Annotated in this window: 39 protein-coding genes, 3 tRNA genes and 1 CRISPR repeat array; of the genes, 28 read left to right on the forward strand and 14 right to left on the reverse strand. The window is 74.0% G+C overall.

All coding sequences use genetic code 11. The features are described from left to right. Positions 1-377: 377 nt before the first annotated feature. From DEF28_RS09055 to DEF28_RS09065, 3 genes are all read right to left on the reverse strand, one after another. Positions 378-1,331 (reverse strand): alpha/beta fold hydrolase, encoded by a 954-nt coding sequence (locus DEF28_RS09055; RefSeq protein ID WP_114396699.1) that lies wholly within the window; start codon positions 1,329-1,331, stop codon positions 378-380. After that, positions 1,324-1,821 carry a hypothetical protein gene (locus tag DEF28_RS09060; protein WP_233515193.1) on the reverse strand — a complete coding sequence of 166 codons (498 nt, stop codon included), beginning with the start codon at positions 1,819-1,821 and terminating at the stop codon, positions 1,324-1,326. Before DEF28_RS09060 ends, DEF28_RS09055 begins: the two co-directional genes overlap by 8 nt. 157 nt (positions 1,822-1,978) lie before the next feature. Next, positions 1,979-2,329 carry an antibiotic biosynthesis monooxygenase family protein gene (locus DEF28_RS09065; protein WP_114396697.1) on the reverse strand — a complete coding sequence of 117 codons (351 nt, stop codon included), beginning with the start codon at positions 2,327-2,329 and terminating at the stop codon, positions 1,979-1,981. Positions 2,330-2,585: 256 nt separating this feature from the next. Between DEF28_RS09065 and DEF28_RS09070 the strand changes: the two genes are divergently transcribed. From DEF28_RS09070 to DEF28_RS09095, 6 genes are all read left to right on the forward strand, one after another. Further along, positions 2,586-3,395 carry a fumarylacetoacetate hydrolase family protein gene (locus DEF28_RS09070; RefSeq protein WP_114396696.1) on the forward strand — a complete coding sequence of 270 codons (810 nt, stop codon included), beginning with the start codon at positions 2,586-2,588 and terminating at the stop codon, positions 3,393-3,395. 206 nt (positions 3,396-3,601) lie between these two features. Then, the gene (gltX, locus tag DEF28_RS09075; protein WP_114396701.1) at positions 3,602-5,035 is read left to right on the forward strand and encodes a glutamate--tRNA ligase; all 1,434 of its coding nucleotides are present in this window, start codon (positions 3,602-3,604) and stop codon (positions 5,033-5,035) included. 127 nt (positions 5,036-5,162) lie between these two features. Next, positions 5,163-5,234, forward strand: a tRNA-Gln gene (locus DEF28_RS09080). A 66-nt stretch (positions 5,235-5,300) separates the two neighbouring features. Continuing rightward, a tRNA-Glu gene (locus DEF28_RS09085) sits at positions 5,301-5,373 on the forward strand. A gap of 124 nt (positions 5,374-5,497) precedes the next feature. Next, positions 5,498-5,573 (forward strand) — tRNA-Glu (locus DEF28_RS09090). 175 nt (positions 5,574-5,748) lie between these two features. Continuing rightward, a complete protein-coding gene (locus tag DEF28_RS09095; RefSeq protein WP_233515194.1) occupies positions 5,749-6,855 on the forward strand; it encodes a PQQ-dependent sugar dehydrogenase in 1,107 nt (368 codons plus the stop codon). 185 nt (positions 6,856-7,040) lie between these two features. Here DEF28_RS09095 and DEF28_RS09100 read toward each other — a convergent pair whose 3' ends face one another. Beyond that, positions 7,041-7,727 (reverse strand): IclR family transcriptional regulator, encoded by a 687-nt coding sequence (locus DEF28_RS09100; protein ID WP_114396700.1) that lies wholly within the window; start codon positions 7,725-7,727, stop codon positions 7,041-7,043. A 196-nt stretch (positions 7,728-7,923) separates the two neighbouring features. Here DEF28_RS09100 and leuC point away from each other — a divergent pair, with 196 nt between their 5' ends. The 4 genes from leuC (at position 7,924) to DEF28_RS09120 (ending at position 10,552) form a co-directional block, all read left to right on the forward strand. Beyond that, positions 7,924-9,321, forward strand: coding sequence for a 3-isopropylmalate dehydratase large subunit (gene leuC, locus DEF28_RS09105; RefSeq protein WP_114396694.1), 1,398 nt, complete (start codon positions 7,924-7,926; stop codon positions 9,319-9,321). Between the two features lie 53 nt (positions 9,322-9,374). Further along, a complete protein-coding gene (leuD, locus tag DEF28_RS09110) occupies positions 9,375-9,965 on the forward strand; it encodes a 3-isopropylmalate dehydratase small subunit (RefSeq protein WP_114396693.1) in 591 nt (196 codons plus the stop codon). Beyond that, positions 9,944-10,192 (forward strand): SCO5555 family protein, encoded by a 249-nt coding sequence (locus tag DEF28_RS29185; protein WP_449405543.1) that lies wholly within the window; start codon positions 9,944-9,946, stop codon positions 10,190-10,192. The genes leuD and DEF28_RS29185 overlap by 22 nt, the downstream gene beginning before the upstream one ends. A 78-nt stretch (positions 10,193-10,270) precedes the next feature. Beyond that, entirely contained in the window at positions 10,271-10,552 is a 282-nt protein-coding gene (locus tag DEF28_RS09120) for an HU family DNA-binding protein (RefSeq protein WP_114396692.1), read from the forward strand. Positions 10,553-10,633: 81 nt separating this feature from the next. On the opposite strand, the gene cofC is transcribed toward DEF28_RS09120, so the two are convergent. Further along, positions 10,634-11,281 carry a 2-phospho-L-lactate guanylyltransferase gene (cofC, locus tag DEF28_RS09125; RefSeq protein WP_181874224.1) on the reverse strand — a complete coding sequence of 216 codons (648 nt, stop codon included), beginning with the start codon at positions 11,279-11,281 and terminating at the stop codon, positions 10,634-10,636. A gap of 225 nt (positions 11,282-11,506) precedes the next feature. On the opposite strand from cofC, the gene DEF28_RS09130 reads away from it, so the two are divergent. From DEF28_RS09130 to DEF28_RS09145, 4 genes are all read left to right on the forward strand, one after another. After that, the gene (locus DEF28_RS09130) at positions 11,507-12,289 is read left to right on the forward strand and encodes a lysophospholipid acyltransferase family protein (RefSeq protein WP_114396690.1); all 783 of its coding nucleotides are present in this window, start codon (positions 11,507-11,509) and stop codon (positions 12,287-12,289) included. Positions 12,290-12,317: 28 nt separating this feature from the next. Next, the gene (locus tag DEF28_RS09135) at positions 12,318-13,328 is read left to right on the forward strand and encodes an NAD(P)H-dependent glycerol-3-phosphate dehydrogenase (protein WP_114396689.1); all 1,011 of its coding nucleotides are present in this window, start codon (positions 12,318-12,320) and stop codon (positions 13,326-13,328) included. A 178-nt stretch (positions 13,329-13,506) separates the two neighbouring features. Then, positions 13,507-14,718 carry a trans-sulfuration enzyme family protein gene (locus DEF28_RS09140; protein WP_114396688.1) on the forward strand — a complete coding sequence of 404 codons (1,212 nt, stop codon included), beginning with the start codon at positions 13,507-13,509 and terminating at the stop codon, positions 14,716-14,718. An 80-nt stretch (positions 14,719-14,798) separates the two neighbouring features. Continuing rightward, positions 14,799-15,914 carry a D-alanine--D-alanine ligase family protein gene (locus DEF28_RS09145; protein WP_114396687.1) on the forward strand — a complete coding sequence of 372 codons (1,116 nt, stop codon included), beginning with the start codon at positions 14,799-14,801 and terminating at the stop codon, positions 15,912-15,914. Between the two features lie 142 nt (positions 15,915-16,056). On the opposite strand, the gene DEF28_RS09150 is transcribed toward DEF28_RS09145, so the two are convergent. Further along, entirely contained in the window at positions 16,057-16,845 is a 789-nt protein-coding gene (locus DEF28_RS09150) for an EI24 domain-containing protein (RefSeq protein ID WP_114396686.1), read from the reverse strand. Positions 16,846-17,113: 268 nt separating this feature from the next. Between DEF28_RS09150 and DEF28_RS09155 the strand changes: the two genes are divergently transcribed. Beyond that, positions 17,114-17,803 carry an L-2-amino-thiazoline-4-carboxylic acid hydrolase gene (locus DEF28_RS09155; protein ID WP_114396685.1) on the forward strand — a complete coding sequence of 230 codons (690 nt, stop codon included), beginning with the start codon at positions 17,114-17,116 and terminating at the stop codon, positions 17,801-17,803. A gap of 79 nt (positions 17,804-17,882) precedes the next feature. On the opposite strand, the gene cydC is transcribed toward DEF28_RS09155, so the two are convergent. The 5 genes from cydC to DEF28_RS09180 all read right to left on the reverse strand — a co-directional run bounded on the left by cydC (position 17,883) and on the right by DEF28_RS09180 (position 25,062). Beyond that, positions 17,883-19,664, reverse strand: a complete 1,782-nt coding sequence (cydC, locus tag DEF28_RS09160) for a thiol reductant ABC exporter subunit CydC (protein ID WP_114396684.1) — start codon at positions 19,662-19,664, stop codon at positions 17,883-17,885. Then, positions 19,661-21,496 (reverse strand): thiol reductant ABC exporter subunit CydD, encoded by a 1,836-nt coding sequence (cydD, locus tag DEF28_RS09165; RefSeq protein WP_114396683.1) that lies wholly within the window; start codon positions 21,494-21,496, stop codon positions 19,661-19,663. Before cydD ends, cydC begins: the two co-directional genes overlap by 4 nt. Positions 21,497-21,526: 30 nt before the next feature. Beyond that, a complete protein-coding gene (gene cydB, locus DEF28_RS09170) occupies positions 21,527-22,609 on the reverse strand; it encodes a cytochrome d ubiquinol oxidase subunit II (RefSeq protein ID WP_114396682.1) in 1,083 nt (360 codons plus the stop codon). A 12-nt stretch (positions 22,610-22,621) separates the two neighbouring features. Next, positions 22,622-24,073, reverse strand: coding sequence for a cytochrome ubiquinol oxidase subunit I (locus DEF28_RS09175; protein WP_114396681.1), 1,452 nt, complete (start codon positions 24,071-24,073; stop codon positions 22,622-22,624). A 329-nt stretch (positions 24,074-24,402) separates the two neighbouring features. Continuing rightward, positions 24,403-25,062, reverse strand: coding sequence for a DUF305 domain-containing protein (locus DEF28_RS09180; protein ID WP_114396680.1), 660 nt, complete (start codon positions 25,060-25,062; stop codon positions 24,403-24,405). 73 nt (positions 25,063-25,135) lie between these two features. On the opposite strand from DEF28_RS09180, the gene DEF28_RS09185 reads away from it, so the two are divergent. Continuing rightward, on the forward strand, positions 25,136-25,822 hold the full coding sequence (locus tag DEF28_RS09185; RefSeq protein ID WP_114396679.1) for a DUF3105 domain-containing protein: 687 nt from the start codon (positions 25,136-25,138) through the stop codon (positions 25,820-25,822). A gap of 69 nt (positions 25,823-25,891) precedes the next feature. Here DEF28_RS09185 and DEF28_RS09190 read toward each other — a convergent pair whose 3' ends face one another. Together DEF28_RS09190 and DEF28_RS09195 are read right to left on the reverse strand one after the other, a co-directional pair. After that, on the reverse strand, positions 25,892-26,353 hold the full coding sequence (locus DEF28_RS09190; protein ID WP_114396678.1) for a DUF3515 domain-containing protein: 462 nt from the start codon (positions 26,351-26,353) through the stop codon (positions 25,892-25,894). 16 nt (positions 26,354-26,369) lie between these two features. Further along, positions 26,370-26,603 carry an Lrp/AsnC family transcriptional regulator gene (locus DEF28_RS09195; RefSeq protein ID WP_181874223.1) on the reverse strand — a complete coding sequence of 78 codons (234 nt, stop codon included), beginning with the start codon at positions 26,601-26,603 and terminating at the stop codon, positions 26,370-26,372. A 101-nt stretch (positions 26,604-26,704) separates the two neighbouring features. On the opposite strand from DEF28_RS09195, the gene DEF28_RS09200 reads away from it, so the two are divergent. Next, positions 26,705-27,664, forward strand: coding sequence for a thiamine-phosphate kinase (locus tag DEF28_RS09200; protein WP_114396676.1), 960 nt, complete (start codon positions 26,705-26,707; stop codon positions 27,662-27,664). Positions 27,665-28,044: 380 nt separating this feature from the next. Continuing rightward, complete coding sequence (locus tag DEF28_RS09205) at positions 28,045-28,812, forward strand: cellulose binding domain-containing protein (RefSeq protein WP_114396675.1); 768 nt, start codon at positions 28,045-28,047, stop codon at positions 28,810-28,812. 89 nt (positions 28,813-28,901) lie between these two features. On the opposite strand, the gene rpmB is transcribed toward DEF28_RS09205, so the two are convergent. After that, positions 28,902-29,087: a 50S ribosomal protein L28 gene (gene rpmB, locus DEF28_RS09210; RefSeq protein WP_114396674.1), complete on the reverse strand. Its 186-nt coding sequence runs from the start codon at positions 29,085-29,087 to the stop codon at positions 28,902-28,904. 398 nt (positions 29,088-29,485) lie between these two features. Between rpmB and recG the strand changes: the two genes are divergently transcribed. From recG to smc, 10 genes are all read left to right on the forward strand, one after another. Further along, complete coding sequence (gene recG, locus DEF28_RS09215; protein WP_114396673.1) at positions 29,486-31,717, forward strand: ATP-dependent DNA helicase RecG; 2,232 nt, start codon at positions 29,486-29,488, stop codon at positions 31,715-31,717. A 112-nt stretch (positions 31,718-31,829) separates the two neighbouring features. Continuing rightward, positions 31,830-32,408 carry a 16S rRNA (guanine(966)-N(2))-methyltransferase RsmD gene (gene rsmD / locus DEF28_RS09220; RefSeq protein WP_114396672.1) on the forward strand — a complete coding sequence of 193 codons (579 nt, stop codon included), beginning with the start codon at positions 31,830-31,832 and terminating at the stop codon, positions 32,406-32,408. A gap of 114 nt (positions 32,409-32,522) precedes the next feature. Beyond that, entirely contained in the window at positions 32,523-33,005 is a 483-nt protein-coding gene (coaD, locus tag DEF28_RS09225; RefSeq protein WP_114396671.1) for a pantetheine-phosphate adenylyltransferase, read from the forward strand. A 243-nt stretch (positions 33,006-33,248) separates the two neighbouring features. Next, the gene (locus tag DEF28_RS09230; RefSeq protein WP_233515195.1) at positions 33,249-33,803 is read left to right on the forward strand and encodes a YceD family protein; all 555 of its coding nucleotides are present in this window, start codon (positions 33,249-33,251) and stop codon (positions 33,801-33,803) included. Between the two features lie 158 nt (positions 33,804-33,961). Continuing rightward, the gene (gene rpmF, locus DEF28_RS09235) at positions 33,962-34,138 is read left to right on the forward strand and encodes a 50S ribosomal protein L32 (RefSeq protein ID WP_114396669.1); all 177 of its coding nucleotides are present in this window, start codon (positions 33,962-33,964) and stop codon (positions 34,136-34,138) included. 252 nt (positions 34,139-34,390) lie between these two features. Beyond that, the gene (gene rnc, locus DEF28_RS09240; protein WP_114396668.1) at positions 34,391-35,125 is read left to right on the forward strand and encodes a ribonuclease III; all 735 of its coding nucleotides are present in this window, start codon (positions 34,391-34,393) and stop codon (positions 35,123-35,125) included. A gap of 6 nt (positions 35,126-35,131) precedes the next feature. After that, positions 35,132-36,061, forward strand: a complete 930-nt coding sequence (mutM, locus tag DEF28_RS09245) for a bifunctional DNA-formamidopyrimidine glycosylase/DNA-(apurinic or apyrimidinic site) lyase (RefSeq protein WP_114396667.1) — start codon at positions 35,132-35,134, stop codon at positions 36,059-36,061. A gap of 25 nt (positions 36,062-36,086) precedes the next feature. After that, positions 36,087-36,362, forward strand: a complete 276-nt coding sequence (locus tag DEF28_RS09250; protein WP_114396666.1) for an acylphosphatase — start codon at positions 36,087-36,089, stop codon at positions 36,360-36,362. A 325-nt stretch (positions 36,363-36,687) separates the two neighbouring features. Continuing rightward, positions 36,688-36,879, forward strand: coding sequence for a hypothetical protein (locus DEF28_RS09255; RefSeq protein WP_114396665.1), 192 nt, complete (start codon positions 36,688-36,690; stop codon positions 36,877-36,879). A gap of 479 nt (positions 36,880-37,358) precedes the next feature. After that, positions 37,359-40,907: a chromosome segregation protein SMC gene (gene smc, locus DEF28_RS09260; protein WP_114396664.1), complete on the forward strand. Its 3,549-nt coding sequence runs from the start codon at positions 37,359-37,361 to the stop codon at positions 40,905-40,907. Between the two features lie 289 nt (positions 40,908-41,196). Further along, a CRISPR array of direct repeats spans positions 41,197-42,628; the repeat unit is 29 nt; unit sequence CCAAGCCCCGCAGGCGCGGGGATGAACCG. Positions 42,629-42,635: the final 7 nt, after the last annotated feature.

The raw sequence follows: 42,635 nt of genomic DNA on the forward strand, positions 1-42,635 counted from the left end.
GGCATCGCGAGCGGGCTGGCGGCCGTGAGGGGGAGGCGGAGGGTTCGCCCGCCGGAACGCCACTGGTGGAGTTGGCGGCGTTCGCCAGCCACTCACCGGACGGGACCCCTCCGACGGCCAGCAGGACGACCCCCGCCGAGACGGCCGCCAGCCCGCTCGCGATGCCGGGGCGGATCCGGCGGCGCCGACGGTGCGCGGGGCGGTATCGCCGTCGGGGGTCCGACTCGGGGGTGGGCAATGCGGGGTCCTTTCCAGGTCGACGGGAGGGTGCCCAGCATCCCAGATGCCGCTCGCGCGCGGCGAAGTGCGCTGGGGGCGGGGCCGGCGACGGGGAGCGGCCCACTGCTCAGGCTATCGGCCCGCGCCTGCTATGTCCGTTATGCCGGTTTAGTGGGTCGGGTGGCCGCGGGTCCCGCCTCCGCCGGAGCTCCGGCGAGGAAGCCGGTGACGATCTCGGCGACCCGGTCCGGCTGCTCGACCGCCATGGCGTGGCTGGCGCCGGCGAGCGGAGCGACGCGCAGCAGGGGGTTGCGCTGTGCGGCGGCCGCGGCGTACTCGGCGACACCGGCACGGTAGGCGGCGTAGAGGGCGTGGAACTCCCGCTGCTCCGGCAGATCCTCGGTCGCCAGGACGAGGAGCAGCGGGCAGCGCGCGTCCAGGTAGGCCGGGAGCGGGTCGAAGGCCTGCTGGGCGGCGCGCAGCTGGCCGAGCGTGTCGGCCCGGGGGCGGAGGAACGTGGCCGTGCCGTCCGTCACCAGGTTGCGCTCGAAGCCCTCCAGTGCGACCTCCTCGGCGATTCCGTAATGCGCCGCCATCGCCCGCTGCCCGGCCCGGGCCGCGTCCAGGCGTTCGGCGCTCAACGGCTCGGCCATCGCCGCGGCCATGGCCGAGAACGTCCGGTCGAGGCGGTCGAGCTCTCGGGCCGCCTCCGCCGCCTCCAGGCCCGGCACCTGCTCCGGCCGGGTGGGGGTCGGGTTGCCGTCCAGGCTGACCGCTCCGGGGCATTCGGGATGGCGCTGCGCCCACAGGGCGGCGAGCATTCCGCCCAGCGACACCCCCACCACGGCCGGGGCGTCCAGTGCGAGTTCCTCGGTCACGGCGGCCAGGTCCGCCAGCACCTCCTCCCACTCCCACGGGCCGTCGCCGGACCGGCCGTGCCCGCGTAGGTCCGCGGCGACCACGCGGTGCCGGGTCCGCAGCGCCTCGGCCAGCGGGGCCACGGTCGCGAGGTTGCCGCCCGAGCCGTGCAGGAGCAGCAGCGACCGGCCCGGGCCTCCGAAGTCGCGGACGGCGACGGGCACGCCCGCTGATCCGATTAGTACGTCACGCATGTCTGGTATGTCCTTCCTGGCGGAGGCGGTCGCGGATGGCGGTCGGCAGCACGCCGCCCTCGGGATGGCGGGGGAGCCGGCCGCGCGCGACGAGGTCGTGCACGCCCTGCCGGGTGATCCCGAGCATCGCGCCGGCGACCGGGTAGGAGACCCGCTCCGCGGTCGGATGCCCCACCCGCCAGGCGACGACCCGCCCCATCGGGGTGCGCCACCAGTCGGTCGGCGGGTCGAACGGGCCGTCGCCCGGGTACAGCGTGGCGACCGCCCGCATGATCAGCCCGATGGCGACCCGGTCGTCGGCTTCGAGCATGTCGCGTGCCCAGGCCGCCGCCCGGATCCGGACCGCCGTGCGGACGCCGTCGACCATGGCGGCGTCCTCCAGCAGGATCTCCAGCGGGTCGAGCAGCCGGGCACCGATCAGGTGGACGAGCTGGTCCTGGAGTTGCGCCGTGGTGGGCAGCATGGGCACGCCCCCTTTCTTGACGTACATCGTCAAGTGCTTGACGCGCTGTGTCAAGGTAACGGCCGCCCATGCCTCACCGGACCGGCGGCGCGCCGGAAACGGCCGACCGGCCTCCGGAGCCGATGCTCCCGAGGCCGGTCGCCGGTCGCCGGGGCCGGGGCGCGTCTCGGACGCGCCCAGGCGGTCACTTCGCGGTGACGTGCTCCACCACTTCGAAGCCCCACAGCTCGGAGCCGGTGGCGGCCGGGCCGCCGTGCCCGTGCCCATGGCCGTGCCCGGAGGCCGCGGCCTCGTCGGCGGCCTGGGCGTGACCGCGGCCGAACGCCTCGCTCCGCAGCCAGTTCTGGAAGGACTCCTCGTCCGCCCAGCGGGTGTACACCAGGTACTTGTCGGTCCCCTCGACCGGCCGGAGCAGCTGGAACTCCTCGAACCCCGGCTGGTTCTCCACCAGGCCGGCCCGGTTGGCGAACCGCTGCTCCAGGGTCTCGCCGGCCCCTTCGGGGACGGTCAGGACGTTGAACTTGACGATGCTCATGGCGCCATTGTCGTCCACCGGCGTCCGGGTCCGTCATGGGCCTCGCCGCGGGCCTGCCGCGACCCGCCGGCCCTGGCGGCGGCCTCCGGCGCGGCGGCCACCGTGCTCCTCCCGCCGTCCCGTCCCCAGGCTCCGCGGCGCCTCCGCGGCTCGGCGCCGGAGCCGTCCGGCGTGCCCGTGGGCGGCAGGCGGGGCGCCCGCGCCGCCTCGCTAACCTCGGGGGAGGACAACCGCAGGTACAAGAGGTAGGACAGCCGTGCGCATCGCGAGATTTTCGGTCGAGGACGAGGTCGCCTACGGGCTCGTCGACACCGACGACACCGGCCAGCAGTTCGTGTCCCGGCTCACCGGGCACCCGCTGCTGGGGACCATCAAGATCACCGGCGAGCCCGTCCGGCTGGAGGACGTTCGGCTGCTCTCCCCGGTGCTGCCGAGCAAGGTCGTGTGCATCGGCAAGAACTACGCCGACCACGTGGCCGAGATGAAGGACGTCACGGGCGGCGGCAGCGACGCGCTTCCGGAGGAGCCGGTGGTGTTCCTCAAGCCCTCCACCTCGGTGGCGGGGCCGGGCGACCCGATCTTCTACCCGCGGCTCTCGGAGCGGGTGGACTTCGAGGGGGAGCTGGCGATCGTCGTCGGCCGGATCGCCCGCGAGGTACCGCGTGAGCGGGCCGCGGAGGTGGTCTTCGGCTACACGGTGGCCAACGACGTCACGGCCCGGGACCTGCAGAAGCGCGACAAGCAGTGGACGCGCGGCAAGGGCTTCGACTCGTTCTGCCCGATCGGCCCGTGGATCGAGACCGGCCTGTCCCTGGAGGAGGCCGCCGACCTGCGGATCACCACGCACGTCGACGGGGAGCTCCGCCAGGACGACCGCACGTCCCGCCTGATCCACGACATCCCCGCGCTGATCTCCTACATCACCGAGTTCATGACCCTGCTGCCCGGCGACGTGGTGCTCACCGGCACCCCCGCCGGCGTCGGCCCCCTGGAGGTCGGCCAGCGGGTGACCGTGGCGGTCGAGGGCGTCGGGGAGCTGACCAACCAGGTGGTCACCCGGGACTGACGTCCACCCGGGGGCCGGTACCGCTTCCGGGGGCGGTACCGGGCCCCTCGGTGCGGTGCGGTGCGGTGCGGTGCGGCCGTCCGGCCGGACCAGTCCGGCCGGCCACCGGGCGCACCGTCGGCCGCTGCCGGCGTCCTCCCCGCGGCCGCCGCCCCTGGACTGCGGCGACGCCGGACCCCGGTCGCGCGGCCCAGTAGGCTTTGGACGTGGCTGACAATCCCATTCGCACCCGATTCGCTCCGTCCCCGACCGGCATGTTCCACGTCGGCGGTGCGCGCTCCGCGCTGTTCAACTGGGCTCTCGCGCGCCAGCAACCCGAGGGCAGGCTCGTGCTGCGCGTCGAGGACACCGACGCCGCGCGCAACCGGCCCGAGTGGACCGAGGGGATCATCCGCGCGCTGGCGTGGCTCGGGATCAGCGAGGCCGACCCGCACTTCGAGGGCCCCTACTTCCAGTCGGCCTACGCGGCCAAGCACCGCGAGACCAGCGAGCGGCTGTACAAGGACGGCCGCGCGTACTTCTGCGACTGCACCCGCGAGCAGGTGCAGGAGCGGCGCGGCAACCCGCACCTGGGCTACGACGGGTTCTGCCGCGACCGCGGTCTGGAGCCGGCACCGGGGCGGGCGCTGCGGTTCCGGGTGCCCGAGGGCGGTCCCACGGTGGTGGACGACCAGATCCGCGGCCGGGTGGAGTTCGAGCACAGCGCGATCGAGGACTTCGTGATCGCGCGCGGTGACGGGTCGCCGCTGTTCGTGCTGGCCAACGTGGTCGACGACATCGAGATGCGCATCACCCACGTCATCCGGGGCGAGGAGCACCTGTCCAACACCCCCAAGCAGCAGCTGCTGTGGGAGGCGCTGGGGCAGACGCCGCCGGTCTGGGCGCACCTGCCGGTCATCGTCAACGAGAAGCGGCAGAAGCTCTCCAAGCGCCGGGACAAGGTGGCGCTGGAGTCCTACCAGGACGAGGGCTACCTGCCCGAGGCCATGGTCAACTACCTGATGCTGCTCGGCTGGGCGCCGGGCGGCGACCGGGAGATCATGCCCTGGGCGGAGATGGAGCCGCTGTTCCGCGTCTCCGACGTCAACAGCTCCAGCGCGTTCTTCGACGAGAAGAAGCTGCGCGCGTTCAACGGCGAGTACATCCGGGCGCTCCCGGTCGAGGAGTTCGCGGAGCGCTGCCGGCCGTGGCTGCGTCCGGAGACCGCGCCGTGGCCGGCGGAGAACTTCGACCCCGAGGTGTTCGCGGCGGTGGCCCCGCTCGCGCAGAGCCGCATCGCGGTGCTGAGCGAGATCGTGCCCAACGTCGACTTCCTGTTCCTGGACCGGCCGGTCGAGGACCCGCAGAGCTGGAGCAAGGCCATGAAGCCCGGCGTGGGGCGCGAGATGCTCGCCGCCGCGCTGGCGCGGTTCGACGACCCTGCCCTGCCCTGGGAGGCGGCGGCGCTCAAGACCGCCCTGGAGGAGGTCGGTGCCGCGCAGGGGCTCAAGCTGGGCAAGGCGCAGGCCCCGGTGCGGGTGGCGGTCACCGGGCGCACGGTGGGGCTGCCGCTGTTCGAGTCGCTGGAGCTGCTGGGGCGGGACCGCGTCCTGGACCGGCTGCGCGACGCGCTCGCGAAGCTGGACGCCGCCGAGGAATGACGGGTGGCGGGGCGGTCCCGTGCCGCCGTGCCGCCCCGCAATCCGTTCGCGAGCACTCTGGATGTCCGCTAAAGTAATTCCTGCGCCGAGGGGAGCAGGCCCGACAGGGCAGGCCCTCCAAGAGCACTGGGGTATGGTGTAATCGGCAGCACGACTGATTCTGGTTCAGTTAGTCTAGGTTCGAGTCCTGGTACCCCAGCTGGTGGGATCTCCTTCGGGAACTCACCGGAGCCGGTCACCGGCTCGTCCGCATCACGCGGTCCAGGCCCCCGTCGTCTAGCGGCCTAGGACGCCGCCCTCTCAAGGCGGTAACGGCGGTTCAAATCCGCTCGGGGGTACGCAACAGGGAGATGCTCCCACTCCGGTGGGAGCTTTTTTCTGGCACGGAGTCGGCTCCGGTCGGCTGCAACCGGGACGAAGTCCCCATCAGAATCCGATAGGGTGAGTCCCACGGTAGTACGGGCCCCCGTCGTCTAGCGGCCCAGGACGCCGCCCTCTCAAGGCGGTAACGGCGGTTCAAATCCGCTCGGGGGTACCAGCACGAGGCCCGCATCAGCAGATGCGGGCCTCGTTCGTCGTTATCGCCGCAGGGCACCGGAGGGAAGCCTGCCGGTGAGGGGGAGCGGCCACTTTCGGTACGCGTCCCGCGGATGTGTATGAAACCGCGCTCCGGTGGGCATGGCGATACCCACCACCGAGTGCGGGGAGAGCCGATGCGTCACCCGAGATGGCTCAGCGTGCTGGGCGGCGTCGTCCTCGTGCTCGGGGTGGGATGCGCGGCCACTCCGCCCGCCGAGCAGGCGCGGACCGGGGCGACGGGCGGCGCGGAGAGCACCGCCGCGGCGCCGGCCGAGCCCGAGGACGTCGCCACCGGGCTTGAGGTGCCCTGGGCCCTGGGCTTCCTGCCCGACGGCAGCGCCCTGGCCACCGAGCGCGACACCGCCCGGATCGTGCGCATCGACCGGGACGGCACGGTCACCGAGGCCGGCGAGGTCCCCGGGGTCGAGCCGCGGGGCGAGGGCGGGCTGCTGGGCATCGCCGTGTCCCCCGACTACGAGCGCGACAGGCTGGTCTACGCCTACCTGACCTCCGCGACCGACAACCGCATCGTCCGCATGACCTACCACCCCGCCGCGGGGCTGGGCACCCCCGAGACGGTCGCGGAGGGCATCCCGAGGGCCGACTTCCACAACGGCGGCCGGATCGCCTTCGGCCCCGACGGCCTGCTCTACGCGGGAACCGGTGACGCCGGTACCCGCCAACTGGCCCAGGACGTCGACTCGACGGCCGGAAAGATCCTGCGGATGACGCCCGAGGGCGACGTGCCCGACGACAACCCGTTCGGCAACCTGGTGTACAGCTACGGGCACCGCAACGTGCAGGGCCTGGCCTGGCACGGCGACACCCTGCTGGCCACCGAGTTCGGCCAGAACGCCTACGACGAGGTCAACGTCATCCGGCCCGGCGGCAACTACGGCTGGCCCGAGGTCGAGGGCGTCGGCGACCGCGACGGGTTCGTGGACCCGGTCGTCACCTGGCGGACCGCCGAGGCGTCACCGAGCGGTGCCGCCGTGGCCGGCGGCTCGCTGTGGGTCGCCGCGCTGCGGGGCGAGCGCCTGTGGCGGGTGCCGCTGACCGGTGACCCCGCCCGGCCGGTGGGTGAGCCGGAGGCGCTGTTCACCGGCGAGTTCGGGCGGCTGCGCGACGTGGTCACCGAGCCGGGCGGAACCGGGATCTGGCTGACCACCAGCAACCGTGACAGCCGCGGCACCCCGCACGACGGGGACGACCGCGTCCTGCGCGTCGCACTCGGGGAGTGAGTCCGGGGACGCGGCCGCCGAAGCGGCCGGGCCGCCCGCCCCCCAGCCGTGCGGGGCCGTGCGCCGAGCCGGCCCCGGAGGGCGCGGCGCCGACCGCACCGCGGCGGCTCCCGCGACGGGCTCGGGGGTGCCCAGGGCGGCGCGCGGCGGGCCCGGGCAGCACGGAGCGGGCCCCGGCCGACGGCCTAGCCGTTGCCCTCGTGGTTGTGCAGGGCCTCGCTGATCCGCTCGGCGGCGGCGATGACGGCCTGGGCGTGCAGCCGGCCGGGGGAGCGGGTCAGGCGCTCGATGGGGCCTGAGACCGACACCGCCGCGATCACCCGGCCGCCCGGGCCAGCGATCGGCGCCGAGACCGACGCCACCCCCTGCTCGCGCTCGCCGACGCTCTGCGCCCAGCGGCGGCGGCGCACCTGGGTGAGCGTGGCGGCGGTGAAGTGCGCCCCGCGCAGCGCGCGCCGGATGCGGTCGGAGTCCTCCCAGGCGAGCAGCACCTGTGCGGCGGAGCCGGCGTTCATCGGGAGCTCGCTGCCGACCGGGACGGTGTCGCGCAGGCCGCTGGCGCGTTCGGCGGCGGCGACGCAGACCCGGGCGTCGCCCTGCCGGCGGTAGAGCTGCGCGCTCTCCTGGGTGAGGTCGCGCAGCTGGAGCAGCACCGGGTTGGCGATGGCGAGCAGCCGGTCCTCCCCGGTGGCGACGGACAGCTCTCCCAGGCGCGGGCCCAGCACGAACCGGCCCTGGCTGTCGCGCGCGACCATGCGGTGCCGCTCCAGGGCCACCGCGAGCCGGTGCGCGGTGGGCCGGGCGAGCCCGGTGATCTGCACGAGCTGGGCGAGCGACGCGGGCCCCGACTCCAGGGCGTCCAGCACCGACATCGTCTTGTCCAGCACACCAACGCCGCTGGATGGGCTAGAGTTGTCCATGGCTTGATATTGCCGTCTCGCTATTTGGAATGCAAGTCGGCCCGGCCCGCACGGGCCGGCCTGCGTGCGGCGGACCTCCGGCGGCCGTTCCGCGGTCGCGCAGTGGCGAGAAGCTCCGAGAACCCCGAGACGCGAGGAGGCGTCCCACATGGCTCGCACGATGGCCGAGAAGGTCTGGGAGGAGCACGTCGTCCGGCGTGCCGAGGGCGAACCCGACCTGCTCTACATCGACCTGCACCTCGTGCACGAGGTCACCAGCCCGCAGGCCTTCGAGGGACTGCGGCTCGCCGACCGCGCGGTGCGCCGTCCCGACCTCACCATCGCCACCGAGGACCACAACGTCCCGACCGAGAACATCCTGCTGCCCATCGCCGACCCGGTCTCGCGCACCCAGATCGAGACGCTGCGCAAGAACGCCTCCGACTTCGGGGTCCGCCTGCACCCGATGGGCGACATCGAGCAGGGCATCGTGCACGTCGTCGGCCCGCAGCTCGGCCTGACCCAGCCGGGCATGACGATCGTGTGCGGCGACAGCCACACGAGCACGCACGGCGCCTTCGGGGCGCTCGCGTTCGGTATCGGCACCAGCCAGGTCGAGCACGTCCTCGCCACCCAGACGCTGCCGATGACCCCCTTCAAGACCATGGCGGTCACCGTCAACGGCACGCTGCCCTCCGGTGTCACGTCCAAGGACGTCATCCTCGCCGTCATCGCCAGGATCGGCACCGGCGGCGGCCAGGGGTACGTGATCGAGTACCGCGGCGAGGCCATCCGGCAGCTCTCGATGGAGGCCCGGATGACGATCTGCAACATGTCGATCGAAGCCGGCGCGCGCGCCGGGATGATCGCGCCGGACGAGACCACCTTCGACTACATCAAGGGCCGTCCGCACGCGCCCACCGGCGCCGACTGGGACGCCGCGGTCGAGCACTGGAGGAGCCTGCGCACCGACGACGAGGCGGTCTTCGACGCCGAGGTCGTGCTCGACGCCGCCGAGCTCAGCCCGTTCGTCACCTGGGGAACCAACCCCGGGCAGGGGCTGCCGTTGGACGCCTCCGTACCGGACCCGGCCGACTTCGCCGACCCCACCGAGCGCGCCGCCGCGGAGAAGGCGCTCGCCTACATGGACCTGGCGCCCGGCGTCCGGCTGCGCGACGTCCGGGTGGACACCGTCTTCCTGGGCTCGTGCACCAACGGCCGCATCGAGGACCTGCGCTCCGCGGCCGAGGTGATCCGCGGGCGCAGGGTCGCTGACGGCGTCCGCATGCTCGTGGTGCCCGGGTCGATGCGGGTCAAGGAGCAGGCCGCCGCGGAGGGACTCGACGAGGTGTTCCGCGCGGCCGGCGCCGAGTGGCGCGAGGCGGGCTGCTCGATGTGCCTGGGCATGAACCCCGACCAGCTCAAGCCGGGGGAGCGCAGCGCCTCCACCTCCAACCGCAACTTCGAGGGCCGGCAGGGCAAGGGCGGCCGCACCCACCTGGTGTCGCCGCTGGTCGCCGCCGCGACCGCCGTGCGCGGCACGCTGTCCTCCCCCGCCGACCTGTAGCGCGCGGCCGGCCGTACCCACCACAGGCAACCAAGGGAGCGTAGGAACCGCCCATGGAGAAGTTCACCGTCCACACCGGCCGCGCCGTGCCGCTGCGCCACAGCAACGTGGACACCGACCAGATCATCCCCGCCGTCTACCTGAAGCGGGTGGCCCGCACTGGCTTCGAGGACGGCCTGTTCGCCGCCTGGCGGGCCGCCGACCCCGACTTCGTCCTCAACCGGCCGGAGTACGCCGGCGGCACCGTCCTGGTCGCCGGCCCGGACTTCGGTACCGGCTCCTCCCGCGAGCACGCGGTGTGGGCGCTGCAGGACTACGGCTTCAAGGCGGTCATCGCCCCGCGCTTCGCCGACATCTTCCGCGGCAACTCGCTCAAGGGCGGCCTGCTCACCGTGCTGCTCCCGCAGGACGTCGTCGAGCGGCTGTGGGCCCTGGTCGAGGCTGACCCCTCGACCGAGGTCACGGTGGACCTGGTGGCCCGCGAGGTCCGCGCGCCGGGAGTCACCGAGCCGTTCGAGCTGGACGACTACACGCGCTGGCGGCTGATGGAGGGGCTGGACGACATCGCCCTGACGCTGCGGCACACCGACGCCATCGCTGACTACGAGACCCGACGCAAGCCGTGGCTCCCGGTGACGCAATAGGGCCGGATCGCCCGGAGCAGCCGGAATTTTACCTGGATTTGGCACGGCGGCTCCGGGAGGCGCATCGCCGTGCCAACGCGCTCCCGGATGCTGTCCGGATTCCGGTAATCCGTAGGCTTTTGACGGTCACCGAAGCGGTGAAGCGGGACCCCCTCCGGGCCTCCGAACGGCTCGATCGGATGCTCCAGGACCTCCCTCCGGGGCCCGAAGGGCCCTCGACACGCTGATTTCTCAGGCGTTTGTATTTGTATCGAGGGCCTGACGTCCCCTAATTTCGTGCGAGCAAGGGGGAACCGGAGGAACCAATGAACAAGCGTGACCTGATTGACGCGATCTCCGACCGGTTGGGGGACAAGAAAACCGCCACCGAAGCAGTGAACGCTGTGTTGGAGACCGTGCAGCGCACCGTCGCCAAGGGCGAGAAGGTGGCCATCACTGGGTTCGGCGTCTTCGAGAAGTCCGAGCGCGCCGCCCGTACCGCCCGCAACCCGGCCACCGGGGCCACCATCGACGTTCCGGCGAGCTTCGTCCCGAAGTTCCGCGCCGGCGCCGACTTCAAGGCCCTGGTGAACGGCGAGAAGAAGTAACCTCGCACCGCGTACGCTGCCCGGGCCGCCGTCGGCTGCCCGGGCAGCGGTGCGTCCGGCCCCGCGCCCGGCGGGCCGCCGTCACAGCGACAGGCGGGCCAGCAGCTTCGCGGTGTGCGGGCCGACCCCGAGGCGGGCGGCCTCCCGGAGGTCGCTGAGCGTGTCGACGTCCCGGCGGGCTCCGGGGACGTCGACGAGGTCGATCTCCGCGGCGCCGCCGGCGCGGTGCCGCTCGCGCGAGCGCCCCTCGAAGGCCGGGCGGAACTCCCCCCCGGACGCGGCGGCGTAGAGCGTCGTGCCGACACCGGGCGCGTCGGCGAGGAACGCGTGCTCGTGGCGCGCGGCCGCGGCCAGCACCCGGTCGAGCTCCGCCGGCCGCAGGGCCGGCAGGTCCGCGGACAGCGCACACACCCCGGATCCGGGGTGGAGCCCGGCGGCCACCGCGGCGCCGTGCCGCAGCGCCGGGTTCAGACCGGCGTCGGGCTCGTCGGCGACCGGGCGCGCCCCGAGGTCGGCGAGCGCTCCGGCGGCGAGCGGGTCGTCGGTGACCACGATCACCTCGATCACCCGGGGGCACTCGACGGCGGCCATGACCGTGTCGGACGCGACCGCCAGGGCCAGCTCCGCCCGGTGCCGGCCCACGGACGGCGCGAGCCGCGACTTGGCGGCGGTGAGGCGCTTCACCGGGATCACCAGCGACCAGCGCTGGTCGTCCTCGACTCCGGTCACCGGCCCTCCGCTCGCCCTCTCCACCGCGCGGGTACCCGGCGCGTCCCGGCGCTCCCGCCGTCCGTCCCACCCCGCCGGCGGCTCCGGGTGCCCGCGGTGACGCCTCCGAGCCGGTGGGACTGCCTAGACTGGAGCGGTCGTGCGCGGCCGGGTATTCCCCCGAGGACCGCGCCGGCGCACCCGCCGTCCCCCACCGCCACGCCAGCGCCATGCGAAGGAGCCGCCATGAAACGCCGGGAATCGCCGTGGGTGAAGGCGATGGCCATCGCCGTCGTCCGTCCCATCATGGCAGCGGTCACCCGGCGCGAGTGGAGCGGCCAGCAGCACATCCCGCGCGAAGGCGGTGTGATCCTCGCCGCGAACCACCTCTCGATGTCGGACCCGCTGACGGTGGCGCACTTCGTCTACGTCGCCGGCCGCCGCTGGCCCACCTTCACGGCGAAGGAGGGCGTCTTCCGGATCCCCGTCGTCGGCGCCGTGGCCCGCAAGACGGGGCAGATCCCGGTCTCCCGCGGCAGCGCCGACGCGGTGAAGGCGCTGCGCGAGGCCGAACGGGCGCTCGTCGAGGACGGCGCGTCCGTCATCTTCTACCCGGAGGGCACCTGCACCCGCGACCCCGACCTGTGGCCCATGGCCGCCAAGACGGGGGTGGCGCGGCTCGCGCTGTCCACCGGGGTCCCGGTCGTCCCGATCGCCCACTGGGGCGAGCAGCACCTGATGCCCTACGGGACGAGCAAGGTGCGGCTGTTCCCGCGCAAGCGGGTCCAGATGGTCGCCGGACCGCCGGTGGACCTCGCGAAGTACCGCGAGCAGCCGATGACCGCGACCGTGCTGCGGGCGGCCACCGCCGACATCATGGCCGCCATCACCGGCCTGCAGGCCGAGCTGCGCGGCGAGGAGCCGCCCGCCGAGATCTACGATCCCAAGCAGGCCCGCCGGGCGCGGCTGGACCCGGCGGAGGGCGCCGGCGCGGAGCGGACCGGCGACGACGACACGGCGCGCGCGTGACCGCGCGGCCGCGCACGGAGAGGACGAGATGACCAAGGTCGCGGTGCTGGGCAGCGGCTCGTGGGGGACCGCGTTCGCCAACGTGGTGGCCGACGCGGGGGTGGCCGAGGTGACGCTGTGGGCGCGCCGGGCCGAGGTGGCCGAGGCGATCGGCCGGGAGCACGCCAACCCCGAGTACTTCCCCGGGATCGGGCTGAACCCCCGCCTGGCGGCCACCACCGACGCCGCCGCCGCGGTCGAGGGGGCGGGGTTCGTGGTCGTCGCCGTGCCGTCGCAGACGCTGCGCGCCAACCTCACCGCGTGGCGGCCGCACATCCCGCGCGACGCCGTGATCGTCAGCCTGATGAAGGGCATCGAGCTCGGCACGTCGCGGCGGATGAGCGAGGTCATCGTCGAGACGCTGGAACTGCCGGCCGACCAGGTGGCGGTCGTCTCGGGCCCCAACCTGGCCCGGGAGATCGCCGAGCGCCAGCCGGCCACTGCCGTCGTCGCCTCCCCGCACGAGGCCACGGCGGTGCGGCTGCAGGAGATCTGCCGGGCGCCCTACTTCCGCCCCTACACCAACACCGACATGATCGGAGTGGAGCTCGGCGGTGCGGTGAAGAACGTCATCGCGCTGGCCGTGGGGGTCGCCGTCGGCATGGGCTTCGGCGACAACGCCAAGGCGTCGCTCATCACCCGCGGGCTCGCCGAGACGGTGCGGCTGGCCGTGGCGCTCGGCGCCGACGAGCACACCCTCGCGGGCCTCGCCGGCATGGGCGACCTGGTGGCCACGTGCAGCTCCCCGCTGTCGCGCAACCGCACCTTCGGCGAGCGGCTCGGCGCCGGCAGGACCCTGAGCGAGGTCATCGCCGAGACCAGCCAGACGGCCGAGGGCGTCAAGTCCTCGGAGTCCGTCCTCGCGCTCGCCCGCGCCAACGGCGTGGACATGCCGATCACGGAGGCCGTCGTCGCCATGATGCACGGCGACCTGCCGCCGGCCGAGGCGCTGCTGGGCTTCATGGCGCGCAGCGCCAAACCGGAGCGGTACGGCGTCTGACCCGGCGGCGCGAGCGGGCCGTACCGTGCCCCGCCGGCCCGCCGGCCCGCCGCGAGCCGGCGCCCACCTGCGACGGGACCCGCGTGCGGGCTCCGCCCGGCCGGTGCGTACCGTGGAAGGCGGCCGCGCCGGCGGGAGCCGGCGCCGACGTCGAACGGGAAGCGGGGAAGCGGGAAGCATGGTCCAACGTCCGGGAGAGAACACGCGCGCGGCTCGGCTGCCGGTGCCGGACGCGCCGGTGGGCCGCCCGGTGCGGCTGCCGGTGCACCGCAGCACGACCTACGCGTTCGAGACCTCCCAGGAGTACGCGGAAGTCCTGGACGGGATCCGGCCGGGCTACTCCTACGCCCGGATCGACAACCCGACCACCGAGGCGTTCGCGCACGCCGTCGCCGCGCTGGAGGGCGACCGGCTCGACCACGCCGTGCGCGGCCAGGCGTTCGCCTCGGGGATGGCGGCCATCAGCACGACGCTGCTCGCCCTCACCCGGGCCGGTGCGCACGTGGTCGCGGCGCGCTCGATCTACGGCAACACCTACTCGCTGCTCGACGGGCTGCTCCGCCGGTTCGGCGTGACCACCGACTTCGTCGACATCACCGACCTCGCCGCGATCCGGGCCGCGCTGCGCCCGGAGACCGCGCTCGTCTTCACCGAGACGCTGTCCAACCCCACCATGACCGTGAGCGACCTGCCGGCGCTGGCCGGACTCGCCCGGGAGGCCGGAGTCCTGCTGGTCGTGGACTCCACGTTCGCCTCGCCGGCCGTCTGCCGGCCGCTGGAGCACGGCGCCGATGTCGTGCTGCACTCGGCCACCAAGTACCTCGGCGGGCACAGCGACGCCACCGGGGGCGTCGTCGTCGCCCGCGACGAGCTCATCGGCGCGATCCGGTCGGCGCGGGTGGACCTGGGACCGTGCCTGGCCGCCGACGAGGCCTTCCTGCTGCACCGCGGGCTGGAGACGCTGCCGCTGCGCGTGGCGCGGCAGTGCGCGACCGCGACCGAGTTCGCCGCCGCCGTCGCCCGGCACCCGGCCGTGGAGCGGGTGGACCACCCGGGCCTGCCGGAGCACCCGGGGCACGCGCTCGCCGGCCGGCTGTTCGACGCCGGGCGGTTCGGCGCGGTCGTGACCGTGACTCCGCGCGGCGGCCGGGACGCGGGCATGGCCCTGGCCGACCGGGTGCGGGTCGCCACCATCGCCGCGTCGCTGGGCGGGACGCACACGCTGGCCGGCCATGTCGGCTCCACCACGCACCGGCAGATGACCGACGAGGCCCTGCGGGCCGCCGGAATCGGCCCGGCCGCGGTGCGCTTCTCGATCGGCGTCGAGGACCCGGCGGACCTGATCGCCGACGTGCTGGGGGCCCTCGACACGCTCGACGGCCGACCGTGACGAACGCCTATATTCGGGACGGCCGGGCCCGGCAGTTCCTGGTTCCGGTTCGGGTCGACGGCGAGATAGGGTCAGGCACCATGGCCGAGCAGCGCAAGATACGGGTCGCCGTGGTATTCGGCGGGCGGAGTTCCGAGCACGAGATCTCCTGCGTCACCGCGGGGAGTGTGCTCTCCGTGATCGACGCGGACCGCTACGAGGTCGTCCCCGTCGGGATCACCCGTGACGGCGACTGGGTGCTGGCCTCCGGTGATCCGCGGCGGCTGGCGATCACCGACGGACGGCTGCCCGAGGTCGCCGGGGACGGAGCGTCCCTCGCGCTGCCCTTCTCCGGCGGGTCCGGCTTCCTGGTGGTCAGCCCCGAGCGCGTGCCGCAGGCCATCGGCGAGGTCGACGTCGTCCTGCCGCTGCTGCACGGCCCGTTCGGTGAGGACGGCACCCTCCAGGGGCTCCTGGAGATGATGGGCGCCCGCTACGCCGGCTCGGGCGTCTTCGCGAGCGCCGCATCCATGGACAAGGTGTTCATGAAGGTGCTGCTCGCCGGGCAGGGGATCAAGGTCGGACCGTACGTGGCGGTCAGCGACCGCGAGTGGCGGCGCGAGCGCAAGCGGATCCTCGACGACGTCGCCGAACTCGGCGGCGTGGTCTTCGTCAAGCCCGCCCGCGCCGGTTCCAGCATCGGCATCAGCCGGGTGCCCGACGCCGCCGACGCCGAGGCGGTGACCGCCGCGATCGAGGCGGCCCGCGCGCACGACCCCAAGGTCATCGTCGAGGCGGGCATCTCCGGCCGCGAGATCGAGTGCGGCGTCCTGGAGTCCCTGGACGGCGGCGCCCCCGACGTGTCCCTCCCGGCGGAGATCCACGTCGCCGAGGGGTTCGACTTCTACGACTTCGAGGCCAAGTACCTCTCCAGCAGCAGGCTGACGATCCCGGCCGAGCTCCCCACGGAGGTCACGGAGCGCATCCGCGGCCTCGCCGCCGCGTCCTTCGAGGCCATGGGCTGCGAGGGGCTGGCCCGGGTGGACTTCTTCTACGGCGACGACGGCGAGGTCTACGTCAACGAGATCAACACGCTGCCCGGCTTCACGCCGGCGTCGGCCTTCCCGCAGATGTGGGCGGCCAGCGGGCTGGACTACCCGGCACTGGTCGACCGGCTGATCCAGACCGCCCTGCGGCGTTCACCGGGGCTGCGCTAGCGCGCGGGAGCACGCGCGGCCCGGTGGGCGGCCGCCATGGACGGCCCCCGCCGGGTCCCCCGATCGGCGGCTCGGTGCGCGTTCGCCGCGGACGTCCATCCGCCGTGCTCCGGGTCCGCGATCCGCTGGCGAGCGTGCCGCCTCACCTGTTCCCCGTGCTCGGCGCGGGAGACCCGGCCGGCACGCCCAGCAGCTGCCGTGCCAGTACGGTCCCTCCCGCCGTGGCCGCGGGGAAGACGAGGACGGCGACGAACGGGATGGCGAGCAGCAGGTAGGCCGGCACCGAGAAGCCGAGCGAGCGCAACCGGTAGTGCGCCATGTGGGCGCGGCGGTCGCTCAGCCGGCGCAGGCCGCGGCGGTCGAAGGCGGCGCCGACCAGTTCGACGCACAGGATCCAGCCGCCGAACAGCGCCGAGAGCACCGGGATCACGGTCTGCCCGACCACCGGGATGAAGCCGGCCGCGAACAGCACGATGCCGACCAGCGCGGAGACCAGGATCAGGGCCAGCGACTGCCGGATGGCGCGCAGCACCGAGCTGACCACCGGCTCCTCCACGGCCGGCGGCGCGTGGCCGAGCTCCTCCTCGACGTCCTCGGCGATCTTGTCGTACAGGGGGAAGCCGAGCGCCAGCGTGATGCCGGTGAAGCCGACCACCATGACGAGCACGAGACCCGCGACGAGGGCGATCCCGAAGGCCACCCGCAGGGTGGTGCGCCAGACCTCGTCCCAGTTGTCGGCGAACGGGGTCATCCAGGCGACGAGGTCGGCGGCGTTCGTGATCAGCAGCACCAGCGCGACCACGAAGAGCACCGAGGTGACGAGCGGCGGGATCGCGCCGAGCACGAACAGCTTCGGGCGGCGCAGGATGAGGCTGAACCCCTGGAGGAGCGCGCCGGCGCCGGTGAGGACTTCGCGTACAGGATTGGTCACGACGCGACCTTATCGCCGGTTCGCGGGGTTTCGAGCAGGTCCGTCATGCGAGCGGGGGCCCCGGACCCCCGCCGAGCCTCGCTGGCGGGGACGCGGCGGGCCATGCGCGTGCTAAGGTGCCCGGGTCAATATCAGTTGAGGTTCATCAGCGCCAGGTTGGTGGTGGAGTGCGCTGGTCCACCCGCATGGTCGCGGGCAGGGCCGGCCGCGTCCCCGCGACGTCGCGTCCCTGCCTCGGGACCGTACGTCTTCCGGAAGGACGCCCACCATGACCACCACCGACGTGTTCGACCACGGCGACGGCGGCTATCAGCCTGACCCGGACCGCGAGACCACGCTCCTCCTCGACGCCTTCTTCGACCACCTCGCCGGGACGGTGCGCGCCCGCGCCCTCGCCGGCGACCTGGTCCCCCGGATGCGCGCCCGGCACGCCGAATTGGTCGCCGCGAACGCACACCGGGTCGTGGACGAGCCGGCCCGCCACAACCTGCGGCTGACCCTCGCGCTGGTCGCCGCCTACGAGCTCCTCCGGCCGGTTATGGGCCGCGCCGATGCCGTGGAGGAGGTGCGGGAGGCGCTCGTCGAGCCGATGGGCGACGAGCTGCGCGCGGGCACCCGGGCCGTGCTGGACGCGGCGCCCGACCCCTTCGCGGCCATGGTCGCCATCTCGCGGTCGCGGGAGGAGCACGCCTTCGGCGCGGGCTTCACCTTCGAGCGGGAGGTCGGCGAGGACCGCTACCTGCTGAGCGTCGGCCGGTGCTTCTACCACGACGTGCTGGCGGCCAACTCCGCGGCCGAGCTCACCCCGGTGATGTGCGCGTTCGACGCCAACTGGATCGAGGAGATCGATCCGCGGCGCCATGGCTTCCGGTTCGAACGCGCCACCACCATCGGCCTGGGCGGGACCCACTGCCCGTTCCACTTCCGGCGCACCGGCGCCGCGCCCGAGGCCGGCTAGCCCCGTCCGCACCGGCGGCCCGGGCGGGCGTGGCGCGGCGGGCCGCCGGCGTCGCGCGGCCCGTTCGGGCCGCGCGGGCTCATCCCGCGGCGGTGTGCGCCGCCCGGTACCAGCCGTCGCGGGCGAGGAGCTCGGCGTGGCTGCCGTGCTCGACCACCCGGCCGTCGGCGATGACGTAGATGTGGTCCACCCGGTCGAGGCCGGCGAGGTCGTGGGTGATGAGCAGGGTCGAGCAGCCCTCCGCCGCGGCCGCCGCGGCGAGCAGGTCGGCCATCACCGCGTCGCGGGCGTCGGGGTCCAGGTGCGCGGTCGGCTCGTCCAGCACCAGGACGCGGGGGGCGGCCAGCAGGGCGCGGGCCAGGGCCAGGCGCTGGCGCATGCCGCCGCTGAGCCGGGAGCCGTGCGAGCCGACCTCGGTGTCCAGGCTGTCCGGCATGGCCTCGACGTCGGACGCCAGCCGGGCGCGGCGCAGCGCCGCCCACAGCTCCTCGTCCCCGGCTCCCGGGCGCGCCAGCCGCAGGTTCTCCCGGAGGGTACTCGCGAACACGTGCGGGTCCTGCGGTACCCCGGAGACCGCGGCGCGGGCCTCGTCGACGGGGAGGTCGGTGAGGTCGGTGCCGCCCAGTAGCACACTCCCCGCGTCGGGGTCGCGGAACCGGAAGAGCACTGAGGCCAGCGTGCTCTTGCCCGCGCCGCTGGGGCCGAGCACCGCGACGGTGCGCCCCGGCGGCACGTCGAGGTCGACGCCGTCCAGCGCCCACTCCTCGTCGGGGCCGTAGCGCACCCGCAGGCCGCGCACCCGCAGGTGCGGCTCTCCGGCCGGGAGTTCACGGGGGTGCTCCGGCTCGTCAACCGCCGGCGGGGTGTCCAGGACGTCGAACAGCCGCTCACCGCTGGCCCGCACCGCCCCCAGCCGGGCGGCCACGGGAGGCAGCGGCGCGACGATCTCGAACGCCGCCAGCGCCGTGAGTACCAGCACCGCGAACGGGATCGCGTCCAGCGTGCCGCCCGCCACCGCCGCCACGCCGAGCAGCAGGGCGCCCCAGACCGTCAGCCCGGTGATCAGCGCGGTGGCGCCCGCACCGAAACCCAGGATGCCGGCGTCGCGGCGCGCCACCCGCGTCAGCTCGGCGTCGGCCCGCCGCACCCGCTGCACCGCGCGGTCCATCGCACCGTAGGCGACGAGGTCCGGGGCGCCGTACAGTGTGTCGACAAGCGCGGTGGACAGCTCGCCGCGGGCCACCGCCTGCCGCCGCCCCGGACCGCGGCCGAGCACGGCCGCCGCCAGCGGCACGGCGAGGCCGGCCAGCAGCAGGCCGGCGGCGAGCAGCAGCCCGCCGGGCGCCAGCAGCGCGGTGCACACCGCGACCGCCGCGCCGCCGGTGACCACCGCCACGAGCGGCGGGGTGAGCCCGCGCACCAGCAGGTCCTGGGTGGCGTCGGTGTCGCTGACCAGCCGGCTGACCAGGTCCCCGGAGCGGAACCGGCGGACCGGCTCGGTGCTCGCGAGCCGCTGGTAGACGCGCACCCGCACGTCGGCGAGCGTGCGGAAGGCGGCGTCATGGGTGACCAGCCGCTCCAGGTAACGGGTGACCCCCCGCGTCACACCGAGCGCCCGGGTGGCGACCACCGCGACGCTGAGCGCGGTGATCGGCGGATGTTGCGCGGCCGTGGCCAGCAGCCAGGCCGCGACCCCGAGCAGCGCCACTCCGGCGCCGGTCGCCGCGGCGCCGAGCAGCACGCCCAGCGCGAACCGGGCGCCGCGCGGCCGGGCCAGCGCGATCATCCGCAGCAGGGGCTCCCGCCGGGCTGGCGCCGGCGGGCGCGGCTTTGCGGGGGCCGTTCGGCCGGGACGCGTCATGGTGCGGCCTCCGCTCCGCCGGTGCGGGCGCCGGCCCGCGCTTCGTCGGTCTCGATCCGTCCGGCGGTGAGCCGCACGGTCTCGTCGACCACGTCGGACCAGCCCCGGTCGTGGGCGACGACGAGTGCCGTGCGGCCGGCCAGCAGCCGGGTCACGGCGCGGCGCACCGCGGCCGCGTTGTCCGGGTCGAGGTGCGCCGTCGGCTCGTCGAGGAGCACGATCGGGGCGTCGCGCAGGAACGCCCGCGCCAGCGCGACGCGCTGCCGCTGCCCGGCCGAGAGCCGGGCGCCGCGCTCGCCGATCCGGGTGTCGTAGCCCTGCGGCAGCGCGCCGACGAAGCCGTCGGCCTCGGCGAGCACCGCGGCCCGCCGCACGGCCGCGAGATCGGCGTCCGGGGCGCCGAGCCGGATGTTGTCGGCGACGCTGGCGTCGAACAGGTACGGGTGCTGCGGGACCCAGGCGATCCGACTCCGCCACTCGGCGACCGCCAGGCGTTCCAGCGGGACCTCGCCGGGCCGGTCGGGGTCGGACACCAGGACCGCGCCGGACGTCGGGGCGGCGAAGCGCAGCAGCAGGGCCAGCAGCGAGCTCTTGCCCGACCCGCTCGGCCCGGTGACGAGGATCCGCCGCCCCGGCGGCACCGTGAGGGAGACGCCGCTCAGCGCGTCGGCGCTACGGCCCGGATAGCGCAGCGACACGTCGGCCAGGCGCAGCAGCGGGGCGCGCTCGCGGGTGCCGGGCACCGGCTCGGCGGTCGCCCCGGCGGCCGGTCGCGCGCCGGCCGGCCCGCCGCGGTCCAGCTCCGCGAACACCTGCTCGGCCGCGGCAACCCCCTCCATGCTGGCGTGGAAGCGGGCGCCGACCTCGCGCAGCGGCAGGTACGCCTCCGGCGCGAGGATGAGCACCAGCAGGGCGGTCTCGTAGTCGAGCTGGCCGTACATCAGGCGCAGCCCCACCTCGACCGCCACCAGCGCCACCGCGATCGTGGAGAGCAGCTCCAGCACCAGCGCGGAGAGGAACGCCACCCGCAGCGTGCCCATGGTGGCCCGGCGGTGCTCCTCGGTCACCCGGCGGATGATCGCGGCCTGTGCCTTGGCGCGGCGGAAGACCGCCAGTGTCGGCAGCCCCTCGACGACGTCCAGGAAGTGGCCGCCCAGCCGGTTGAGCAGCCGCCACTGGCGCTGGGTGCGCGCCTGGGTGTGCCAGCCGACGAGGGCCATGAAGACCGGGATCAGCGGCAGGGTGACCGCGATGACCGCCGCGGAGATCCAGTCGGCGCCGGCCACGACGACGAGCACGGAGAGGGGGACGAGCACCGCCAGCACCAGTTGCGGGAGGTACCGGGCGAAGTAGTCATCCAGCGCGTCCAGGCCACGTGTGGCGAGCGTGACCAGTTCACCGGCGCGGGGGGTGCCCGTCCCGTCGGGGCCGGTCTGCCCTGACAACCAGACCGGTCCCGGGTCGTGGTCCCCCGGCGCGGCGCCGGGGGAGGGGCGCGATGCCGCGCCGTCGGCTCCGGGACCCTGGCCGGTGACGTGGTCCACCAGCCGGGTGCGGAGTTCGGACTTCGCCCGCGCCGCCGAGCGCAGCGCGGCGGTCTCGGCGCCGTAGGAGAGCAGCGCCCGGGCCAGGGCGACCGCGGCCACGCCGGCGATCGCGCCGGACAGCTCGGCGGCTCCCGCCCCGGCCGTCGCGCCGGCGATGGTGTGCGCCAGCAGGCCCGCCTGGGCGAGCACGAGGCCGGTCGCCGCCGTGCCGCAGAGCACGGTGACCGCAAGGTGCACCCGCACCGCGCGGGCGGTGCGCACCAGCCTCGGGTCGAGGGGCTTCATCGGCGGCTGATCTCCTGTCGGCGACGGCGGCTATCCGGTGACGGGGGGCTCGGGCTCGCGCCGGGCCGCCGGCAGCACCACGGGCCCGGGCGCGCCCCCGTGGCCACCGTACGCCGGCGCCGGCTCGATGTGCTCCCGGGTCACCCGGCGGCGGAACACCCAGTAGCTCCACGCCTGGTAGCCGATGACCACGGGCAGCGCCACCAGGGTCACCCAGCTGATGACGGTGAGCGTGTACTCGGCGGACGCGGCGTTGCGCACGGTCAGGTTGTACGCGGGATCGATGGTCGAGGGCAGCACGTCGGGGAACAGCGATCCGAACAGCAGCGCGGTGGCCGCGGCGATCGCCGTCGCGGTGGCGGCGAACGACCACCCCTCGCGGCCGCGCGCGGCGAGCAGCACGCCCGCGACCAGCGCGATCGCGGCCAGAGCGGCGAGCGGGGCGGTCCACGCGCGGCCGTGCGCGAACTGAGTCCAGGCCAGGAAGACCGCGAGCAGCGGGACCGCGGCGAGTGCCGTGCGCAGGACCGCGGTGCGCGCGCGCCGGCGCACCGGGCCGTCGGTCTTCAGGGTCAGGAAGACGGCGCCGTGCAGGGTGAACAGCGCCAGGGTGGTGAGCCCGCCGAGCAGCGAGTAGGGGTTGAGGAGGTCGGACAGGCCGCCGACGACGATCTGGTCGGCGTCCACCCGCAGTCCCCGGACGAGGTTGCCGAACACCACGCCCCACAGCACGGCGGGCAGCACGCTGCCGGCCACGATGGCGCGGTCCCACGCGGCCCGCCAGCGGTCGGTGTCGACCTTCCCCCGGTACTCGAAGGCGACCCCGCGCACGATCAGGGCGAGCAGGATGAGCAGCAGCGGCAGGTAGAGGCCGCTGAGCATCGAGGCGTACCAGGCGGGGAAGGCCGCGAACATGGCGCCGACGGCGGTGATGAGCCACACCTCGTTGCCGTCCCACACCGGGCCGATCGAGTTGATCATGACCCGCCGGTCGGTGTTGTCCCGGCCGACGACCGGCAGCAGTGCGCCGACGCCGAAGTCGAAGCCCTCCAGCACGAAGTAGCCGGTCCACAGGATCGCGATGGCGACGAACCAGATGACGGGGAGATCCATGGCAGCCCGTTCCTAGTAGACGAACGCGGGGACAGGGGCGCTGGCGTCGCCGGCGGAGTCGTCGTCCTTGGGCGGGACGACGTGCGCCGGGCCGGCCTTGATGTAGCGCCAGAGCAGCCCGGCCTCGACGACCGCGAGTACGCCGTAGACGGCCGTGAAGAGGGCGAGGGAGAGGGCGACCTCGGCGAGGCTCACGCCGGGGGAGACACTCTGCGCGGTGAGGAGCTCGCCGTGCACGGTCCACGGCTGCCGGCCCATCTCGGTGAGCACCCAGCCGAAGATGTTGGCGGCCAGCGCCAGCGGCAGGCCGAGGACGGCGGCGTGGTAGAACCAGCGGGTCGCGGGCAGCCGGTCGCGCCGGGTGAGCCACAGGCCGAGCGCCGACAGCGCGACGCTGAACATCCCGAACCCCATCATGAGCCGGAACGACCAGTACAGGACGAAGATGTTGGGCGTGTAGTCGCCCGGTCCGTACGCCGCCTCGTACTGCGCCTGGAGGTTGTTGATGCCCTCGACGGTGCCGCCGAACTCGCCGGTGGCCAGGAAGCTCAGCACGTAGGGGATGTTGAGGTCGAAGACGTTGGTGCGGGCCTCGGTGTCGCCGACCGCGAACATCGAGAAGTGCGCGGCGTCCTCGGTGTTCCACAGCGCCTCGGCGCCGGCCAGCTTCATGGGCTCGTAGGCGGCGGCGAGCTTGGCCTGGTGGTCACCGGAGTAGACGACGAGCACGCCGGCGATGAGGGTGACGAGCATGCCCACCCGCAGGGTGCGCCGGAACAGCTCGTGGTCGCCCTTGGGCGGGGCCACGCCGGGCTCTCCGGTGTCGCCGTGCGCCCGGCTGCGCCACAGCTTGAAGGCGCTCACCGCGACCACGAACATGCCGGCGGTGATGAACGCCGCGCTCACCACGTGCAGGTAGGTGGACCACGCCTGCGGGTTCGCCAGCACGGCCCAGATGTCGGTGAGCTGGGCGCGCCCGGTCTCGGGGTCGACCCGGTAGCCGACCGGGTGCCGCATCCAGGCGTTGGCGGCCAGGATGAAGTAGGCGGACAGGTTGGTGCCGATCGCGGCGGCCCAGATGCACGCCAGGTGCACCTTCTTCGGCAGCTTGTCCCATCCGAAGATCCACAGGCCGATGAAGGTGGACTCCAGGAAGAAGGCGAGCAGCGCCTCCATGGCGAGCGGGGCTCCGAAGACGTCGCCGACGAAGCGCGAGTACTCACTCCAGTTCATCCCGAACTGGAACTCCTGCACGATGCCGGTCACGACGCCCATGGCGAAGTTGATCAGGAAGAGCTTCCCGAAGAACTTCGTGGCCTGGAGGTACTCGTGCCGCCCCGTGCGCAGCCACGCGGTCTGCAGGCTGGCGACGATGACCGACAGGCCGATCGTCAGGGGCACGAACAGGAAGTGGTAGATGGTGGTGACTCCGAACTGCCACCGTGCGAGGTCCATTGCGTCCATGCCCGCCTCTCCGCGATTTCGGCTCGACGACCGGTAGTACTACAAAGTGTAGTTCTACGGCGTGTAGTAAATCGACGGAGCCGAGCGAGGGGGAGGTCACGTCGGGCCGCGCGGACCCGGCGCGGCGCGGTCGGCGGGGAGCGGTCCGGGGGAGCGCCGCGAGCACGCGGGCGGGCTGACCTCCGGCTCCGCCGGGGCGGCGGTGCGCCCCGGCGGTACCGCCAGTCGGCCGCGCCGGCCCGTCCGGCGCGGCGCGTGCGGCGGAAAGTGAGCGGGAACACGCGGGGAGAGCGCTCGCGGCGCCGTCCCCGGGGCGCCGCGCGCACGCGTCAGGAGGTGCCCGGCCGCACGCCGCGCTCCTCCAGCATGCGGGTCATGAGCTCGATCTCGGAGCGCTGCGCTCCGGCCATGCCGCGCGCGAACCCGGTCACCATGGGCTCGCGTGCCAGGCTCGCCGCCGCGTCCGCCATCTCCGCGCCGCCCTGGTGGTGCTCGATCATGAGCTCCAGGTACTGGATCTCGGCCTCCTCGCCCTCGGCCGCGGCGAGCGCGTCCATGTCCTCCTCCGTGGCCAGACCGGGCATGCGCTCCGGTGCGTCGCCGTGGCCGTGTCCGGCCATCCACGCCATGGGGGGCTGGGCGCCGCGCGCGCCCAGCCCCCACTGGACCAGCCAGCCCTGCATGCGCCCGATCTGCGACTGCTGCGTGGTGGCGATGTCGTAGGCCACGGTTCGCAGCGTCGGGTCCTCGGCCGTCTCCAGGACGGTCATCGACATGTCCACGGCCTGGGCGTGGTGCGCGCTCATGTCGCGGAGGAAGCCCGCGTCCGCGGAGTTGTCCAGCGGGTAGCCCGGCCGTCCCAGCACGTAGCCGGCGACCAGCGCCGCCGCGACGAGTACCGCCACGAAGGGGAGTGGAACCGCGCGGCGGCGCGGACGCGACCCGGTTGATACGTCCCTGCCGTCGCCTTCGTTACTCACGGGAACCATCCTGATATATCTGGCGTTTCTGGTGCGTACGCTCCAAATGAGAATAAGTTGACATGTCGATCGGTTGGGGCCAGTGGGTAAGAAGGCAGCGGAGAGCGCGGCGCAGCGGCGCCGGAAGAAGGCCGAGGAACGGCGTGCGCAGCGGATTCGTGAGGAGCGCCGCCGCAAGGCCCTCCGGACCGCCGGCATCAGTGCCCTCGCGGTGCTGCTCGTGGGCGGCGTCGCCTTCGCGGGGTTCATGGAGTACCGGCGCCGCCACATCGAGGGGCTCCTGGAGTACGACGGGCTGACCAACACCCACGTCGCCGAGGACGTCGACTACGAGCAGTCCCCTCCGGTCGGCGGGGACCACCACGAGGCCTGGCAGAACTGCGGCGTCTACACCGAGCCGCTGCGCGACGTGCACGCCGTGCACTCCCTGGAGCACGGTGCGGTCTGGATCACCTACGGCCCGGACCTGCCCGCGGACGAGGTCGAGCAGCTGAACGCGTTCTACACCCCCGGCAGCTACGTGCTCGTCAGCCCGTACGAGGGCGACATGCCCGGGCCCATCGTCGCCTCGGCCTGGGGCCGCCAGGTCGCGGTGGACAGCACGGCCGACGAGCGGTTGGGCAAGTTCCTGCGCCTCTACGAGCAGCACCCGGACGTGCCCGAGCCGGGCGCGCTCTGCTCCGGCGCGATCGACATGACGGCCGCCGAGCTCGAAGCGGGCACGGGCGGGCCCGCCGAGGAGGGGGAGCCCGCGGCTCAGGGCGACTGAGCGCCGACGGAGTCCGCCGGCGGTGCGCTGCCACACACCGCCGGCGGACTCGGTGGTGAGGCGCCCGTCCTACAGCTCGCCGGCCGGCAGGGCCGGAACCTCCCGGGCGATGAGGTCGCCCACCGCCACCAGCGCCTCGGCTGGCGGCGTGTACGACGGCGGGATCGACATCTCCACGTAGGCCTCGCGCCCGACGGCCGTGTAGAGGTTCGGCCGGTCCGCCGGCTGCGGCAGCCACGCGATCTCGTTCACCACGGTGAGTTCGGAGTCGGCGCGCAGTCCCTCGGGCCGGGGGACCCCGCAGCGCAGCGCGATCGTGGGCGAGCCCCACGCCGCGACGAACTCCGAGTCCGGGCGGACCGCGACCCGCTCCTGACCGAACAGCGTGTCGGGGGCCTGGTCGACCAACGTGCGGCACAGGTCGGCCGCCCGCCCCTGCGGGGCCGGCGCGGGTACCTCGACCTCACCCGCGGCGCACCCCGCGAGCAGCACCGCAACGGCGAGCGTCCCACCTGCCGCCGCACGTCGCATCAGGCCCACTCCGCGTTCAGATATTGACGATCGGACACGTCAGCGTGCGCGCGATGCCCTCCAGGTGCTGGATCCGGGCGACCACCAGCCGCCCGAGGGCGTCGACGTCGTCCGCCTCCGCGCGCACCACCACATCGTAGGGGCCGGTGACGTCCTCAGCCTGGGTGACCCCCTCGATCCGGGCCACGTCGCGCGCCACGTCGCCGGCCCGGCCGACCTCGGTCTGGATCAGTATGTACGCCTGCACCATCAAACACCCCTCCATGAACCTTGTGGGCTCCTCGTCCCGCGCGCCTGCCGGCCACGGGGTCTAGACCACTGCACCGCGTGCGTCACCGTACCCTGATGCCTGTGGGGAGCACCATCGGGGATATCGGTGAGTTCGGGCTGATCGCCCGGGTCACTGCGAAATTCCCGCAGACGGAGAACGTAATCATCGGCCCCGGCGACGACGCCGCCGTGGTCCGGGCGGCCGACGGCCGGGTGGTCGCGACCACCGACCTGCTGGTCGAGGGGCGGCACTTCCGGCGCGACTGGTCCAGCGCCCGCGACGTCGGCCACAAGGCAGCGGCGCAGAACCTCGCGGACGTGGCCGCCATGGGCGCCCGGCCGACCGCGCTGCTCGTCGGGCTCGCCGCGCCCCCGGACCTGCCCACCGCCTGGACGGACGAGCTCAGCGAGGGGCTCAGCGCGGAGTGCGCGCTGGCCGGCGCCGCCGTGGTCGGTGGCGACGTGGTGCGCGCCGACACGGTCACCCTCGCGATCACCGCGCTCGGCGACCTGGGCGGCCGGGCGGCGGTCCGCCGGGACGGCGCGCGCCCCGGGGACCTCGTCGCGGTGAACGGGACGCTGGGGCGCTCCGCCGCCGGCCTCGCGCTGCTGCGGGCCGGCGCGGACGGACCGGCGGAGTGCCTGGCGGCGCACCGGCGGCCGCGCCCGCCGTACCCGGAGGGACCGCGGGCCGCCGACCTGGGCGCCACCGCCATGCTGGACGTCAGCGACGGCCTGGTGCAGGACCTCGGACACGTCGCGGCGGCCTCCGGCGTGGCGATCGCCCTGCGCGAGGAGGCGCTGCCGGCGGACCCGGTGCTGGAGGAGGCGGTGCGGGTGCTGGCCGGACTGGGCGCGGCCCCGCCGCGGGCGGCCGCCTTCATGCTCGCGGGCGGCGAGGACCACGCCATGGCCGCCGCCTTCCCGGCCGGAACCCGGCTGCCGGCGGGGTGGACGGAGATCGGGGCGGTCACCGAGGGCGACGGTGTCACCGTCGACGGCGCGGTCCCGCCGCGTGGGGGGTGGGACCACTTCGGTTAGCCGCTCAGGGGCCGCCCCCGCCGCCCGGCCCGCCGGGCGTCGCCCCAGGTGGGTCGGGATGCCGGACGACACGCCTCGCACGATTCATCACAAGTCGGATTTTGGAGACGAATCACGCTAAGCTCGGGCCGGTTATTATCGGGGGACCCCGTCCCGAGGCCCCGCGGTGACGGAACGTGAACCCCCAGGTCCGACCCCGAGCGCACCCCGCACCGCCGCGTGGCCGGCCGGGACCACCGCGGGAACGGCGAGCGCCGCCGCACCGCCGCCGACCGCCGAGAGACGAGGTCGCCGCCGACACGCCAGCCGGTCGGCGCACCCAGGCAGGACTTCCGGTTACCCACCCCCGTTAACTGACGCGAATCGGAAGGCGGAACGACATGGGTCGGCACGCGGCCGAGGGCGGCCAGCGTGGCGCGCATCGCGCCGAACCGGCGGACAGCGGCCCCCTCGCGACCGTCGGGCACGTGCTCGGCAGCACCGTTCCCCGGAAGGTGCGTCCCCCGCGGCTGCTGCGGGTGCTCGTACTCTCCGGCATCACCGTGGGGCTGGTGCTCTTCGCCTACAGCACCACCCAGATCTACCTGCGGTTCTCCGAACCGGGGACCGAGCAGGGCACCCACGCCGATCCCGGGGACAGCGGGCGGCTGCCGGCCACCGAGGTCAGTCCCGGTCCCCCGGACGACCCCACCCCCGAGGAGTCCCTGGAGGCGGAGGTCCTCCCCGACACCGAGCGCGGCCCGGCCGACCGCACCGGCACCGCAGCGGAGGGCGACGAGGAGTCCGGGCCGCCGAGCGGCGACGAGCACGGCCCGGTGGACGGCGGCCCGCCGGGCGCCGGCGGCAGCCCCGCGGTCACCTACCAGATGACCCGGTACAACGACTCCCAGTTCGGCGGGACGGTCACCATCACCAATAACGGGACCAGCCCCCTGGACTGGGAGCTGGCCCTGGGTTTCTCCGGCGTCGAGATCACCGGGGCATGGGAGGCCGACTGGGAGGCGACCGGCGACGGCATGGTGGCCCGGCCCCCCAGCTACCGGGGCGCCATCGCGCCCGGCGAGAGCGCCACCGTCAACTTCACGGCCGAGGGACGCGCCCAGCGCCCCGCCCGTTGCTCGCTCAACGGCGGCTCCTGCGGACTGTGACGCGAGCTCCGGGCCGCCACCGACACGAAGCGCCGCACCCCCGGAGGGATGCGGCGCTCAGGTGATGATCCAGATGGGCCGACGGCCGGTCAGCGGTCGACCTTGCCCGCCTTGATGCAGGAGGTGCACACCTGGAGGCGCTTGGGCGTACCGCCCACGCGCGTGCGCACGGTCTGGATGTTGGGGTTCCAGCGGCGGCGGGTGCGGCGGTGCGAGTGGGAAACACTGTTACCGAACCCTGGTCCCTTGCCGCAGACGTCGCAGACGGAAGCCACGGTAACTCCATTCAAGCGCTCGGGCCCCCGCGGGCTGACGCGCGCGATAGCGACCCGAGAGAGGTCTGATGAGCAGGCAGGCCGGCGCGGTGCGCCAACCGTGGAAGCGTACACGACGACGAACGCGCCCCACCACGTCCATCGCGGTGATCGACCGTGGAGCGGGCCGGGTGGCGTGCACGCCCTCGCCCGGAACCGCGGGGGTTCCGGTGTCCGGCGGGAACCGGACCGGCCGCTTCCCAGGACGAACGCTCCGCCCAGTATAGCCCGGTCGGCCGGTGCCCTCGCCGCCGCCGGTCCGGCCCCGGCGCGGTTCCCGGCGATTCGCCCGGGCCCGGCGGGGGGAAGGGCCTTCTAGGATGCCTCAGAGGCCAGGGAGGACGGCAGGGGGACAGCCGGTGAAGACGTTGGACGAACCGCTGCGCAGGACGCTCGGCGACCGCACCGCCAAGAAGCTGGCCACCGCCCTCGACCTGCATACCGCCGGCGACCTGCTGCGGCACTACCCGCGCCGCTACGCCACCCGCGGCGAGCTGACCGACCTCGCGGGGCTGGCCGAGGGCGAGCAGGTCACCGTGATGGCCGAGGTCTCGCGGGTGAGTACCCGGCGCATGCGCAACCGGCGGGGCAGCCTGCTGGAGGTCGTCGTCACCGACGGGCGCGGGCGGCTGACCCTGACCTTCTTCAACCAGCAGTGGCGCGAGCGGGAGCTGGTGCCCGGACGGCGGGGCCTGTTCGCCGGCAAGGTCTCCGCCTTCCGCGGCCACCGCCAGCTCGCGCACCCCGAGTACCAGCTGTTCCCGGCCGACTCCGGCGACGGCGCCGCCGAGGACCGGGCGCGCGCCTTCGCCGAGGAGCTGATCCCGGTGTACGCGGCGTCGGCCGACGTCGCGTCCTGGAAGATCGCGCAGTGCGTCGGCATCGTGCTCGACCAGCTGGACGAGCAGGCTGACGAGGCCGATCCGCTGCCGCCCGAGCTGCGCGCCCGGCACCGCCTCCCGGGCCTGCGCGCGGCCTACGAGGGCATCCACCGCCCCGGCGACCAGGCCGACGTCGGCCGCGCGCGGCGCCGCCTCAAGTGGGACGAGGCGTTCGTGCTGCAGGTCGCGCTCGCCGCCCGCCGCCGCGAGGCCCAGGCGCTGCCCGCCCGGCCGCGGCCGCGGCGGACCGGCGGGCTGCTGTCCGCCTTCGACGACGCGCTGCCGTTCACCCTCACCGACGGGCAGCGCGAGGTGGGCGAGACCATCGCGGCCGACCTCGGCTCCACTCACCCCATGCACCGGCTGCTGCAGGGCGACGTCGGCGCGGGCAAGACCCTCGTCGCGCTGCGGGCGATGCTCCAGGTGGTCGACGCCGGCGGCCAGGCCGTGCTGCTCGCCCCCACCGAGGTGCTGGCCCAGCAGCACCACCGCTCCATCACCGCGATGCTCGGCCCGCTGGCCGAGGGCGGCCGGCTCGGCGGCGCCGAGCACGCGACGCGGGTCGCGCTGCTCACCGGTTCGCAGGGCGCGGCGGCCCGCCGCGAGGCGCTGCTGGACGCCGCCTCGGGGGCGGCCGGCGTGGTGGTGGGCACGCACGCCCTGCTCCAGGAGCACGTCTCCTTCGCCGACCTCGGCCTGGTGGTGGTCGACGAGCAGCACCGGTTCGGGGTCGAGCAGCGCGACGCGCTGCGCGAGAAGGCCGCCGACGGCCGGCCGCACGTGCTCGTCATGACCGCGACCCCGATCCCGCGTACGGTCGCGATGACCGTCTACGGCGACCTGGACGTCGTGGCCCTCACCCAGCTCCCGGCCGGGCGGGCGCCGGTCGCCACGCACGTGGTCCCGGCGCAGGACAAGCCGCACTTCGTCGCCCGCGCCTGGGAACGCGTCCGCGAGGAAGTGGGGCAGGGGCGCCAGGTCTACGTCGTGTGCCCGCGCATCGGGGGCACCGAGACCGACGCGGACGAGGAGCCGGCCGGGGCCGGCGCGCCCGAGGAGTCGGCCGCTTCCGGCGGGGAGGAGCCGGCGGCCCGCCGCCCGCCGCTGGCGGTGCTCGACGTCGCGGCCGAGCTGGCCGAAGGCCCGCTCGCCGGGCTGCGCGTGGCCGCGCTGCACGGACGGCTCGCGCCCGACGAGAAGGACGGCGTCATGCGCCGCTTCGCCGAGGGCGGGATCGACGTGCTCGTCGCCACCACCGTCATCGAGGTCGGCGTGGACGTGCCCAACGCCTCCGTGATGGTCATCATGGACGCCGACCGGTTCGGCGTCTCGCAGCTGCACCAGCTGCGCGGCCGGGTCGGCCGGGGCAGCCTGCCGGGGCTCTGCCTGCTGGTCACCGACGCCCCCGAGGCCGCGCCGGCGCGGGAGCGGCTGGCCGCCGTCGCCGCGACCACCGACGGCTTCGAGCTGTCACGGGTCGACCTTGAGCAGCGCCGCGAGGGCGACGTGCTCGGGGCCGCCCAGTCGGGACGGCGGTCCTCGCTGCGGCTGCTCACCCTGATCCGCGACGAGGAGCTCATCCGGGAGGCGCGCGACGAGGCGGCGGCGTTCGTCGGGGCCGACCCGGACCTCGCCACGCATCCGCCGCTGGCCGCGGCGCTGCGGGAACTGCTCGGCGACGAGCGCGCGGAGTTCCTGGAGAAGACCTGACGGCGGGTCCGCGCGGCGGAGCGGGAACGGCTGGCGCGGCCGTGTCCGGTGCCAGGCCCTAGGCTGGACCGACGTCCAGCGCGTCGCGGCACAGGAGAGGCCACAGCCAGTCATGACCCGGATCATCGCCGGCACCGCGGGCGGGCGCAGGCTCGCCGTCCCGGAGGGGCGGACCACGCGTCCGACCAGCGACCGAGCGCGCGAGGCGCTGTTCGCGTCCGTGCTGTCGGAGCTCGGCTCCCTGGACGGGCTGCGGGCGCTCGACCTCTACGCCGGTTCGGGGGCGATCGGGCTGGAGGCGCTGTCGCGGGGCGCCGCCCACGCGCTGCTCGTGGAGTCCGACCGCCGGGCCGCCGCCGTCATCCGGCGCAACATCGCGGCCCTCGGCCTGGCGGGCGCGGAACTGGCCGCTGACCGGGTGCGCCGGGTGCTGGAGCGGGGGCCCGCGGGCGGGTACCACCTCGTCGTCGCCGATCCGCCCTACGCCACCCCGGCCGCGGAGATCGCCGAGGCGCTGGGGCTGCTGCGCGACCGCGGCTGGCTGGCGGCCGACGCCCTGGTGGTGGTCGAGCGGGCCGGCCGCGACCCGGACCTGGTGTGGCCGGAAGGGTACGAACCGGGCAGGGTGCGTCGTTACGGCGAAGCGGCGCTTTGGTACGGTCGCGCCGCGAGTCTCCGCGATCGGGCCTGATCATCTGGGCACAATCCCCCTGAGACTCCTCAGAGTGGGACAGTGCAGAGCGGGGCAGTCCGCGATCCCGGAGGTGGCTCGCTGTCCGCAGGCCGCCAGAGAGGATGGTGCACCGTGCGCCGAGTCGTCTGTCCGGGGTCGTTCGACCCCGTCACCAACGGCCATATCGACATCATCGGGCGCGCCGCCCGGCAGAACGACGAGGTGATCGCGGCCGTCCTCACCAACGTCAACAAGCGGGCGCTGTTCAGCGTGGAGGAGAAGCTCGACATGCTGCGCGCCTCCACCCGCGGCCTCCCCAACGTCCGGGTGGCGACGTTCAACGGGCTGCTGGTGGACTTCTGCCGGGAGAACGACGTCACCGCGATCGTGCGCAGCCTGCGGTCGGTCAGCGACTTCGACTACGAGCTGCAGATCGCGCAGATGAACTACCAGCTCTCCGGGGTGGAGACGCTGTTCATGACCGCCAACCCGCAGTACTCCTTCCTCAGCTCCTCGCTGGTCCGCGAGGTCGCCCAGTACGGCGGCGACGTCGGCAGCCTGGTCACGCCCTACGTCGAGGAGCGGCTGCGGGCCAAGTACGCGGCCCGGGACTGAGCGGCCCGGCGCGGCGGCGCCGACGGTGCGGGGCGTGGTCGGCGGCGCTGATTTGGGGCGGATCGGCCGCTGTCGCTAGACTGGGAACTTGACTGTGCTCATGGCCCCGGCCCACGCCGCGTCCGTGATCCGGTCTCCGGAGCCATCGATCGATGGCGGTCAGCTGTCGCCGCCGCGCAAGCGGAGGCGAGTCCCACCGAAAGCGCGATTACCCTGTCTCGTCTAGATGCCCGCTCCCCGCTCGTGGTCGACACCCGGCCGCTGGGCCGCCGCCCCGGTTCCATGCGGACCGAGCAGCGGATCGTGCCCAACCCCGGCGCGCTCGCCGTCGGGATGACCGGTGTGCCGGAGAACGGGGAGATCGAGCTCGACCTCCGGCTGGAAGCGGTCATGGAGGGCGTCCTCGTCACGGGCCGTGCGCGGACCCGCATGGAGGGCGAGTGCGCGCGCTGCCTGGACCCTCTCGCCGAGCAGGTCGAGGCCGAGTTCCAGGAGCTCTTCCGGTACCCCCTGGACGACGAGATCGGCGGGGTCGCGGCCGGGGTGGAAGCTGACGCGGAGTCCGAGGATGAGGACTACTATCTTGAGGGCGATCTGATCGACCTTGAGCAGGTGGTCCGCGACGCCGTCGTGCTCGCGCTGCCCCTCTCGCCGCTCTGCCGGGACGACTGTCCGGGACTGTGCATCGAGTGCGGCGCGAAACTGGCGGAGGCCGGCCCCGATCACGGTCACGATGACCGCGTCGACCCCCGGTGGGAGGCGCTACGGACGCTGGGCGAGGAGCCTGGCGGCCGATGAGTTCGTGTTCCCGAACCGGGCTGGGTTCCCCGTTGCGGCGGGGATGACCACCGCGCCCCCTCGCGGGGCGGTTCCCAGGAGCATGGCGCCCCGCAGCCGCGGGGGTGACCCGAGAAAGTGAGCTCCCGCGACCGCGGGGGTGACCCAGGAGGATTGAAGTGGCCGTCCCGAAGCGGAAGATGTCGCGGAGCAACACCCGCACCCGCCGTTCCCAGTGGAAGGCGTCGCGCCCGGTGCTGGTCAACTGCCCGCGGTGCCGTGACCCGAAGCTCCCGCACGTCGCGTGCCCCACGTGCGGCACCTACAACAACCGCCAGGTCATCAACCCGGCGTAACGCGGACAAGGCGGGCTCAATCACTGGGCCCGCCCTTTGTCTGTCCGTCTCATGAACCGGGCCGACTCGGGCACAGCCCGAGGCCGTGGTGGCCGCCGGGGAGTACCCCTCCGCGACGCTCACCTCGCCCTCGGATCGAGCGTTCCCGGCCGGCCGCCGTATATCGCAGTCGTGTCCGACCCGGTGCGTCCCGCGGGACCGCCGGCCCGCGCGGCGATCTCCGCGCGGGGCAGAGAGGGATGTGATCGTCGAGTGGCCACCCAGCTCTCCGCAGCCGAGGCCCGCGAGTTCCATCGCGCGATCGGGGTCGAACTGGACCCGAAGGTCCTGGTGCGCGCGCTGACCCACCGCTCCTACGCCTACGAGAAGGGCGGCCTGCCCACCAACGAGCGCCTGGAGTTCCTCGGCGACTCCGTGCTCGGGCTGGTCGTGACCGACACCCTGTTCCGCGAGCACCCGGACCTCCCCGAGGGGCAGCTGGCGAAGCTGCGGGCCGCCGTCGTGAACATGCGGGCGCTCGCCGACGTCGCGCGCGGCCTGGGCATCGGCCGCTACATCCGGCTCGGCCGCGGCGAGGAGGGCACCGGGGGCCGCGACAAGTCCTCCATCCTGGCCGACACGCTGGAGGCGATCATCGGCGCGGTCTACCTCGACCGCGGCCTGGCCGAGGCCTCCGAGCTGGTGCACCGGCTGTTCGATCCGCTGATCGCCACGGCGTCCGGACTCGGCGCCGGCCTGGACTGGAAGACCTCGCTGCAGGAGCTCACCGCCTCCGAGCTCCTCGGGGTCCCGGAGTACCACGTGGACGAGAGCGGCCCCGACCACCAGAAGACGTTCCGGGCCACGGTGCGGGTCGCCGGCCAGAGCTACGGCTCCGGCGAGGGCCGCAGCAAGAAGGAGGCCGAGCAGCAGGCGGCCGAGTCGGCTTGGAAAGCCATCCGCGCCCAGGCCGAGGCCGGCCGGCAGCAGGCCGGCGAGGGGGCGTAGCCGGCGATGCCCGAACTACCGGAGGTCGAGGTGGTCCGGCGCGGGCTGGAGCGCTGGGTGACCGGCCGCGCCATCGGGGCGGTGACCGTGCTGCACCCGCGCTCGGTCCGGCGGCACGTGCCGGGGCCGGAGGACTTCGCGGGCCGGCTGGCCGGGCGCCTGGTGACCGGGACGCACCGGCGCGGCAAGTACCTGTGGCTGACGCTGGACTCCGGCGACGCGCTGCTGGCGCACCTCGGGATGAGCGGCCAGTTGCTGGTGCAGCCGCCGGCCCAGGCCGCCGAGCGCCACCTCCGGGTCCGGCTGCCGCTGCGAGCGGCCGGCGCCAAGCCCGCGCCCGCGGCAGCGCCGGCGGAGCGACCCGCGGCCGCGCCGGCCGACGCCGTGGAGCTCCGGTTCGTCGACCAGCGCACCTTCGGCCACCTGCTCGTCGACACGCTGGTGCCCGACGACGCGGGCCGGGGACTGCCCAGCCTGATCCGGCACATCGCACGCGACCCGCTCGACCCGGCCTTCGACGACGAGGCCTTCGCCGCCGCGCTGCGCCGCCGGCGTACCGGCGTCAAACGCGCGCTGCTGGACCAGTCGCTCATCAGCGGAGTGGGCAACATCTACGCCGACGAGGCGCTGTGGCGCGCCCGCCTGCACTGGACGCAGCCCACCGAGACGCTGGACCGCGAGCGCGTCGCGGCGGTGCTGGCCGCCGCGCGCGAGGTGATGCGCGCGGCCCTCGCCGAGGGCGGCACCAGCTTCGACAGCCTGTACGTCAACGTCAACGGGGAGAGCGGCTACTTCGCCCGCGGGCTGCGCGCCTACGGCCGGCGCGACGAGCCGTGCGAGCGCTGCGGGACGCCCATCCGCCGCGAGGTGTTCATGAACCGCTCGTCGTTCAGCTGCCCGACCTGCCAGCCCACCCCCGACGGCGCGCGGTTCTGAGCCGCGGCGGCACCTGGAGGTACCCATGAGTGAGATCCGGCTGACCGCCTGGGTGCGTGGCCACGTGCAGGGGGTCGGGTTCCGGTGGTGGGTGCGGGCCCGCGCCCTGGAACTCGGACTGGCCGGCGCCGCCACCAACCTGGCCGACGGCCGGGTCGAGGTGGTCGCCGAGGGACCGCGGGAGCGGTGCGAGCGCCTGCTCGCGATGCTCAGGAGCGGCGAGACGCCGGGGCGGGTGGAGTCGGTCGTGGAACGTTGGACGAACTCGGGGGGTTCCTACTCCGGTTTCGTCGAACGGTGAGTATCCTGTAAGGGCAACGCGGTTCGTGGGCTGTCGCCCGCCTGTGTCCCGTTGTCATGCGCTTGGCGTTCCGCTGGTGTGACACGTGCTCAGGAAGTGACGGGGGCGCTCCGAGGACGACCCGCGCGATGTGACCTGCCCGGTTACTGTCTGTAACACCTGTGTTCTGTTCAATCTTGACCAGCGACTCGCATAGTGAGACTCTGGAAGGCAAACCGCGTGCCTTTTCTTCCCACGACGCGGCAGGGGCATATACGACCCCTCGCTCGTGGCTCACGCGTGCGTGTTCACAAATCTGGTCGCTCAATGTGGAGGGCCCAAAATCATGGCGAAGGCTCTGTTCGGCCACGTCGGCGGTCCTGACCCGCGAATGGTTCAGGAAATGCGGCGGCTGCAGAAGCGAGTACGCGACCTGGAGGACGAGATCGGTCGACTCCAGGCGCAGAACGACCAGCTTTCCTCGGCAGTCGCCGACGTCGCAGTCAACGCGACCGACCGCGAGCCGGCTCTCGCCTGACAACTGGCGAATTCGGCATACCCGTCTCGATATAAGGGACGCCCGCAGCCGCGACCGGCGTCCCTTGGCGGACAGCGCCGACAGCAGCTCAACGCGGCCCTTTCCACTGTTGACCAGATGATGATCGAGGATTTACCCCGAGTCGCTCCGCGACAACCCTCGGCACTCTGAGCATTTTCGACGGACGGTGACCGCCACCGTCCGGACCCCCTCTCCGTGCGGCCCAGGTCGCTGCCGAACGCCCCTCTCCGGTCACCGTCCGTGGCGAGCGATGCGCCGTTCCGCGGTCCCACGGGCGGGCCGCACCCCGATCCGCCTGCGTCGACGCCGAGATCATGGCACCCTTACCGAGGGGCCGGAGGAGAGTGGACGCCTCCGTGGCGGTGAACGGTCGGGTACAGCCTCCGTGGCGGTGAACGGTCGGGCGCCTCTGCGGCGGTGGACGGACGAGCGGACGAGGGGATGGGGACGCCAGCACCGTGTACCTGAAGAACCTCACGCTGCGGGGATTCAAGTCGTTCGCCTCGGCGACCACGCTGCGCTTCGAGCCGGGCATCACCTGCGTCGTCGGCCCCAACGGGTCGGGCAAGTCCAACGTGGTCGACGCGCTCGCCTGGGTGATGGGCGAGCAGGGGGCCAAGTCCCTGCGCGGCGGCAAGATGGAGGACGTCATCTTCGCCGGGACGTCCTCCCGCGCCGCCCTCGGCCGCGCCGAGGTGAGCCTGACCATCGACAACACCGACGGCGCCCTGCCGATCGAGTACTCCGAGGTGACCATCAAGCGGACGATGTTCCGCAACGGCGGCTCCGAGTACGCGATCAACGGCGACACCTGCCGACTGCTCGACATCCAGGACCTGCTCAGCGACTCCGGTATCGGCCGGGAGATGCACGTCATCGTGGGCCAGGGCCAGCTCGACACCGTGCTGCACGCGGGCCCCGAGGAACGCCGCGCCCTCATCGAGGAGGCGGCGGGCATCCTCAAGCACCGCAAGCGCAAGGAGAAGGCCCTGCGCAAGCTCGACGCCATGCAGGGCAACCTCAACCGCGTAGGAGATCTCACGGCGGAACTCCGCCGGCAGCTCAAGCCTCTCGGGCGCCAGGCCGAGATCGCCCGGCGCGCCGCCACGATCCAGGCCGAGCTGCGCGACGCGCGGCTCCGGCTGCTCGCCGACGACATCGTCACCCTGCGCGAGCGGCTGGAGCGGGAGGAGGCCGACGAGGCCGACGTCCGCCGCCGCCGCGCCGCCGCCGAGCGCGCCCTCGCCGACGCCCAGGAGCGGGAGACCCACCTCGACACGGCCGCCGCGGAGGCCGCACCGCTGCTCGCCCGCGCCCAGGACGCCTACCACGGCCTGTCCCGGCTCTCCGAACGCCTGAACGGCGTGGCCGGCCTCGCCGCGGAGCGGCACCGCAACCTCTCCAGCGAGGTCGAGGACGAGCGCCGCGGGCGCGATCCCGAGGACCTGGAGCGCGAGGCCGACGAGGTCCGCGCGCAGGAGGAGGAGCTCCAGGAGCAGCTGGACGAGGCACGCGCCCGGCTCGAGGAGGTCGTCGCCGAGCGTGCCGCCACCGAGGCCGCGCTGGAGCAGGAGGAGCGGCGCATCGCCGCCGCCGCCCGCGCCGCCGCCGACCGCCGCGAGGGTCTGGCGAAGCTGCGCGGCCGCGTCGATGCCCTGCGCAGCCGGCTGGCGGCGAGTGAGGACGAGGTCGAGCGGCTGCGCGAGGCCGCGGCCGAGGCGGCCGAGCGCGCCGAGGCCGCCCGGGTCGAGCACGAGCTGGCCGAGTCCGACTCCGCTGACCTGGACGTGGGCGACGCCGAGCTCGACGCCGCCCACGAGGCCGCCCGGCACGACCTCGCCGCCGTCGAGACCCGGCTGAACGAGCTCCGCGACACCGAGCGGGCGGCCGAGCGCGAGCGGGCGGCGCTGGCCGCGCGAAAGGAGGCCCTGGAACTGGGGCTGAACCGCAAGGACGGCGCGGGCGCCCTGCTCGCCGCCGCCGAGCGGATCCCCGGGCTGCTCGGCTCCGTCGCGGCGCTCGTGCAGGTCGAGCCGGGGGCCGAGGCCGCGATCGCCGCCGCGCTCGGCGCCGCCTCCGACGCCGTCGCGGTAACCGGTGCGGCCGCCGCCGACACCGCGCTCGCGCTGCTCAAGAAGGACGACGCCGGCCGGGCCGCCGTGCTGGTCGGGGCGGTTGACCCGGCCGACGCGCCCGGTGGCGCCGCGCCGCCGCCGGCCGGCGCCCGCTACGCCCTCGACGCGGTCACCCCGCCGCCGGAGCTGCGGGACGCCGTGGCCCTGCTGCTCGCGGACACACTGCTGGTCGAGGACGTCGCCGCCGCCCGGCGCGCCGTCGGTGAGCGGCCCGGCGTCCGCGCCGTGACCCGCGACGGCGACGTCGTCTCCGCGGCGCTGGTGCAGGGCGGCTCGTCCTCGGCGCCCAGCCTGCTGGAGGTCCAGGCGGCGGTCGACGAGGCCGCCGAGCGGCTGGAGCAGGCCGCCGAAGCCTGCGAGCACGCCGCGGTCGAGCTGGCCGAGGCCAAGGCGGAGCGCGCCCGCGCCGCCACCGCGGTCGACGAGGCCGCCGCCCGCCGCCGGGCGGCCGACCGGCGCCGCAACGAGATCGCCCAGCAGCTCGGCAAGCTCGGCGGCCAGGCACGCGCGGCGGCGGCCGAGGCCGAGCGGTCTGCCGCCGCGGTCGGCAAGGCCGCGCAGGGGCGCGAGGCCGACCTGCAGCGGCTCGCTGAGCTGGAGGACCGGCTCGCCCAGGCCGAGGCGGAGCCGGTGGACGACGAGGACCCCGACACGGGGTACCGCGACGAGCTCGCCGAGAGCTCCGCGCACGCCCGCGCCGCGGAGATGGAGGCCCGGCTGGCGGTGCGCACCGCCGAGGAGCGGGCACGCTCGATCGCCGGCCGCGCGGACTCGCTGCTGCGCGCTGCCGCGAACGAGCGCCAGGCGCGGGAGCGCGCCGCGCGCCGCCGAGCCCTGCGCGCGCGGCAGTCCCAGGTCGCCCGCGCCGTCGCCGAGGCCGCCGAGGAGGCGCTGCGCCGCATCGCGGTCTCCCTGCACACCGCCGACGCCGAGCGCCGCGCCGCGGAGGAGCAGCGCGCCGCCCGGGACGCCGAACTCAAGACGGTGCGGGCGCGGGTCCGCGAGCTCTCGGTGGAGTTGGAGAAGCTGCTCAACGTCGTGCACGGCAGCGAGGTGGCGCGCGCCGAACGCAAACTGCGCCTGGAGCAGCTGGAGACCCGGGCGGTCGAGGAGTACGGCGTCGAGGCGGCCGCCCTCGTGGCCGAGTACGGCCCCCGCGTCCCGGTCCCGCCGCCGCCGGATGCCGGCCCCGACGAGGCGGCGGTGCCCTTCGTCCGGGCGGTCCAGGAGAAGCGGGCCCGCACCGCGGAACGCCAGCTCGGCCAGCTCGGCAAGATCAACCCGCTCGCGCTGGAGGAGTTCGCCGCCCTGGAGGAGCGGCACGCGTTCCTGACCGCGCAGCTGGAGGACCTGAAGAAGACCCGCCGCGACCTGCTCACCGTGGTCAAGGAGGTGGACGACCGGGTCCAGGAGGTGTTCGCCTCCGCCTACGCCGACGTCGAGCGGGAGTTCGCCGGAATCTTCGGCCGCCTGTTCCCGGGCGGCGAGGGCCGGCTGGTGCTCACCGAGCCGGACGACATGCTGGCCACCGGCGTCGAGGTCGAGGCCCGCCCGCCGGGCAAGAAGGTCAAACGGCTCTCCCTGCTCTCCGGCGGCGAACGCTCGCTGACCGCCGTCGCCTTCCTCGCCGCCATCTTCAAGGCGCGCCCCTCACCCTTCTACGTGATGGACGAGGTGGAGGCGGCGCTGGACGACACCAACCTGCAGCGGCTACTGGTGATCTTCGAGGAGCTGCGCTCCACGTCGCAGCTGATCGTCATCACCCACCAGAAACGCACGATGGAGGCGGCCGACGCCCTGTACGGCGTGACGATGCAGGGCGACGGCATCTCCCAGGTGATCAGCCAGCGACTCGACCGCAAGGCGGGCTGACCTCCCGATCCGAAGCCAGCGATCGACCGGGCCGCGACGCGCGTCCTGCGGACAGAGACGGTCCGCGATTTACGCGGTTCCGAAAGCATCGCGGACAAAAGCCGTCCGCATCTCGCCTCAGTATGCGGCCCGGGCTCTTCGGTAGTGAGGCCATCTCCTACGCCCTGCCAAGGCGGTGACCTGCGGCTACGCGCCCTCGCGCCGAACAGTGGTAGGAAAGGGGCGGGAGGCATCGATGGCGTTGGGATTGCGTTACGATAACGGACTGGATCGCCGCAGGTCATTCAGTCCAAGCCCCGCAGGCGCGGGGATGAACCGTTTCGTGCATGCAGCGCACGATACACGTGCACCCAAGCCCCGCAGGCGCGGGGATGAACCGCTGGGCTTGGATCCGGTCCACTTGGTCGCGAGCCAAGCCCCGCAGGCGCGGGGATGAACCGCAGCCCACCGCGATGCTCGTCGCGAGGGCGACCCAAGCCCCGCAGGCGCGGGGATGAACCAGCGGCCCCAACAGAGACCGCTCCCTACACCGGCCAAGCCCCGCAGGCGCGGGGATGAACCGGTCGCCCACGTCGTGGTGTCGCCGGAGCGACGCCAAGCCCCGCAGGCGCGGGGATGAACCGTCCGTGGCGAATCGCGGCGTGCCGGGCCGCGTCCAAGCCCCGCAGGCGCGGGGATGAACCGACCGTGGCCCGCATGTACGGCACGCCGGCCATCCAAGCCCCGCAGGCGCGGGGATGAACCGAGTCCGGCGGCCGTGGAGACCCGACGAACCGACCAAGCCCCGCAGGCGCGGGGATGAACCGTCGTGCGGGGCGCTGGTCGCGTAGTCGCCGAGCCAAGCCCCGCAGGCGCGGGGATGAACCCCGGACCTGCGGGTCCGGGCCTACGTCCAGTTCCCAAGCCCCGCAGGCGCGGGGATGAACCGCTCCCGGTCCGCGCGCTCGGCCATGACCCGCTCCAAGCCCCGCAGGCGCGGGGATGAACCGTACCTCGTCGGCGTAGGCGCTCGACTGGTTGTCCAAGCCCCGCAGGCGCGGGGATGAACCGCTGGTCGGCTGGCACTCGGCCGTCAGCGTCGACCAAGCCCCGCAGGCGCGGGGATGAACCGCACTACATCAACGAGACCTACATGTTCGGTCGCCAAGCCCCGCAGGCGCGGGGATGAACCGGGGTTGACGACCTCAGGGTCGGTGGCCAGAGTCCAAGCCCCGCAGGCGCGGGGATGAACCGAGGTCGCCCGGGGTGAACTCCATGCCGGACAGCCAAGCCCCGCAGGCGCGGGGATGAACCGGGATGGGGCGTCACCCTGCATGACGCCCTTTCCCAAGCCCCGCAGGCGCGGGGATGAACCGCAGTGGAACGGCGGCATCCCGCCCCGCACGGACCAAGCCCCGCAGGCGCGGGGATGAACCGCGCGCCGCCTACGTCCGCAAAACCATCGAGAACCAAGCCCCGCAGGCGCGGGGATGAACCGCTGTTCAGAGGAATCCGTCGACTTAGGGAGCCCCAAGCCCCGCAGGCGCGGGGATGAACCGGATCTCCACCGAGCTGGCGAGCGGGATCGGGGCCAAGCCCCGCAGGCGCGGGGATGAACCGTCCGTGATGGCCGTCGACATCCTCCGCAAGGCCCAAGCCCCGCAGGCGCGGGGATGAACCGGACTTCTCGACGGGCGGCCCCGACGGCGGCCTCCAAGCCCCGCAGGCGCGGGGATGAACCGACCGCGT

Origin of the sequence: Marinitenerispora sediminis (assembly GCF_003336425.1) — a bacterium.
Lineage (GTDB): Bacteria > Actinomycetota > Actinomycetes > Streptosporangiales > Streptosporangiaceae > Marinitenerispora > Marinitenerispora sediminis.

Bases quoted from the DNA above. Each gene is read 5' to 3' on its own strand.
- DEF28_RS09055 (WP_114396699.1), bottom strand. From the start codon at position 1,331: ATGCGTGACGTACTAATCGGATCAGCGGGCGTGCCCGTCGCCGTCCGC.
- DEF28_RS09060 (WP_233515193.1), bottom strand. From the start codon at position 1,821: ATGTACGTCAAGAAAGGGGGCGTGCCCATGCTGCCCACCACGGCGCAA.
- DEF28_RS09065 (WP_114396697.1), bottom strand. From the start codon at position 2,329: ATGAGCATCGTCAAGTTCAACGTCCTGACCGTCCCCGAAGGGGCCGGC.
- DEF28_RS09095 (WP_233515194.1), top strand. From the start codon at position 5,749: ATGCGTCACCCGAGATGGCTCAGCGTGCTGGGCGGCGTCGTCCTCGTG.
- DEF28_RS09100 (WP_114396700.1), bottom strand. From the start codon at position 7,727: ATGTCGGTGCTGGACGCCCTGGAGTCGGGGCCCGCGTCGCTCGCCCAG.
- leuC (WP_114396694.1), top strand. From the start codon at position 7,924: ATGGCTCGCACGATGGCCGAGAAGGTCTGGGAGGAGCACGTCGTCCGG.
- leuD (WP_114396693.1), top strand. From the start codon at position 9,375: ATGGAGAAGTTCACCGTCCACACCGGCCGCGCCGTGCCGCTGCGCCAC.
- DEF28_RS09120 (WP_114396692.1), top strand. From the start codon at position 10,271: ATGAACAAGCGTGACCTGATTGACGCGATCTCCGACCGGTTGGGGGAC.
- DEF28_RS09130 (WP_114396690.1), top strand. From the start codon at position 11,507: ATGAAACGCCGGGAATCGCCGTGGGTGAAGGCGATGGCCATCGCCGTC.
- DEF28_RS09135 (WP_114396689.1), top strand. From the start codon at position 12,318: ATGACCAAGGTCGCGGTGCTGGGCAGCGGCTCGTGGGGGACCGCGTTC.
- DEF28_RS09140 (WP_114396688.1), top strand. From the start codon at position 13,507: ATGGTCCAACGTCCGGGAGAGAACACGCGCGCGGCTCGGCTGCCGGTG.
- DEF28_RS09145 (WP_114396687.1), top strand. From the start codon at position 14,799: ATGGCCGAGCAGCGCAAGATACGGGTCGCCGTGGTATTCGGCGGGCGG.
- DEF28_RS09155 (WP_114396685.1), top strand. From the start codon at position 17,114: ATGACCACCACCGACGTGTTCGACCACGGCGACGGCGGCTATCAGCCT.
- cydC (WP_114396684.1), bottom strand. From the start codon at position 19,664: ATGACGCGTCCCGGCCGAACGGCCCCCGCAAAGCCGCGCCCGCCGGCG.
- cydD (WP_114396683.1), bottom strand. From the start codon at position 21,496: ATGAAGCCCCTCGACCCGAGGCTGGTGCGCACCGCCCGCGCGGTGCGG.
- cydB (WP_114396682.1), bottom strand. From the start codon at position 22,609: ATGGATCTCCCCGTCATCTGGTTCGTCGCCATCGCGATCCTGTGGACC.
- DEF28_RS09175 (WP_114396681.1), bottom strand. From the start codon at position 24,073: ATGGACGCAATGGACCTCGCACGGTGGCAGTTCGGAGTCACCACCATC.
- DEF28_RS09180 (WP_114396680.1), bottom strand. From the start codon at position 25,062: ATGGTTCCCGTGAGTAACGAAGGCGACGGCAGGGACGTATCAACCGGG.
- DEF28_RS09190 (WP_114396678.1), bottom strand. From the start codon at position 26,353: ATGCGACGTGCGGCGGCAGGTGGGACGCTCGCCGTTGCGGTGCTGCTC.
- DEF28_RS09195 (WP_181874223.1), bottom strand. From the start codon at position 26,603: ATGGTGCAGGCGTACATACTGATCCAGACCGAGGTCGGCCGGGCCGGC.
- DEF28_RS09205 (WP_114396675.1), top strand. From the start codon at position 28,045: ATGGGTCGGCACGCGGCCGAGGGCGGCCAGCGTGGCGCGCATCGCGCC.
- rsmD (WP_114396672.1), top strand. From the start codon at position 31,830: ATGACCCGGATCATCGCCGGCACCGCGGGCGGGCGCAGGCTCGCCGTC.
- mutM (WP_114396667.1), top strand. From the start codon at position 35,132: ATGCCCGAACTACCGGAGGTCGAGGTGGTCCGGCGCGGGCTGGAGCGC.
- DEF28_RS09250 (WP_114396666.1), top strand. From the start codon at position 36,087: ATGAGTGAGATCCGGCTGACCGCCTGGGTGCGTGGCCACGTGCAGGGG.
- DEF28_RS09255 (WP_114396665.1), top strand. From the start codon at position 36,688: ATGGCGAAGGCTCTGTTCGGCCACGTCGGCGGTCCTGACCCGCGAATG.